Consider the following 44018-nt stretch of genomic DNA (forward strand, 5'->3'; position numbering starts at 1 on the left):
AGGACTTCCTGCATAAGCAGTCAACCGAGATAGCCAATCGGTATGATATGGTGTGCATCGAAGATCTGAATATGCGCAGTATGTCTAATCAAGGCTTTAGGAATGGAAAGGCTACATTAGATAATGGGTATGGGATGTTCACATCCATGCTGGCGTATAAACTTGCAGATCGCGGAAAACAGCTGATGGTTGTTGATAAATGGTATCCATCCTCCAAAACTTGCAGTCGATGTGGGAGCGTGAAGGAAATATCATTGGAACAGAGACGATATATATGTAAGTGTGGAATGAACCTGGATCGAGACTTAAACGCAGCGATCAACATTAGAATGAAAGGGTATGAGATGTACTGCCAAATGGCAGCATAAAAAATGTTACTTAATAAAACAAACAAAAAACTGTAGGGCAGGAACTGTCCAAACAGTATAATCTACGCCTGTGGAGTAAGCATAAGACCAGCATTTATTGTGGCGATTTACGCCGAAACAGGAAGCATGTGACTTCAGTCATGTGAGGGTTCACTTTATGGAGAGAAAGTATGAAGATACACATTATTGGTGGTAGTGGTTCTGGAAAGACTTATTTAGCCAACAGGTTATCCGAGGAATACAATATAGGACATTATGATTTAGATGATTTACTATGGGATAACAAAGCTGATTCTTATGGCGTTAAGAGAAATACAGATGAAAGATATGCAATGCTGCAAGAAATTTTAAATAAAGATAATTGGATAATAGAGGGCGTTTATTATAAGTGGTGCAAACAGTGTTTTGCAGATGCAGATAGGATATTTTTACTAGAAGTACCAAGGCATACATATAGATACCGTATTATAAAAAGATTTATAAGAAGAAAATTAGGGCTTGAGAAAGGTAAAAAAGAAACTTTGAAATCGCTTAAGGATTTGCTTAAATGGGCTGATTCATATAGTGCTAATGATATGACTGAAATAAAGAAATTGGTTGAACCATACGAAAATAAGGTGATTAGAATATAAATCTTAGTTTTTCAAGACAAAAGAAGCTTTTTGGACTCCCAGTTCACACTTGACATATAAAAAAGATAACACAAAAATCCCCTGCAGTATCGGCTGCAGGGGATTCGTATTATCTAAAGGAATGAGAGTAAAGTTGACAAATACGGGAACCTCTCACTGGGAGAGGTATTCCGATTTTGCCATTACTTTATGAGGGGGGATAGTTTTATTAACTATCTGAGTACAAGTATATCCACAAAGTGTGTAGAAAATGTGTGCAATTCCTAAAAGAAATCTTAAACAAAAATATATTTTCTATAAAGTTACTATGTTATTATTTAAGTGCGAAAAAAACAGAATGAAATATATTCACCATGTGACAATAGAAATAAATATGCTATAATGTACGCGACAGCAATGAGCAGTGCCAGCCGATGCAGATATACATTTACGTTGTGCTTGCACATAAGGAAATGTATATCTGCATCGGCTGATAGGGCGAAAGCCCGCGAGTGAGATGAAGCAAAGCGGAATCGAACGGCACTGCGGACTACATAATACAAAGCCAGCAGGTGCAGATATACATTTACGTTGTGCTTGCACATAAGGAAATGTATATCTGCATCGGCTGATAGGGCGAAAGCCCGCGAGTGAGATGAAGCAAAGCGGAATCGAACGGCACTGCGGATGCCACGACATAATGAGTGCTAGTGAGCCAAGTGCTTGCATTTGGCGAACGGCAGTCATGAAAAATAAAATGATTATAAGGAGACATAATAATGCAATTATACGTAGGACGTCCGGAGGATACCACCGGACGGGAAGAACGCGAAGTGAGAGTTTACAACTATCTGGATAATCTGGGAATCAGCTATTTCCGCACAGATCATGAGCGGGCAGATACGATGGAGGCTTGTTTGGAGATTGATAAAGTGCTGGAGGCCATGGTATGCAAGAATCTGTTTCTGTGCAACCGACAGAAGACGCAGTTTTATCTTCTGATGATGCCCGGAGACAAACCGTTTAAGACGAAGGAGCTCTCCAGTCAGATCGGAAGTGCCAGATTGTCATTTGCGCCGGAGGAGGCGATGCTTACGTACCTCGACATCAAGCCGGGGGCGGTCAGCGTTATGGGCCTGATGAACGATACAGAGAATAAGATTCATCTTCTGATAGATGAGGATGTTCTGAAAGATGAATATATTGGATGTCATCCATGTGTATGCACATCCAGTATGAAGATAAAAACGGAAGATATTGTGAATCGATTTCTTCCAGCGACCGGTCACGAGGTTGTGACCGTCAGACTGAAAGGAGAATAGCATGGCAATAAACAAAGCAGCACAGGCAATTTTGAAGGCACTGTCTTTCGGCGGGATTGAGGTGGAGGCATCCAGGCATCTTGCGGATCTGAAACGGCTGGATCCGCTGAGTGTGTTTTACAAGACGATCGATTACAAGATATATAACGGTGAGTATGAGGTGCCGACAAGGGTTTATTTTCCGAATGAAAAATCGTTTCAGGAAACGGGCAGGAATACATTGCCGGTGCTTCTGTTTATCCATGGCGGAGGCTGGGTGACTGAGAGTGTGGATAATTACCAGCGCATTTGCGCCCGCATGGCCAATGCGACGAACCATGTGGTTGTCTCTGTGGAGTACCGCCTGGCGCCGGAGTTCCCGTTCCCGGCGGGGCTGGAAGACTGTTATGCTGTGGCAAAGGCACTCTTTACGGACGAGTTTTTCCTGAATGTAGAGCCGGAGGATATCACGATCATGGGGGATAGTGCAGGGGGAAATCTGACAGCAGCGTTGTCCCTGATGGCGAGAGACCGGGGAGAATTTATGCCGAAGCGTCAGATTCTGATTTATCCGGCAACGAATAACGATTACACAGAGACATCGGAGTTTCAGTCGGTACATGATAACGGAACAGATTATCTGCTGACTGCGGGAAAGATGCAGGATTATATTGATTTCTATGCGGGCGGCGAGGAAAATAAGCAGAACCCGTATCTGGCGCCGCTGTTGGAGAAAGATCTGAGTAATCAGCCTATGACATTGTTGATCACGGCGGAGTTTGACCCGCTCAGGGATGAGGGGGAGGAATACGGCCACAGATTAAGGGCGGCTGGAAATAAGGTGAAGATGTACCGGATTGAAGACGCGCTGCACGGTTTCTTCGCACTTGGAATTAAATACTTACATGTACAGGAGAGTTTCGAATATATCAATCGATTTTTAAAGGAGGCAAAATAATGCGTCAGTCTAAGCGGGCCTATTGGCGAAAACTTGACAATGCGGCGAAATTATTTCCGGCTACCAGCAATGAAAGGGATACCAGAGTGTTTCGGTTTTATTGCGAGTTGCGAGAAACGATTGTGGAGGAATTACTGCAGAAGGCGGTGGATAAGACCCTTAAAAAGTATCCGGTTTTTTTGTCGGTTATGAGAAAGGGATTGTTTTGGCATTATCTGGAGAAAAGTGAACTACGGCCTGTGGTGAGGGAGGAAAACAAAGAGCCCTGCAGTAACATTTACGTGAAGGACAAAAAGAGTCTTCTCTTCGAGGTGACATATTATAAGAAGAGAATCAATTTTGAGGTGTATCATGCACTTACAGATGGGACCGGGGCGACGGAGTTTCTGCGGGAACTAGTGAAAAATTATCTGGTGATCGCACATGCAGAGGAGGAGCTTGCGGACATGCCGCTCCTCACAAAAGAAATCACTGTGGCGGATCAGGAGGATGACGGATTCAACAAATATTATTCTAAGAAAGGTTCGGCGGGAAAACAGAAGAAAAAGAAGGCATTTCAGATCAAGCGGCCGAATAAAGAGTTCGGGGAACTGCAGGTGACGGAGGCGACCATGTCAGTGGGACAGCTTTTGAAAAGATCCCGTGAGCTCGGGGTGTCCATGACGGTGCTGTTGTCAACTGTTTTTCTGTGTGCTATTCACGAGGAGATGACAAAGCTGCAGGAGCATAAACCGGTTGTGCTCATGGTGCCGGTGAATTTGAGAAAGTTTTTTCCATCCTCATCCATGCTGAATTTTTTCTGGTGGATAGAACCTTTTTATCAATTTGGCGGTGAGGACGATTCTTTTGAGGCGGTTCTTGCACATGTGAAGACATTTTTTAAAGAAGAACTGACGCAGGAGAAAATTTCGGAGAATATGAATACACTGATATCTCTGGAGCATCACCCGATTTTACGGCTGGCACCGCTTGAATTGAAAAATCTCTGTATCAATGCGGGGGCAAGGTTTTCGGAGCGGGACACAACGGCAATTTTTTCCAATATGAGCGTGGTGTCCATGCCTGAGGTGTATGAGCCGTATATTCGACGTTTCGGGGTTTTTACAAGTACCCCTAAGGTGGAACTGTGCATGTGTTCATTTCGGGATACGATCACGCTTGGTTTTACATCCAGACATGACAGCACGAATATACAGAGAAATTTTTTCCGGATTCTGTCAGAGCTCGGCGTTGATTCGGTGATCGAGGAGCCGGAGTATCCGCCGGAGCGGCATGAACGGTCAATTGGAGCCATGTTTTTTAAAGGTTTTTCCTTTGCCTGTCTTGTGCTCATCGTGGCGGCGGTCGCGGTGGATGTGTGTCTGAAAATGAAGTTTCACTGGCCGTTGTGGGCAGCAGGCGGAGTCGCCAGCATGTGGATGGCTCTGGCAATCGGTTTTTCGAAAAGACATAATCTGCTGAAAAACGCGATGTGGCAGTTGATTGCGGTTCCGGTCATGTGTATCCTGTGGGATGTATTTACCGGATGGAAGGGCTGGTCGATAGATTATGTGCTGCCTGCAGTCTGCGTTCTTGTGCAGCTTTCGATGTTTATAATATCAAGACTGCAGTCGCACACAGCGAGAGAATATATGATCTATTATGTAATGGCTTCGGGATATGGGATTGTGGTTCCACTTGTCCTGATGCTGGTTCATTGTGTGAGTCTTACATTTCCTTCGGTGATCTGTATTGGGGTCAGCTTCATTATGTTGATGGCGCTGGTGATATTTAAGGGACGGGAGCTGAAGGAAGAGATGCAGAAGAAGTTCCATTTATAAGGGGACCGAAAAAGCAGCGAAGCGGCTGATCTGTGCGTACATTGTGTTTGGTTTCATGGAGCGGAGAGTGAGATGGACAGGCATGTTTATGCCTTGCAAAAGGAAAAAAAGTAAGTTATAATAAAAAACATGAGAGGGTGCATTATAGAATATCTATAGTGCGCCTTTTTTGATATAATAGGAAAAACTTTTGGATTTCCGGTTATATGAAAACCATCCAGGGGGGGATGCGCACTGCGCGCAGGATGGAAATGGTCACTGGCGTGACCGCGCTTCGACGGAGAGTTTCGAAAGCGAAGCTCTTTGTTTTAATGGAAAAGAGCATATAAAATAAGGAGGAAAACATGAAAAAAACGGGGAGATGTAGGAAAAGAACAGTCAGCTTTCTTTTGGTGGCGGCATTGACATTTAGCAATGTTTTTTCGGTGCTCGCTACGGATGGCAGCACGGCTATGGATGAAAACACGGCATCGGATGCTGGTCAGATTACCGGCAGCCCGGTGGCAGAAGAGAATGCTCAGATAGATGTAGCTTCGGAAAAGCAGGAGAGCGTGTCACAGGAAAAAGGTGCGGAGGAAGAGGTTCTCGGTGAAACTGGTGAAGAAGAGACAGATATAGGAACACCCGGTAATGAAGCCGGTGAGACACAGACAGATCTGAAAGCGAAAATTGAAATTCCGGCGGAAACAACAGACAGAGCGGCGGGCACATTTCGGGTGAAAATAACGGAACTGAGTCCGGAGGATATGCTTGAACCGGACGATGTGCAGCAGGATGCGCAAGACACGCAGGATATGCAGAATGCGGGAGAAGCACAGGATGCACAGGACGTAGTGAAAGTGCAGGATGAGCAGAATACAGAAAAAACACAGAATACAGAGGCGGCAGGGACAAAGATTTCGGTTGCAGTTTGGTATCTCGAAGATCAGAGCGACATAAAATGGTTTGATGCGGTCGGGCAGGACGACGGAAGTTACACGGCGGACATCTCGATCTCTGATTTTGATTATCATGCAGGTGAATACAAATTACATACGTACCTGTTAAAAGGCGAAGAGAAAAAAATAAGTATCGAAGACATAAGTGATACCGTTTCTGCAGATATAGAATCCGGAGAAACCACGGAGACAGGCATCCTGGATGAAGCAGCGGAGGCGACAGAAGAGACAGCACCCGAGACGCCAGAGGTGACAGAGCCCGCAGAACCGGAGCTGATCCCGGTTCAAAAGACCGTGGATATGAAAGCGGTATGCGGCGAATTAAAAAGTACAGTTTCCAAAGACGGGAAAAGCTACACTCTGACCGTGTCGGACGTCGTGGTTCCGGCAGGAGAAAAGGAAGTACAGTTTGCCGTATGGAATCAGAAGGATACAGAAGAAAAGGCCGATTTTGTCACAGCGCAAAAGGGAGAAGACGGAAACTATTCTTATGAATATCCGGTGGATGCTGCAAAAGCGCCGGAGACATTTGAGGCAAAGGCGTATGCTGTTACAAAGGCAGACGAAAAGGTGTGGATGAGCAGCAGCACAACATTTTCAACGACAAAAGCTGAGGCGGAAAAAGAGACCGAGGCGGTCAAAAAGAAGAATGAACCAGAAAAAGAAGTGGTGGCGGCTCAGGCAAAAGATGTGAAGTATAATGTGATTTCTGTGCAGAGCACCAATGTTTCGGCAGGAACATTCAGGGTGAAGATATCTAATCTGAAAAACGCATCCAAGGTGGACAAGATTCAGGTTCCGGTATGGTGTGCGGAAGATCAGAGCGATATAAAATGGTATGATGCAACAAAACAGACAGATGGCAGCTACCTTACGACGGTGAAGCTTTCAAACCATAAATATCATGTTGGAACGTACAAAATACATGTATATGAAGTTCTCAAAGACAGCACCCGGAATTTTATCGGGGATACAAGCCGTAAAATGGTCGTATCACCAGGTGTATTCAATGCGACGACAAGCGCAGCTTCGAACCGTTTTAAAGCGACATTGTCTTCTGCGGTGATTCCCGGCGGGGCAAAATCGATGTCGTTCGCGGTCTGGAGTGCTGCAAATGGTCAGGATGATCTGAAGTGGTATACGGTGACCAAAAATTCAGCGGGGAACTATGCACTTGACATCTATCTGAAAAATTTTAAGTCTTCAGGAACATACAATGTTCATGCATATGCGACACAAAAAAACGGAGAACAGATTTTTGTGAACAGCACAACTTTCGAGGCGGCGGAATCCGGAAGTGTGGGGAAGATAAGTGTGAATAATCCTGCGGGAAGTTCCAGCTTCAAGGTTACACTTTCCGGAATTACCAATGGAGCATCGATCAAGGCAGTCTATGTGCCGGTGTGGTGTGCGTCCGACCAGAGTGACATTGTCTGGTATAAGGCGGCAAGACAAAGCGATGGTTCCTATACGGTAACGTGTCAGATATCAAAACATCAATACCATACAGGAACGTATAAGATACATGTTTACACGGAATCCTTCTACAGCGGGAAAAAATTTGTAAAATCGACATCGACGGAGGTGGCTGCGAAAAAGGGGACCGTTCAGGCTGCAGACTCCAGCAGCGGGGCACAAAAGACTTATACCGCAACGTTGTCCGGTGCAAAGATACCGGGAGGAATAAAATCAGTCACGGTAGCGGTCTGGAGCAAGAATGGAGACCAGGATGATCTGAAGTGGAGTACCGCAACAAAAAACAGCAACGGGACCTATTCTTACAAGATAAAAATTTCGGATCATAAGGACTCAGGAGAATACAATGTACATTTTTATGGTATGAGCATGAAGAATGAAAACAACTTCCTTGGATCCGGGACATTCTCGGTTTCGGCACCGACCGCGAAAGTGGCGGTGAGCAGCATAGACGGGACGAAAGGAACATTTAAGATTACAGTTTCGAATATTAACGCTCCATCCGGAATCACAAAGGTGCAGATACCCGTCTGGCATGATGGGAATCAGGGAGACATTCAATGGTACACCCCAAGCAAGGTGAACAGTACTACATATTCCATAACCGTGTCAGTGAAAAATCATAATTATAGTTTTGGTGATTATAACATTCATGTGTATATCCAAACGGGAAATGGTATCAACACATGTGTGGCCACGGAAACGACTTCGATTACTGCAAAAGATTTTCTGTTCTACAATGAATTAGGACGCGGGAAGGTAGAGGTCGGAATTATAAATCCATCCGGAAATGTATCAAATGTGTATTTCCCAACATGGTCAGAGGTAGGAGGACAGGATGATATCGTATGGTACGAAGGTATGCAGAATGGAACGACCTGGACGGCGACCGTGAACAGTGCAAGTCATAAGCATACGGGTGCATATCTTACCCATGTATACAAAACAATCAATGGGGAACAGGTAATGGCGGGGGCGCTGTCCTATCATATCGATTACACGGCAATAGCAAACCGGAAAGGTATTGATATATCAGAGTGGCAGAGTGGAATCAACTGGTCCCAGGTCGCAGCATCCCAGTATGGGGACTTTGCGATGATAAGAACGACCTATGGCTCAACGTATACGGATCCATATTTTTATGCAAACTATACAAATGCGAGAAATGCAGGGGTTCCGGTTGGTATTTATCATTATACGCGGGCAAAAACGGTTGCACAGGCGCAGACAGAAGCGCTGAATGTGGTGCAGATTTTGAACGGAAGAAGTCTGGATCTTCCGGTCGCATTCGATCTGGAAGATGACAATCAAAAAGGATTGAGTGCGACACTGAATGCGCAGATTACCAATGCGTTTTGCAGGATCCTGAGTGCCAATGGCTATCAGGTAATGATCTATTCCAGCGAAAGCTGGTTTGGCAGTTCCATAGAGACTTCTTCACTGGATTCCAATATACAGATCTGGTGTGCAAAGTGGAGCAGTACCTCTCCGAAAGTAACAGGGAAGAGTGTCGACATGTGGCAGTATGCAAGTGACGGCTCGGTTCCTGGAATTGTCGGGAACGTTGACATGGATATTTTGTATTAAAATCTGGAAACGGCTTGCAAAAATAAAAAACCTATGGTAATATGATGACTAATTAAAAAAGAAATGCGAAGAACAAGACTCTGATTTTGAAATCTGACAGGAAGGATGGCGTCACCGACTGAGAGCGCCGCACAGAGGAAGAAATCTACAGGGAACACTTGGGAGCAGACCTGTCGAAAGATAAAGTAGGCTGGTACGGTTAATACACGTTACGTATGAAAAGGGGAATAAGCAAGGGTGTTTATTCAATGCGGGTGGTACCGCGGATTATATTACGATAATATTTTCCGTCCTGACAAATCATGTCAGGGCGGATTTTTTACGCGCTGGCAGACGTTGTCTGCGCGGAAATATCAGGGCAGACAATTTGAAACATTAAAATTGGCTGTCCTTTTATGTGTCGATAATGAGCCGAACGGCATCATGCCTGCATGAATGCCACCCGGAGAATATCCATCATCGAACAACGGCAGTCTGTAAATCAGAAAGGAAGACATTGAGATGGAATATTTAACAGGCGTCAGCAGAAAAGAGACTTTAGAACTGAGTGAATTACTGAAAGAGGATATGATTGGAAAAACCGTCAAGGTCAATGGAGCCATTCACACGATACGCGACATGGGGACAGTTGCGTTTGTGATACTGAGAAAGCGCGAAGGACTGATACAGGCGGTCTTTGAGGCGGGATCCTGCGGGTTTGAATTGAAGGAGGTGAAGGAGGCGGATACGGTCGAGATCACCGGAATTGTTGAAAAAAATGAGAAGGCACCGAATGGAATTGAAATCCGTATAAGCGGAATCCGCATCCTGAGCGAGCCGACGGAGGCGATGCCGCTGGCAATCTCCAAATGGAAATTGAATACATCTCTGGAGGCAAAATTGAACTATCGTCCAATCTCTCTCAGAAATGTCCGTGAGCGTGCAAAATTCAGGATTCAGGAGGGTGTTGTGAGAGGATTTCGGGATTTTCTTTACAGAGAAGGCTTCACGGAAATTCACACGCCGAAGATCGGTGCGAAAAGTGCGGAGGGAGGGGCCAACCTCTTCCGCCTGGAATATTTCCACAGACCGGCCATCCTGCAGCAAAGTCCTCAGCTGTACAAGCAGATGATGGTCGGCGTGTTCGACAGAGTGTTTGAGACAGCTCCTGTGTTTCGTGCGGAAAAGCATAACACCAAGCGTCATCTGAATGAATATACGAGTCTGGATTTCGAGATGGGATACATCGATGGATTTGAGGATATCATGGCAATGGAGACCGGGTTTCTCCAGTACACGATGGAGCTTTTGAAAAAAGAGTATTCCAGAGAGCTGAAAATGCTGGGAATCACACTGCCTGAGGTGGAGAAAATTCCAGCGGTAAGATTTGACGAGATCAAAGAAATGGTTGCAGAAAAATACGATCATAAGATGAAAAATCCATTCGATCTGGAGCCCGAGGAGGAAGTTCTGATCAGCCGTTACGCAAAAGAAGCGTGGGATGCAGACTTTGTGTTCGTTACGCATTATCCTTCAAAGAAACGGCCGTTTTACGCGATGGATGACCCGGAGGATACCAGATATACGCTCAGCTTTGACCTTCTGTTCAACGGGATAGAGATTACGACCGGCGGTCAGCGCATCCATGATTATACGATGCTTGCCGAAAAGATAGCGGCACGCGGGATGACGCAGGACGGGCTGGAACAGTATCTGGGGGCGTTTAAACACGGAATGCCGCCCCACGGCGGGCTGGGAATCGGCCTGGAGAGACTGACCATGAAGCTGCTCGGGGAAGACAACGTCAGGGAGGCCACACTGTTTCCACGAGATCTGAGCAGATTGGAGCCGTAGGCAGCACAATGGATGATTGCCAGACATATTAGGGGGAAGCCGACTGTGCATGTCTGCGCTGCCGGTGAAGACGGCACTCATGAAGAAATGGAAGAAAAATGCGTGAAGACAGCGATAATATAAGTTCAGAAAAGAGAGGGAAAAACATGGCAAACATAATATCAGATGAGACGATCGAATATGTCGGAATACTTGCAAAACTGGAGTTGTCCGGCGAAGAAAAAGAGAACGCGAAGCAGGATATGGAGAAAATGCTTGATTATATTGACACATTAAATGAGTTGGATACAGCGGGAATTGAACCGATGTCTCATGTGTTTCCGGTACAGAATGTGTTCCGTGAGGATGTGGTTACCAACGGAGACGGACATGAAGAAACATTGAAGAATGCACCGCTGCAGAAGGACAACAGTTTTGAGGTTCCAAAGACGATTGGATAATGCGTGGTCGCTTTACTGAGAAAAATCATGCAGGCATTGACAAAAGGTGGTCTAAATGAACATGGACTGCCTAAATAAGCGAGGGAGAAACGATTATGGATATTATGAGTTTGACGGCAGTGGAACTGGGCCGGAAAATAAAGGAAAAACAGATATTAGTAAAGGAAGCGGTAGAAGCGGCGTTCGCACAGATCGAAGCGGTGGAATCCGACATCAACAGCTATGTGACACTGGATAAAGAGGGCGCGCGAAAGCGTGCAGAGGAGGTTCAGCGCCTGATTGATGCGGGAGAGCTGACTGGTCCGCTGGCCGGAGTCCCAGTGGCAGTCAAGGATAACATGTGTACAGAAGGGATTCGGACGACCTGCAGTTCTAAGATTCTGGAAAACTTTAAACCGACCTTTACGTCGGAGGCGGTTTTGAATCTGGAAAAGGCAGGTGCGGTGATTCTCGGAAAAACGAACATGGACGAGTTTGCCATGGGAAGTACCACGGAGACCTCCTATTATGGCGCGACAAAGAATCCTCACAATACAAACCATGTTCCGGGAGGATCTTCCGGAGGTTCCTGTGCGGCCGTTGCGGCTGGGGAGTGTTCTTATGCGCTGGGATCTGATACAGGCGGTTCCATTCGCCAGCCAAGTTCCTTCTGTGGAGTGGTGGGATTGAAGCCAACCTACGGGACGGTGTCCAGATATGGGCTGATTGCATATGGTTCTTCACTGGATCAAATCGGGCCGGTGGCGAAGGATGTGACAGACTGTGCCACGATTCTGGAGGCCATCGCATCACATGATACAAAGGACAGCACATCTGTGAAACGTGAAGATTACGATTTCACTGGTGCACTGGTGGATGATGTGAAAGGAATGAAGATCGGTCTTCCCAGGGATTACTTCGGAGAAGGCCTGGATCCGGAAGTGAAAGCCGCGGTACAGAGGGCAGTGAAGGTGCTGGAGGAAAAAGGCGCTGTGGTGGAAGAATTTGATCTTGGGCTCGTGAAGTATGCAATTCCGGCATATTATGTTATCGCATCGGCGGAGGCGAGCTCCAACCTGGAACGGTTTGACGGCGTGAAATATGGACATCGTGCCGCGGATTATGACGGACTACACAGCATGTACAAAAAGACCAGATCAGAAGGTTTTGGCGCGGAGGTGAAGCGCAGAATCATGCTGGGATCCTTCGTACTCAGTTCTGGATACTACGATGCATATTATCTGAAGGCACTGCGGACGAAGGCTTTGATTAAGGCTGAATTTGACAAAGCATTTGCAAAATATGACGTGATCATCGGACCGGCTGCACCGACGACTGCTCCGGAACTTGGAAAATCTCTGAGCGATCCGATTAAAATGTATCTCGGTGACATTTACACAATTTCCCTGAATCTTGCGGGACTTCCCGGAATGTCAGTTCCGGTGGGATGCGACAGCAAGGGACTGCCAATCGGAATGCAGCTGATTGGGGACTGCTTCAAAGAAAAGAATATCATTCGTGCGGGATACACGTACGAGTGCGCAACCGGAAAAGAATACGAGACAATGGCAATGGGAAAGGAGGCGTAACCATTATGACAAAACAATACGAGACGGTCATTGGACTGGAGGTCCATGTAGAACTGGCAACAAAGACAAAAATTTTCTGTGGATGCAGCACAGCGTTCGGTGGTGCGCCCAATACACATACCTGCCCGGTCTGCACCGGAATGCCGGGATCTCTTCCGGTGTTGAATAAACAGGTGGTGGAATATGCGATGGCAGTCGGACTTGCGGCGAACTGCAGAATCACACAGGTCTGTAAGTTTGACCGGAAGAACTATTTTTATCCGGACAATCCGCAGAACTATCAGATTTCCCAGCTGTACCTTCCCATTGCAAGAGATGGATTCGTCGAGATTGAGATCGGAGACACAAAGAAAAAGATCGGAATCCACGAGATGCATATGGAGGAGGATGCCGGAAAACTGATTCATGATGAGTGGGATGATACTTCGCTGGTGGACTATAACCGCAGCGGTGTGCCGCTGATCGAGATTGTTTCCGAGCCGGATATGCGTTCCGCGGAGGAAGTGATGGCTTATCTGGAAAAGCTACGTCTGATCATCCAGTATCTGGGAGCATCCGACTGCAAATTGCAGGAAGGCTCCATGAGAGCGGATGTGAACTTGTCCGTGCGTGAGGTCGGTACGACGGAACTCGGCACGAGAACCGAGATGAAGAATCTGAACTCCTTTAAGGCGATCAGCCGTGCAATCGAAGGGGAGAGAGCACGTCAGATTGAATTGCTGGAGGAGGGGAAAGCGGTCATTCAGGAGACCCGCCGCTGGGATGACAACAAAGAGTATTCTTATGCCATGCGGTCCAAGGAGGATGCACAGGACTACCGCTATTTCCCGGAGCCGGATCTGGCGCCGATCGTGATCAGCGATGAGTGGATTGCGCGGATGAAGGAGCAGCAGCCGGAGCTGCGCACAGAAAAACTGGAGCGCTATAAGAGTGAATTTAAGATACCGGAGTATGATGCGGGAATTATCACAGAATCCAAGCATATGGCGGATCTGTTCGAGGCGACTACCGCAATCTGCGGCAAGCCGAAGAAGGTGTCAAACTGGCTGATGGGCGAGACGCTTCGCCTTATGAAAGAACGGGATGTGGAGGCTGACGCGCTGAAGTTCTCGCCGGAGAATCTGGCGAAACTGGTCGAGCTGACAGAGGCGGGAACCATCAACAGTTCTGTGGCAAAGGAAGTGTTCGAGCAGGTGTTTGCGGAAAATGTGGATCCGGATAAATATGTGGAAGAACACGGATTGAAGACAGTTAATGATGACGGTGCGCTTCAGGAGGTGATTGCGAAAGTGATCGCGGAGAATCCGAAAGCAGCAGCGGAATTTAAGGGCGGTAAGGAAAAGGCTATCGGGGCGCTGGTCGGACAGACGATGAAGGCGATGCAGGGGAAGGCGAACCCGGCGAAGGTGAATGAGATGCTGCGGGCCGCTTTGAAGTAGTTTCATCGGATGCAGGCGTTGTCCTACTATATTGTATGTGAAAGTGTGGAGGTTGTTTTGGGGAAGAAAGTGAAAGAGGTTAAGACGAATGCAATGCGGATCCTGGAGTCTTGCGGGGTGTCGTTTGTGGTGCATTCGTATGAGTGCGGAGATTTTACAGATGGAGTGAGCGTGGCAGATCAGTTGGGGCAGCCTCACGAGATGGTTTACAAGACTTTGGTGGCTGTGGGGAAGAGTAAGGAGCATTTCGTGTTTGTGATTCCCATTGAAGCAGAGCTGGATCTGAAGCTGGCAGCCCGGGCAGTGGGAGAAAAATCAATTGAAATGCTGCCACTTAAGGATTTGACGAAGGTGACTGGATATGTGCGCGGAGGATGCACTGCCATTGGAATGAAGAAGGAGTTTCCGACGGTGGTGGACAACAGCGCGAAGGAACAGGAAGTGATTATGGTGAGCGGCGGCAGGCGTGGTTCGCAGATTGAGCTTGCACCGGATGATCTGGTGCGGGCAGCTCATGCCGTCTACAATGATATTACGGTAAAGAAGTAACACGAAAGTTTATAGAAATTTTATATTTTTAATAATATTATTAGCACTCGCTTTGAAAGAGTGCTAAATTCCTATTGACATTTATTTTGCCCGGCGTTAGAATAATCTTTGTAAATAAGATTTTTTAGCAAAGGAGTTGTTATAAATGGGAACGAAAAAAGGAACGTTATCAATTGACAGTGAAAATATTTTTCCGATTATTAAAAAATGGGTGTATTCCGATCATGATATTTTCTTCCGTGAATTGGTTTCAAACGGGTGTGATGCGATTACAAAGCTGAAAAAACTGGATCTGATGGGCGAGTATGAACTGCCGGATGATTACAAGGCGAAGATTCAGGTAATCGTAAATCCAGAGGAGAAGACTCTGAAGTTTATTGACAATGGTCTTGGTATGACTGCGGATGAGGTGGAAGAGTACATTACGCAGATCGCATTTTCAGGTGCGACTCAGTTTTTGGAGAAGTATAAGGACAAGACAACTGAGGATGATATGATCGGTCATTTCGGACTTGGATTTTATTCTGCATTCATGGTTGCGGATGAGGTGCATATTGATACACTGTCCTATCGTGATGGCGCGACTGCGGTTCACTGGACCAGCGATGGCGGAACAGAGTATGAGATGCAGGATGGCGACAAGCAGACCGTTGGTTCAGAGATTACACTGTTCCTGAACGAAGACAGTCTCGCATTTGCCAATGAGTACAAGGCACGTGAGGTGCTGAACAAGTACTGCTCGTTCATGCCGGTCGAGATCTTCCTGTCTAAGGCAAATGCGGAGCCGGAGTACGAGACGATTGACGAGGCCGATGTGTTAGATACAGACGAAGTGGTAGAGCATATCACAGAGGAGCCGAAGGAAGGCGAGGACGGAGAGAAGTCTGAACCGGTTCAGAAAGCGAAGATTGTGAAGCGACCAGTCTCCATCAGCGATACGACGCCGCTCTGGACGAAACATCCGAACGAATGTACCAATGAAGAATACATTGAGTTTTATCGGAAGGTCTTTATGGATTACAAGGAGCCATTATTCTGGATTCATCTGAATATGGATTATCCATTTAATCTGAAGGGAATCCTGTATTTCCCGAAGATCAATACAGAATACGATTCAATAGAGGGAACGATCAAGCTTTATAACAACCAGGTATTTATCGCAGACAATATCAAGGAAGTAATTCCGGAATTTCTGATGCTCCTGAAGGGCGTGATCGACTGCCCGGATCTGCCGTTGAACGTATCGCGAAGTGCATTGCAGAACGATGGATTTGTGAACAAGATTGCGGATTACATTTCCAAGAAGGTGGCAGATAAACTGTCCGGAATGTGCAAGACAGATAAGGAAACCTATGAGAAATACTGGGATGATATCAGCCCGTTCATCAAATTTGGCTGTCTGAAGGATGAGAAGTTCGGGGATAAGATGATGAAATCAATCCTCTTCAAAAATCTGGACCACAAATACATGACATTGGACGAGTGCATCGAGGAGAATGGCGGTGTGGTTGTGAGTCCTCATGAAAAAGAGGAGAGCGAGGCGAAGGATGCGGCAGATGATGCTGAGAACGATGTGGAAGAAATCAAGACCACGATCTATTATGTATCAGATGAGCAGCAGCAGAGCCAGTATATTAAGATGTTCAAGGAAGAGGGCGAGGATGCGGTCCTTCTGACACACAACATTGATTCTGCATTCATCACACATCTGGAGCAGAAAGAGCCAAATGTTCGTTTCCAGAGAATTGATGCGGATGTGACGGATAATTTTAAGGAAGAGATTGCAAAAGAGGATGAGGAAGAGTTCAAGAAGACATCTGACAGCCTGATCGAGATTTTCAGAAAAGCATTGGACAATGATAAGCTGGATGTGAAGATCGAGAAGCTGAAGAATGAGAACGTTGCATCCATGGCAGTGCTTCCGGAACAGTCCAGACGTATGGAAGAGATGATGAAGATGTATGGCATGTCCGGTATGGATGCCGGTGCGTTTGGTTCTCAGGCCACACTGATCCTGAATGCAAAACATCCGCTGGTACAGTTTGTGGTAGAACACAAGCGCAGCAAAAATGTTCCGGTAATCTGCAAGCAGTTGTATGATCTTGCAATGCTGGCGCACAAACCGCTCAGCCCGGAGGAGATGACAGAGTTCGTAAACCGGAGCAATGAGATTATGATGCTTCTGACGAAGTAAATGGTGATCTAAATACGGGACGGGGTATCCACGAAGAAGCGGCAGAGCAGATTGCGAGTGAACGTTCTGTTCGAATCCCGCTGTTTATGAAAACTTATGTTCCAGATAGAATAAAAAAAGAGAAAGACATCGGATAAAATCAAATTTACCCGATGTCTTTTTTTCTTCCCTTATTGAGTAAGAGGCATCAAAATGGACCTTGCCCGCGGCATCTGCGCAGGCAATAAGGCTCTATAATATATAATATAAAGAAGCTTTTGACATTTCTGCCGTCAGATAAACGCAGGCTTACTCTGCGCCATCCTCAAATGCCAGTTCGTGCTGTGTGAAAAACCTGCGTACATAATTGTCCCAGATTTTGTCCAGCGACTTATCCATGGAGAAGACTTTCAGAGAAGTGCCGGTGATACAATGGAGCGTATCATTCTCGAACCGGAAGTTCAGGTAGAGCCCCTGCACGTCGGCTGCCTGAATCGTGGTGTCCGGACTCTGCAGGAGAGCAGCTGTTTCAGAAGAACTCAGGCTGAAGATGAACTTGAAGCTGAGAGGGGTGCGTTTCCCCTTGATGATCGAAAAGCAGAACTCCCGCACATCCCTCCAGTCGGAGTACTCGGCGGAAGGCTCCGTATCATTTTTATAAAATTCTTTTTTTATGTAACCGTCGATCCGGAAGGTGTTGTATGTCACAATTTCCGCTTCAATCAGCGAAAACGGGTCAAAAACATCCTTCAGCAAAAGACTGGACATGCATTTTTTGACATCAGTCATTTTTAAAGCAATCATGAAAAATACTCCTGTTCATTGAAATCTGTTGCGGAGGTGCCTGTCTGGAAAGCAGCGAAGCGGATTGCGTGTGTACAGTAACACTTACTCCATATTTCAAGTCATATTATACCCTAAAGATTGACTTTTTCATAGGAAAACAGTATTATTAACGTGAATACTTATGAAAAAATATGTGGGAGCCTTACAAATGAAAATAGATAAAAGAAAAGTCGCAGTATTGATAATTGGAGTCATTGTGGTCATAGTGGCTCTTTTTGGAGTCGTGAAGCTGGTAGAGCGGTTCACAACAAAGAAAACAGATACATCAGAAGGTCTTGCAATCATAAAAGAAGAGGAAGATAAGAGTGTCCAGGATGTTGAAAAACGGATTCAGAATCTGGAGGACAGGGACGTGGCGACAGCGGAGGAACTTGCAAACCGCACACCGAAGGAAATCTTCGCGAACAGTGTAGTGATGGGCGATTCCATTACACAGGGATTTGCTGATTACGATATTCTGGATACGTCCAGTGTGATTGCAGACCGCGGTGTGGAGCTGGATGAGCTGGGCAGTGCACTCGAGACAGTAGAGGCACTGAGCCCGCAGGTCATTTTTCTGGCATATGGTATGAATGATGTGATAGGAACAAACGGGGATTCTGCACTTTTTAAAGAGCAGTACAGTGCCGTGCTGGACGAGCTGTCTGAAAAGCTGCCGAATACAAGGGTGTTTGTTAATTCGATTTTTCCGGTTCAGCAGGTCGAGATAGACAATCAGCCGCTATACAAGAATCTGGACAAGTACAATAAGGTACTGAAGGAGCTCTGCGATGAGAGACAGATTTCGTTTATCGACAATACTGAGATCGCAACATCGGACTACTACGAGGATGACGGCGTGCATTTAAAAGCCGATTTTTATCCGATATGGGCATCGCGCATGACGGAGGTGGCTTCTTTATGATAGAAGAAAAAACACAGAAGAAAACACAGAACAAAACACAGGAACAAAAAAAAGCACCCCGCAGAACGGCAGGGAATCCACGTGCGGCAGCAGCTCCGAACAAAAAGAAACAGAGGAGACCGAGCAGGCAGGAGTGGGAGGAGGACCAGCGAATCCGTCAGGAGGCAGTCCGCAGAAGAAGCGCGGTTCAGGCTGTCGGAGAGCCAGGCGGAAAGCCGCAGAACAAGAAGCTGCTGGTCTTTAAGTATGGAATGGTGCTGGCGATTGTCGGCTATGTGGTCCTTCTGCTGCTGATGACAGGTGGAAGTTCCAAGCCCTTTGACACCATTGAGAAGGCTGTTGAGAAAACGCTGGACACGGAATCGGTTTCCAAAACGACGAACCAGGGACTGAAACGCTACTACGGACTGAACGCAGCGGATTACGACGGCGTGATGCTTTACGTGTCGAAGTCAAGTCTGTCTGCGGAGGAAGTGCTGCTTTTAAAGGTAAAGAACAATGAGCAGATTGAGGAAGTACAGAATGCGATCGTGTCGAGAAAAGACAGACGGCGCTCCGACTTTGAGGGCTATGCACCGGATGAGGTGGCGCTGATCAATAACTCGGTGCTGTCTGTGCGTGGACAATACATCTTTTTTGTTATTTCAAAAAATGCATCTGAATATAAAACAGCTTTTGCAAAAAGTCTGTAAATTACAAAAGAAAAGGAACGTGAGAAATGCTATTTAGCAGTGTCAGTTTTTTGTTTATGTTTTTGCCGATTACACTATTGTTGTATTTTCTGGTGCCGGCAAGATTTAAAAATTTAGTTTTGCTTATCTGTAGTTTGTTTTTTTACGCGTGGGGAGAGCCGGTATATGTTGTCTTGATGATTCTTTCCATCGTGTTTAACTATGCGTGTGGTCTGGATATCGGATACAACGCAGATGATCCGGTTCATGCAAAAAGAGGTATTATCTTCGCTGTTGTGGTGAACCTGCTGATTCTTGGCTTTTTCAAATACTACGGGTTCCTGATTGGCAGCATCAATGCGGTTTTTCCGGTAAACATTCCCTATCGTGAACTGGAACTGCCGATCGGAATTTCGTTCTATACATTTCAGGCGATGTCTTATGTGATCGATGTGTATAGAAAGCGCGTGAGACCGCAGCGGGACCTGATGCTTTTTGCGGTGTATGTGTCGATGTTCCCACAGCTGATCGCAGGCCCCATCGTCCGCTATGCGGATATTGAGGCGCAGCTGAAGCAGAGGAACATTTCCCCGAATCGTTTCGGGGATGGAATCATGTATTTTATCAGAGGTCTTGCAAAAAAGGTACTGATTGCGAACACGGTAGGCGGGATTTTTGACCAGATTTCCGGTATGGGGTTTGGAAGCTTCTCCATGCTTACGGCGTGGGTGGGCTGCGTATCTTATGCATTCCAGATCTATTTTGATTTCAGTGGATATTCTGATATGGCGATCGGCCTGGGCAAGATGTTCGGCTTCGATTTTCTAAAGAACTTTGAGTACCCTTATACAGCGAAAAGTATTACAGATTTCTGGCGCAGATGGCATATCTCGCTGAGCACCTGGTTCAGGGAGTACGTCTATATTCCGCTCGGCGGAAACCGAAAGGGAACAAAACGGACCGTGATCAATCTTCTGATCGTGTGGGCACTGACTGGATTGTGGCACGGCGCAAACTGGACATTTTTGTTCTGGGGATTGTATTACGGTGGAATACTGGTACTGGAGAAATTTGTGATCGGAGAGCGCATCAATAGACTGCCGGGAGCACTGCAGCATGCCTATACACTGATTTTAGTGCTGATCGGCTGGGTATTTTTCTTCAGCCCGGATCTGGGATATGCGTTCCGCTATCTCGGAGTGATGTTTGGAATTGGAGCCAAAGGTCTTGCGGATCAGCAGGCACTGTTCTTTGTGCTGACAAACTGGCTGCTCTATCTGGTGTCGATCACGGCGTCGACATCGTTTGGATATTATGTGCTGGACCGGGGAGTATACAATTATCGGAACGGGCAGGGACGGAGAGGTGTCGCCTGTATAATTTATTTGGCAATGTTCATTGTATCTATCGCGTTTTTAGTAACGGAAAATTTCAATCCATTTTTATATTTCAGATTTTAGGTGAGGGTTCATGGCGAATAAAAAGAAAAGAAAAAAGATAAAAATACAGGCTTTTCTGGTAAAGCCGTTCCTGATATGTCTCGGAGTATTTATGATTGGGAATATTCTGCTCCCGACGAGGGAATATTCTGAAGTAGAGAACCGGAGTCTGGCAAAACGCCCGCGGCTGACACTCAGCAGTCTCCAGACGGGAACATTTATGGAACAGTATGAGGATTACCTGATGGACCAGTTCATCGGAAGAAATCTTCTGAGAGATCTGAAGGTGCGGATCGACACCTTTGCGGGAAACAAAGAAGAAAACGGTGTGTACAGGGGGAAACAGGGGCAGCTCATGGAGGATGTAGTCATTCCGGACCAGGAAGTGCTGAAGAAGAATGTGAAGGCAATCAAAGAATTTGCGGAGAGCAATTCCGGGATACCGACCAGCATGATCCTTGTGCCGGATGCGGCATGTATTCTGGAGGATGAGCTGCCCTCGCTGGCGACGGTAGCCAACCAGAGAACCATGATCAAGAGCGTGAAGCGGGAACTGGGAGAGAGTGTTTCCTGGGTGGATGCGGTCTCCGTGCTCGATACACATAAGAACGAGAAGGTCTATTACAAGACAGATCATCACTGGACAACGCTGGGAGCATACTATGTATTTCAGGAGTCGGGCAGCGCACTCGGGGTTCAGTCCAAAGAGGAATCCACATTTTCACCGTATGCCGTCACAACGACCTTTAACGGGACGCTGTCTTCAAAAAGCGGTTATGAGGAAAATGAAAAGGAAGAAATTGACATCTACACACCTCAGGGAGAGGATCTCGATGTGGTTGTGAATTATGTGCAGGAGCAGAAAAAGACCACATCCTTGTATGATTCCACCAAATTGGATACGAAGGATAAATATGCGGTATTTCTTGGCGGCAATTATTCACTGCTGGATATCAAGACCACTGTAAATGCGAAGCGGAAACTGCTCATGTTCAAGGATTCCTACGCAAACTGCTTTATCCCGTTTCTGACACCCTATTTTCGTGAGATCGTGGTGGTGGATCCAAGGTACTACACGGGGGATGTGAGCGAGCTGGTGGGCACATACAATATTACGGACTGCGTATTTTTATACAATGCCAATACGTTTTTTGCAGACAATAACATTAGTGGAGTATTAACAGGTGAGTAATCGAATAAAAAGAGAATTTCAAGAAAAAAAAGAGCCGGTCCGTTTGAATAAATATTTGAGCGAGGCCGGTGTGTGCTCTCGCAGAGAGGCGGACAGACTGATTGAGGCCGGGCGAGTGACAGTGGATGGGAAGCCGGCTGAGACGGGAATGCGCATCGTTCCGGGGCAGCGGGTTCAGGTTGGGAAAAAAGTAGTCTCCAGAGCAGATGAGATGGTGGTGCTGGCGGTCAACAAGCCGGCGGGAATCGTCTGTACGGAGGAAAAGAGGGAACGGAACAGTATCGTCCGTTTTCTGGACTATCCGATTCGGGTGACTTACGTAGGACGTCTGGATAAGGACTCCAAAGGCCTGTTGCTCATGACAAACAACGGCGATATCATCAACAAGATGATGCGTGCGGGAAACCGCCATGAGAAGGAATACCGAGTGACAGTGGACAAGGAAATTACGCAGGATTTTATCCGAAGGATGGCATCTGGTGTTTCCATACTGGATACGGTAACGAGGCCCTGCGAGGTGGAAAAAATCGGAAAATACACATTTTCCATTATCCTGACACAGGGGCTGAACAGGCAGATCCGCAGGATGTGCGAGGCGCTAGGGTATCAGGTTCGTGAACTGAAACGGATCCGGATCATGAATATCGAACTGGGAAACCTGAAAGAGGGTGCGTACCGGGAGCTGACGGACACGGAGCTGGAACAGCTCTATGAACTGATCAAAGATTCCTCCAATGAGACGGTGAAGACACCATATCATACCGGGAGGTAGAGACAGCGGACCGTGTACAGGTTATGCGGGAGTGAGACAGTATGCTCCGTGTAACCGGTGAATTGTGAAAAGATGAATGGAGATAGAAGCAGATGAGTCAGAATGCGAAAACAAAACGAATGCAGGAACTGGTGGAAATTCTGAATCATGCCCGCCGGACTTATGAACAGGAAGACCGCGAGATTATGAGCAATCTGGAGTACGATAAGCTGTACGATGAGCTGCTTGCTCTGGAGCATGATCTGGGAACGATCATGGCGAACAGCCCGACGGTCAACGTTGGATATGAAGTGCTGAGTGAACTCCCGAAGGAGCGGCATGAGCGGCCGATGCTCTCGCTGGATAAGACAAAAGAAGTCGACCAGCTGAAGGCGTTCCTCGGAGAGCAGAAGGCGGCGATTTCATGGAAGCTGGACGGTCTTACGATTGTTCTGACTTACCAGAACGGGACGTTGGCGAAGGCTGTGACGAGAGGGAATGGTGAGATTGGTGAGGTGATCACCAACAATGCCAGAGTATTTCGGAATATCCCGCTTCATATTAATTATAAGGAAGAACTGATTCTGCGCGGCGAGGCCGTAATCGGATATAAGGACTTTGAGAAAATCAACGAAGAGATTGAGGATGTGGATGCGAAGTACAAGAATCCGAGAAATCTCTGCAGCGGCTCGGTGCGTCAGTTGAATAATGAGATTACTGCGCGGCGGAATGTGAAGTTTTTTGCATTTTCGCTGGTGAAGGCAGAGCATGTGGATTTTAAAAATTCCAGGATGGAGCAGATGCGGTGGCTGGCATCCCAGGGGTTTGATGTGGTGGAGAACCGGCCGGTCACGGCAGATACAATTGAGGATGAGGTGGCTTATTTTGCAGAGAAGATTGTCCGCAACGACTTCCCGTCAGATGGGCTGGTTTTGGTTTACGATGATATCGCATACGGACAGTCTCTAGGAAGTACAGCTAAATTCCCGCGGGATTCGTTTGCATTTAAATGGGCGGATGAGATCAAAGAGACGAAGCTGCTTGAGATTGAGTGGAGTCCGTCCCGGACGGGGCTGATCAATCCGGTGGCGATTTTTGAGCCGGTGGAACTGGAGGGCACCACGGTGAGCCGGGCGAGTGTGCATAACATCAGCATCATGGAGGAACTGGAGCTTGGGGTGGGGGACACGATTCAGGTGTACAAGGCCAACATGATCATTCCCCAGATTGCTGAGAATGAGACGCGTAGCGGCGTGAAAGACATCCCCGCAGTCTGTCCGGTGTGTGGTGGAGACACAAAGATATCCCAGCAGAATGATGCGAAGTCTCTCTACTGCACGAACCCGGATTGTCAGGCAAAGCAGATCAAGTCATTTGCCCTGTTCGTGAGCAGGGATGCACTCAATGTGGATGGGCTGTCGGAGGCGACGCTGGAGAAATTTATAGCAAAAGGTTTCATAAAAAGCTACACGGACATTTTCCATTTAGATCGGTATGAAGAAGAAATCCGTACGATGGATGGATTCGGGGACAAATCTTACCAGAATCTTATAAAAAGTGTGGATACGGCCAGAACGACGACCCTGCCAAAGCTGGTCTACGGGCTGGGGATCAGTGGAATCGGACTTGCCAATGCGAAGATTATCTGCAGGGCGCTGGATTTTGAAATCGAAAAAATCGTGCATGCAACAGTGGAGGAGCTTGGAGAGATAGACGGAGTCGGAGACGTGCTGGCAAAGGCATTTGTCGCGTATTTTACGGACGATGCCCACCGGGAATTGTTTTATCGCCTTCTGGATGAATTAATTATTCCAAAAGAGGAGATAAATAAAGAAGAGCAGATCTTTGCCGGTGTCAATTTTGTGATTACCGGGAGCGTGACACATTTCGCGAACCGCAATGAGGTGAAGGAAGTCATCGAGAGCAAGGGGGGAAAGGTGACCGGGTCGGTCACATCCAAGACGAATTATCTGATCAACAACGATGTGGCGTCAACCTCCTCGAAAAATAAAAAGGCGAATGATCTGGGGATTCCCATCATCTCGGAGGAAGACTTCTTGCAAATGCTCGAATAAAAAGGTATTATGGGAGAAAGACAGGAGGAAACGCATATGATACATGTAACGTCAAAAAATTTTGAAGAAGAAGTTGTTAAGTCAGACAAGCCGGTGCTGTTGGATTTCTGGGCAGCCTGGTGTGGACCGTGCAGCGGATTTGCGCCGATACTGGATCAGTTCGAGACGGAGAACCCGGGGAAGGTGAAGATCGGTAAAGTGAATGTCGATGAGGAACCGGAACTGGCCCGCAGATTTTTGGTGATGAGTATTCCGACAATCCTGCTTCTTGAGAAGGGTGAGAAGAAAGCAGTGACAGTGGGAGCACTGGGGCTGGCCGACCTGGAGGCATGGGTAAACGCGAACGTTTAAAAGCAGAGACGGTAGAGACAGATGCTGTGGGTTGCTGAAGTCAGGAAGTACAGCGGATGGTGAAGAATCCTCCGCTTTGGAAACGGTATCTGCCGGAGGAGAAAATCCTGCGGCAGATACCGTTTTGCGGTCCTTGGACAGTCCGTGGCTTTGAGTGCACAAACACCGGGAGGTGGGGAGGGGGACTTTAGAAAAAGTTTACTTGTATGCATAATGCTTCTGGTTTATAATGTTTCCATGGACTATTCCCGCAGGAGGCATCCGGCTTTGCGATACGGCAGAGAAGTGATGACCGAAAAGATAGAAAGCAGGAATAGTGGAAGGAAAGGATAAATTATGTCAGATAAAGAATACATAGACAGTGAGATTGTGGAAGAAAAAGAAGATCAGAACCTTTCGGGAGATGACACGGATGTCATTACTCTGGGAACTGAACAGAATATAGAGGATACAGCGGAGAAGGACGGCGATGACGATGACTACGAAAAAGTCTGCTTTATCTGTCACAGACCGGAGAGCACCGCGGGGAAGATGATTGAACTTCCGAACAATATAACCGTATGCTCTGATTGTATGCAGAAAAGCTTCGATGCGATGACCAACGGTTCCATCGATTACAGTAAGTTAATGAATACACCGGGAATCCAGTTTCTGAATCTGTCTGATCTGGAAAATCGTGTTCCGCAAAAGCAGAAGATCAAAAAGAAAAAAGAAAGCAAGGCTCCGGAACTGAATATCAGTGAGATCCCGGCGCCACATAAGATCAAGGCACAGCTGGACGGATATGTTGTCGGACAGGAGTATGCCAAGAAAGCAATGTCTGTTGCGGTTTATAATCACTATAAGCGTGTTGCGACAGACACCATGGACGATATCGAGATTGAGAAGTCCAACATGCTGATGATCGGACCGACAGGCTGCGGCAAGACCTATCTTGTGAAGACACTGGCGAAGCTGCTGGATGTGCCGCTCGCGATCACAGATGCAACCTCCCTGACAGAGGCAGGATATATCGGTGACGACATCGAGAGTGTGGTATCAAAGCTTCTCGCTGCGGCGGATAACGACGTCGAGAAAGCGGAGCGCGGAATTATCTTTATTGATGAGATTGATAAAATTGCCAAAAAGAAAAACACAAGTCAGCGCGATGTAAGTGGGGAGTCTGTACAGCAGGGAATGCTGAAGCTTCTGGAGGGCAGCGAAGTGGAAGTTCCGGTGGGAGCAAACAGCAAGAATGCCATGGTACCACTTACGACTGTGAACACAAAGAACATCCTCTTCATCTGCGGAGGCGCATTTCCGGATTTGGAAGAAATCATCAAAGAGCGGCTGAGCAAGCAGAGTTCCATGGGATTCAACTCGGAGCTGAAGGACAAATACGATCACGACAAGGATTTACTGTCGAAGGTCACGGTTGAGGATCTGCGCAATTTCGGAATGATTCCGGAGTTCATTGGACGTCTTCCGATTATCTTTACCCTGAAGGGCCTGGATGCGGATATGCTGGTCAAAATCCTGAAGGAGCCAAAGAACGCTATCTTAAAACAATACCAGAAGCTTCTCGCACTGGATGAGGTAAAACTGGATTTCGAGGATGAAGCCCTGAAGGCAATCGCAGAAAAAGCCATGAAAAAAGACACCGGAGCCAGAGCACTCCGGGCCATTATAGAGGAGTTTATGCTGGATATCATGTATGAGATACCAAAAGATGACAACATCGGTCAGGTGATCATCACAAAGTCCTACATAGAAGGAACAGGAGGACCGATCATCACCCTCCGCGGTCAGGATGTCCCAAGAATCCAGGCCAAGCAATAAGGCGGGTGGCACACCAACTAATTCAGTAGTAAGAATACCCCTAAGCTTTTTTCCCCGCAAGCGCAGCGAAGCAGCCAGGAAGTCAATCGCTGGTAATGTTATGGGGGGACGAACAGGCTGAGCGGCTGCCGGTGGGGGGGCCGGGCGCGTAGAGTGCGTCGTGTAATTTCTTATAGAAAAAACCGGGGATGCCCGGGGTGAAATTCGTTTTCCAAAACGAATTTCAAGAACACGTGAGGCGAGCAGGCATCAAGCCCGCTTGCCGATTGTGTTCGGTCCCCGGAGCATCCCCGGTTTTTTATATTAGGAATTGCCGACAAACGGTCAGCGCACAGACCGCCCATCGGCAGCCGCGACAAGCCGTCCCGTTCACCAAATCCCCCTACCCGCGATACTTCAAAGCGGCTTCAACAAACCCTTTGAAGAGTGGATGTGGGCGGTTTGGTCTGGACTTCAGTTCCGGGTGAGCCTGCGTGGCGATAAACCACGGGTGGTCCGGAATCTCGATCATCTCCACGATCCTTCCGTCCGGTGAGAGACCGGAGAGGAGCATTCCATGATTGATGAGATCATCGCGATAGTCATTGTTGACCTCATAGCGATGGCGGTGACGCTCAGAAATCTCACCCTCACCGTATAGTTCGTAGGCTTTGGAGGACTGATCCAGAACACATGGATAAGCACCGAGTCTCAGTGTTCCGCCGATATCCTCAATGCCAATCTGATCCGGCATGATGTGGATGACCGGGTGTGTGGTATCCGGTGCCAGTTCCACACTGTGTGCGTCGTTGAAGCCGACCACGTCGCGGGCAAATTCTACGATTGAAAGCTGCATGCCAAGGCAGAGTCCAAGGAATGGAACGTTATGGGTTCTTGCATATTTGATGGCTTCAATTTTTCCGTTGATTCCGCGGTCGCCGAAACCGCCTGGAACAAGGATTCCGCTGACATCACCGAGCTGTTCCGCTACATTTTCCGGTGTGACGGTCTCAGAGTCCACCCATTTAATATTCACCGTAGTGTGGCTGAAGATACCGCCGTGCTTGAGAGCTTCTACAACACTGATATACGCATCGTGGAGCTGGATATACTTGCCGACCAGAGCAACCGTGACCTCTGAGGTCGGAGTCTTCAGGCAGTCGACCATTTCCGTCCAGTCCTTCAGATCCGGCTCTGGACAGTCCAGGTGCAGGCATTCGCACACAACGCCGGCAAGATTTTCAGCCTCCATGGCAAGCGGTGCCTCATACAGGTATTCTACATCCAGATTCTGTAGAACGTGGTTGGCAGGTACGTTACAGAAGAGTGAAATCTTGTCCTTCATGGCAGGCTCGAGAGGCAGCTCAGAACGGCACACGATGACATCCGGCTGGATACCGATTTTCTGCAGCTCTTTTACACTTGCCTGAGTAGGTTTGGTCTTGAGTTCGCCGGACGCTCTCAGGTAAGGAATCAGAGTGACGTGGATGAGGGCGACATTATCATGACCTCTGTCGTGCTGGAACTGTCTGATCGCCTCCAGAAATGGCTCACTCTCGATGTCACCGACAGTACCGCCTACTTCGATGATGGCAATCTCCGTGTCTGTGGCAGCCGGATTGCGGTAGAAACGGCTCTTGATTTCGTTAGTGATATGTGGGATTACCTGAACGGTACCTCCTCCGAAATCCCCGCGACGCTCTTTCTGCAGAACGGACCAGTAGATTTTTCCGGTGGTTACATTTGAATTTTTTGTGAGGCTTTCGTCGATGAAACGCTCGTAATGTCCGAGATCCAGATCGGTCTCAGCACCGTCATCTGTGACGAATACCTCCCCGTGCTGAACCGGGTTCATGGTTCCGGGGTCGATGTTGATGTATGGATCGAATTTCTGCATGGTTACCGTGTACCCACGGGCCTTCAACAGACGTCCTAAAGATGCTGCGGTGATTCCTTTTCCGAGACCGGATACGACTCCACCTGTTACAAATACATATTTTACTGCCATATGATCCTCCTATGTGAATTTGAATTAATGAGTTCTGGGGCTTTGGATTCTCTTTATCGACTTTTTTGGAGAATAGTCGATTCGGGCTTTGCTGATACTGTCAGATTTTAGACAGCTAAAAAATACTTAAAAAGTATACACCCAAATAAAAAGAAAATATAGTATTTTTTGAAAAACAAAGTAAAACACACTGTAAAACAAAAGAAGGTAAGAAATAAGAAAAAAAGGACAGAAATTCCCTACAGAATTTCCGTCCCCATTGACGAATACGTTCTCTTTTAGTGGTAGTGCTGTTTGGTCTCGTAGGTTGCCTCGGATGTGAGATCTACACCAAGTTTTTTGAATACTTTGATATCGACATCGGACAGCATGACTGAGGTGTGTACCTGGCAGCCCTTCAGGTTCGGAACCTGTGCCAGCGCCCGGTCTGCCGCCGGATTTGTGTAGGAGCTGGTGGACAGTGCAATCAAAACCTCGTCGGTGTGAAGTCTTGGGTTTTTGCTCTGCAGGTAGTCCACCTTCAGCTTCTGGATCGGTTCGATAGCCTCAGGAGAAATCACGTGTTGTTCGTGACTGATTCCAGCGAGATCCTTCAGTGCGTTCAGCAAAAGTGCGGCAGAAGCTCCGAGTAGATTGGTGGTTTTTCCGGTGATGATCCGGCCATCCCCGAGTTCCATTGCCGCGGCCGGACCATCGGTCTCTCTGGCACGGGACAATGCGGCATCCACCACCCTGCGGTCGTGAACGGTGACCCCGATCTGGTTCATCAGAAGTTCGATTTTCAGTGCCTCGTCCTCGCTGCTCTCGCCCTTCAGCAGTGATCCGAGCGCATGGTAATAACGGCGGATAATCTCCTGTCTGGAAGCCTCCTGGCACGCTGCATCATCACTGATACAGTTTCCGGCCATATTGACGCCCATGTCAGTAGGTGATTTATAAGGACTTTCCCCGTATATTTTTTCAAACATGGTGTTCAGAACCGGAAAGATCTCCACATCACGGTTGTAGTTGACTGTGGTCTTGCCGTATGCCTCCAGATGAAACGGATCAATCATGTTGATGTCGTTTAAGTCCGCGGTGGCAGCCTCATACGCCAGATTGACCGGGTGCTTCAGCGGAAGATTCCAGATCGGAAATGTCTCGAACTTGGCATATCCGGCGCGGATGCCGCGTTTTTCCTCGTGGTAGAGCTGGGAGAGGCAGGTTGCCATCTTGCCGCTGCCGGGTCCCGGTGCTGTGATGATCACCAGCGGGCGTGTTGTCTCAATATAATCGTTTCTGCCAAATCCCTCATCGCTTACGATGTGTGGAATGTTGGAAGGATAGCCGTCGATAGAGTAGTGCAGGTAGACCTTAATGCCAAGGTGCTCCAGCCTGTTTTCGAACAAGTTGGCGCTGGTCTGACCACTGTACTGCGTGATTACCACACTGCCGACAAAAAGTCCGTTGTCCTTGAAAGAATCAATCAGACGGAGAACATCCAGATCATAGGTGATGCCAAGGTCTCCGCGAATCTTATTCTTCTCGATATCTTTTGCGCTGATGGCGATGACAATCTCGGCCTGGTCGCTGAGCTGCTTGAGCAGACGGAGCTTACTGTCCGGTTCAAAGCCGGGCAGCACGCGTGCTGCATGGTAGTCGTCAAACAGTTTGCCGCCAAATTCCAGGTATAGTTTGTTGTCAAATTGATCGATGCGTTCACGAATATGCTGAGACTGCATATCCAGGTATTTTTGATTGTCAAATCCTATTTTCATATATGACCTTCCCCTTGTCTGATGTTTTATAATTTTTTTACCCCAATACAGTCTATAGTATACTATAAAACCCCCTTAGTTTACAATATTTTCATAATGTTTTTATTGATTTATGTGGAGTTCATACTTATAATAAAGCATATGACGTTTAGGAGGAGAAAAATGGACAACCAAAATAATAAAAATAACCAAAGTCCGCGGAACGGAAAGCAGGGATGGATGGTTATTTTAATTACCACACTGCTGACTGCTTTTCTGGTATACGGTCTGTATTCTATGATGCAGAGCGGCAGCCCGGAAGAGATTACTTATAATAAGTTCCTGAAGATGATTGATGAGGGGAAGGTTGAGAAGGTTACGATATCATCCAGCCAGATTTACATCACATCAAAAGATGACAAGAACAAAAGTACGGCAAATGAAATCGAGAACGCACTGACAGGAACAGAAAATCAGAAAGAACAGGCGGAGAAGGAACCTGATTACTATACCGGTCTTGTGAAGGACGATACGCTGTCCGACAAGCTGTATGCGGCCGGGGTGGAATACGAGCAGGAGATTCCGGATACGACCTCGTCCATGATGTTTGAGATTTTTGTGACAGTGATTCTTCCGATCCTGATGCTGGTACTGCTCTTTGTATTTATGACCAGAAAGATGTCAAAGGGCGGCGGCATGATGGGAATCGGGAAGAGTAATGCAAAAGTATACGTGGAAAAAGAAACAGGTGTCACTTTTGCGGATGTGGCAGGACAGGACGAGGCGAAAGAGTCTCTGGAGGAAGTCGTAGATTTCCTTCACAATCCTGGAAAATACACTGGAATCGGAGCGAAGCTTCCGAAAGGAGCATTGCTTGTGGGACCTCCGGGAACCGGTAAGACATTGCTTGCGAAGGCGGTTGCAGGAGAAGCAAAGGTACCGTTCTTCTCACTTTCCGGATCCGCATTTGTGGAGATGTATGTCGGTGTCGGCGCATCCCGTGTGCGTGATCTGTTCAAGCAGGCACAGCAGATGGCACCGTGTATCGTGTTTATCGATGAGATTGATGCCATCGGCAAGAGCCGTGACACTGGCATGGGAAGTAATGACGAGCGTGAGCAGACCCTGAATCAGCTTCTGGCGGAGATGGATGGATTTGATACGAACAAGGGACTGCTTCTGCTGGCGGCGACCAACAGACCAGAGGTTCTCGATCCGGCACTTTTGAGACCGGGACGTTTCGACAGACGGATTGTCGTGGACAAGCCGGATTTGAAAGGACGTATTGATACCCTGAAGGTACACTCCAAAGAGGTGAAGATGGATGAGACGGTCGATCTGGAGGGCATCGCACTTGCGACGTCAGGTGCAGTGGGATCGGATCTTGCGAATATGATCAATGAGGCGGCAATCAACGCAGTTAAGAACGGCAGACAGGTCGTGTGCCAGAATGATTTGTTTGAGGCGGTCGAGGTCGTGCTGGTCGGCAAGGAAAAGAAAGACCGGATCATGAGCAAAGAAGAACGCCGGATCGTGTCTTACCATGAGGTGGGTCATGCGCTGGTAAGTGCATTGCAGAAGGATTCGGAGCCGGTGCAGAAGATTACGATCGTGCCGAGAACGATGGGAGCACTGGGCTACGTAATGCAGACACCCGAGGAGGAAAAGTTCCTCAACACGAAGAAGGAGCTGGAGGCTATGCTGGTGGGAATGCTGGCTGGCCGTGCGGCGGAAGAGATCGTGTTCGACACGGTGACGACCGGTGCATCCAACGATATCGAAAAAGCGACGAAGATCGCGAGAGCCATGATTACTCAGTATGGTATGTCCGAAAAATTCGGACTGATCGGACTGGAATCTATACAGAACCGTTATTTGGATGGCCGTGCGGTGATGAACTGCAGTGATGACACCGCGGGCGAGATTGATAAAGAAGTGATGGGCATGCTGAAGTATGCTTATGAAGAAGCGAAGAGACTGCTCAATGAGAATCGTGAGGCACTGGATAAAATAGCGGCCTTCCTGATTGAGAAGGAGACCATCACCGGCAAGGAATTTATGAAGATATTCCGTGAAGTTAAGGGAATCGAAGAACCGGAGGAAGGCGCAGCGGCAGAGAGCACTTCCAGAGAAGAACGCATCATCATGAAACCGGCAGCGGAGCAGAATGCGGAGGAAGAGACAGAATCTAAAGCAGGGATCGAGGTTGCGGATGAGGATGCATTTGAGGCAGAGTAAGCGGCCGTGCCGGCAGTAATAAAATGTTCAAAGAATAAAAAAGGACAAGGCAATTTGCCTTGTCCTTTTTGCACATTCAAAGTATAATATAACTTATGGAAAATAATAATTTTATAATAGAAGATGAACTGAAAAAACTGCCCGGAAAACCGGGCGTATATATTATGCATGACGAGATGGACCGCATCATTTATGTGGGAAAAGCGATCAGCCTGAAGAACCGTGTGAGACAGTATTTCCAGAGCAGCCGCAATAAGGGTGCCAAGATAGAGCAGATGGTGACGCATATCACGCGATTTGAGTACATTGTGACAGACTCGGAGTTGGAGGCCCTGGTCCTGGAGTGCAACCTGATCAAGGAGCACCATCCGAAGTACAATACGATGCTGATGGATGACAAGGCGTATCCGTTTATCCGGGTGACTGTGGAGGAGGCCTATCCGCGTATCATGCTGGCCCGCAGGATGAACAAGGACAAGTCGAAGTATTTTGGACCTTATACCAGTTCCGGTGCGGTCAGGGATACCATTGACCTGATACGGAAACTGTATCAGGTGCGGAGCTGCAGCCGGAACCTTCCGAAAGATATCGGGAAGGAGCGGCCGTGCCTGAACTATCATATTAAGCAGTGCAAGGCACCGTGCCAGGGATATATTTCCGAGGAGGAGTACCGCAAGGCGATCGATGAGGTGCTGCAGTTTCTGAATGGCAGATACGATACCATTCTGGGAGAACTGGAGGCGAAGATGAGTGAGGCCTCGGAGAATCTGGAGTTCGAGCGCGCCATCGAGTACCGGGAAATGATTGGAAGTGTAAAAAAAATCGCCCAGAAGCAGAAGATCACGGACAGCAGCGGTGAGGACAGGGATGTGCTCGCCGTGGCAACGGAAGGCACTGACGCAGTGGTACAGGTATTCTTTATCCGCGGTGGAAGATTGATCGGACGGGATCATTTCTATCTGCGGATCACAGAGGGGGAGGAAGTGTCGGATATCCTCTCGAGTTTTATCAAGCAGTTTTATGCGGGGACGCCGTATATACCGGGAGAACTTTTCCTGCAGGCCGAGATTGAAGATGCGCAGGTGCTGGAGGAGTGGCTCGGAACAAAGCGAGGCCACAAGGTGACCATCAGAGTGCCCAAAAAGGGCACGAAAGAAAAACTGGTGGAATTGGCGGCGAACAATGCAAAAATGGTTCTGAGCAAGGATAAAGAGCGTCTGAAGAGGGAAGAGGGGCGCACCATCGGGGCGGTGAAAGAAATTGAGCAGCTGTTGGGACTGGATGGAGTTGTCCGGATGGAGGCGTACGACATTTCCAACACCAACGGATTCGCGTCGGTTGGTTCGATGGTGGTCTATGAGCATGGGAAACCGAAGCGCAACGATTACCGGAAGTTTAAGATCAAGGGTGTACAGGGGGCGGATGATTATGCCAGTATGCGCGAGGTTCTGACCAGAAGATTTCGCCATGGGCTGGAAGAACGAAAGAGCGAGAAGGAAGTGGGGCGCTTTACCACATTTCCGGATCTGATCATGATGGACGGAGGAAGAGGCCAGGTCAACATCGCATTGGAAGTGTTGGATGAGCTGAAGCTGAATATCCCGGTCTGTGGTATGGTAAAAGATGATCACCACAGGACAAGGGGGCTGTATTTTAACAATGTTGAGATCGAAATCGACCGGTCCTCGGAGGCGTTCCGCCTGATTACCCGCATCCAGGACGAGGCTCATCGGTTTGCGATAGAATTTCACAGAAAGCTGCGCGGGCAGAACCAGGTACACTCGATTCTGGATGATATACCCGGGATCGGACCGAAGCGGCGGAAGGAATTGATGCAGCATTTTATGAATCTGGATGCCATCAAAAATGCATCGGTGGAAGAACTGAAAAAACTTCCATCCATGAATGAAAAATCGGCTGGTGAGGTATACAACTTTTTTCGTGAGTGATATACTGAACGTAGCTGTTACAGTGCGGATGATCGCTATCCGTTTATTTTAAGATGAAAAGGAGATTATTATGACAAAAGGTGTTAAGTTAAAAGAATTGGTTGAGAAGATGGACTTGAAGAATCTGACCCCGGATATCGATCTGTCAGACCGGAATGTTGCAGTTCCGGACGTGAACAGACCGGCACTTCAACTGACCGGATTCTTTGATCATTTTGATTCAGAGCGGGTGCAGATCATCGGCAATGTAGAGTATGCTTTTTTAGAGACACTGGATGCGGAGAAGAAAAAAGAAATCTATGACCAGCTGCTTCAATATGGAATCCCCTGTATTATCTTCAGCAAGAACCTGGAACCGGAGGATTACCTTCTGGAGAAAGCGCAGGAGTCGAATATTCCAATATTTCAGACAGTCCAGTCAACCTCTCCTTTCTCTGCGGAGCTGATTCGCTGGCTGAATGTAAAGCTTGCCCCGTGCATTTCTATTCATGGTGTGTTGGTAGACTGTTATGGTGTCGGTGTCATGATCATGGGAGAGAGCGGGATTGGAAAGAGTGAGACCGCACTGGAGCTGATTAAGCGTGGACACCGCCTGGTGACGGATGATGTCGTGGAACTTCACAAGGTCAGCGATGATACGCTGGTCGGCATGGCACCTGACATCACGCGGCATTTTATCGAGATGCGCGGTATTGGTATCGTGGATGTGAAGACGTTGTTTGGTGTACAGAGCGTCAGAGAGACACAGAATATTGACCTTGTCATTACGCTGGAGGACTGGAATAAAGACAAAGAGTATGACCGTCTGGGACTGGAAGATGAGTATACAGAATTTCTTGGAAATAAAGTGGTCTGCCACACACTTCCGATTCGTCCGGGGCGTAATCTGGCCATGATCGTCGAGACAGCGGCAATCAATCACAGACAGAAACAGATGGGATACAATGCGGCCCAGGAATTATATAGAAGAGTGCAGGAGAATCTCACAAAGAACTAGTACAGTGGAAAGGAATTTTATTATGAAATATTGTTTTGGAGTAGATGTAGGTGGAACAACGGTTAAGATGGGACTTTTTGAGTTTGACGGAAAGATTGTGGAGAAGTGGGAGATTGTCACCCACACGGAAAATGAGGGAGCGGCAATCCTTCCGGATGTGGCAGAATCCATCAAACAGAAGATAAAAAAATATAACATCAGCCTGGAAGATATCTATGGCATAGGCATGGGAGTTCCGGCACCGGTCAGCGCGGAAGGAATCGTGTATGATAGTGCAAATCTTGGCTGGAAATACAAAGAAGTAAAAAAAGAGCTGGAAGAATTGACCGGAATGAAGGCTGAGATTGGAAATGATGCCAATGTAGCTGCGCTGGGAGAAATGTGGAAAGGCGGCGGAATGGGCGAGAAGAATCTCGTGATGGTGACGCTTGGAACCGGAGTGGGCGGCGGAATTATCATAGACGGGAAGGTCCTCACAGGGGCGCATGGATCCGGCGGCGAGATCGGTCATATCTGTGTGAACTATGAGGAGACGGACTCCTGTGGCTGTGGAAATCATGGATGCCTGGAGCAGTATGCATCCGCAACCGGAATCGTGAGACTTGCCAAAAAGAAGCTGGAGGAAGATTCCAGAGATACGATGCTCAGAAAGAGATCGCTGTCGGCAAAATCTGTTTTTGATGCGGTAAAAGAAGGAGATGAGGTAGCGAAAGAAATCGCAGTCTCTTTTGGAGAATATCTCGGACATGCTTTGGCAAATATTGCAGTGATTGCAGATCCGACAATTATCGTAATCGGCGGCGGAGTTTCAAAAGCAGGAGAGATTCTTTTGCCATACATAGAGAAACCGTTCAAGGAACGTGCTTTTTTTGCAAATCTGGATGTGACATTCGCACTGGCGACTCTGGGAAATGATGCAGGAATATGTGGTGCAGCAAAACTGATTCTGGAATAAGAGGAGCATGAGACTGCAAGTATCCTCCTGAATGGAATAAGTGTAAAAAAGAGAGATAAAATAAAAAGATATGCCCTCTGTCAAACAGACACGGGGCATATCTTTTTATTTTATCTCTCTTTTTTATATGGCTGAATAAGTGATCTTAATTTTACTGTGCCGCAGAGTCACCACCGCCAGAGTCACCACCACCGGTAGTGTCGCCGCCACCGGTAGTGTCACCGCCGCCAGTAGTGTCGCCGCCACCGCCAGTAGTATCACCGCCGCCGGTAGTGTCGCCGCCACCGCCAGTAGTATCACCATTGTTTGTCTGGCCGTTATCATAATCGGTACTGCCGTTAGTAGTTCCAGTTCCGTCAGTAGTGTTTCCTGTAGATGAGTCGTAGGTTCCGCTTGAATTATTGGAGCTGCTGGATCCGTTTGAATTATTGTTGTAGGTGTAACCATGTCCTGGGCAAACCTGGGTAGGAGCAGTTGCTGTAGCAAAATAATCGGTAACAGCCGGACAGCCGGAATTAGCAATCAGACCGGTCTGTGTACAAACGGTAAGCTGTTCGATAGAAGGTGGAATATCAAAAGCCTTGGTTTCAAGATTTTGATGAACACGATCCATAATGCTTCTCCATAGAGTGAGATGCCAGGATGTTTCCCAATCGTTTAACGGCTTGTTGGTGTCATATCCGCCCCAGACAGAGCAGGTATAGTAAGGCGTATATGCTGAAAACCAGATATCTACGTTGTCACTGGTCGTTCCGGTCTTGCCGGATACCGGCATATTGGTGATTGCTGCCTGGGTACCGGTACCTTTTGTGACTACGTCCTGCATGGCATTGGTGAGCAATGCAGCTGTGGATTCCTGAACTACCTGATGCTGGTCAGGAGTGTTGTCCAGCAGAACAGCCCCGTCGTGATCTAAAATCTGTGTGTATAATATCGGCTTCGTATAAACACCACTGTTGGCAAGAGAGGCATACGCCGCGGTCATCTCGATGTTATAGACGCCTCGCGTGATACCACCGAGAGCGGTAACCTGCTGAATATCAGAATAGCCCGGATAGTCAGGGTCTGTTCCATCTACCAGAGTGCTGAATCCGAAATTGATCAGATAATCAAAACCGGTCTGTACGCCGATGGCCGTCAGTGTCTTAACGGCGCAGACATTCATGGATTGTTCAATTGCTTTTCTGACGGATTGGTTTCCTTTATAGTAGTCGCCCCACCAGTTCTTGATCGGATGACCGGTCGTTGTTGTGAATGGCTCGTCCAGAATCTGTGTCTGCAGTGTATAGCCGCCTACGTCCAGTGCAGGCGCATAGGCCGACAAGATCTTGAAGCAGGAACCGGGCTGTCTGGTAGCTTCTGTCGCTCTGTTATAAGAAAGACTGGTTTCTTTGGCGCCGCGTCCACCGACAATTGCTTTTACCTGGCCGGTATACTGATCCATAATGACAACCGAGGTCTGCGGCTGCGGCGGGTAGGAAGTCTTTTCGTCCAAAATGTCACCCTCACCAATGTTGAGTGTGGTTTTATATTCCTCCACTGCCTGTGTGGCAGCCTCTATGCTGTCGAATACAAGAGGATACTGTTCTCCGCGGGTGTTTGCAAGATAGTCGCGCAGCATCTCTGTGCTGTAGTTTTCCACAGAACCATCTGTTCTTGTGACCGTGGCTCTGAACTCTACTCCATAGTAGATGGAGGAAGGATAGTTCGCGTCATTGGCAACTTCCTCATCAGCGATGGCCTGAATGGTGGGATCCTGTGTTGCTGTGATGGAAAGTCCGCCGCTGTATACTGCATTATAAGCCTGGGTGTAAGAATATCCCAGCTGATCTCGAAGATCCTGAATGACTTCTGCGGATAATTCATCAATAAAGTAGGAATAAGGGGAATCGTCAGAACCATCTACGACTGTGGCCTGAATACGGTCATATACCGGGTCCGCTTTGGCTTCATCGTATTCCTCTTGGGTGATGTATCCCTGTTTTAACATTTTGCTGAGAACTTCATCCCGGCGTGTCGAGTTTGCCTCCGGATGATTTACCGGGTCGTAGTTTGTAGGACTCTGTGTGATTCCGGCGATGACTGCAGCCTCCGACAGGGTGATCTCACTTACATCTTTATTAAAGTAGCGCTGAGAAGCAGCCTGTACACCGAGGCAGTTCTGTCCTAAGTTGATGGTGTTCATGTAAGCCTCAATGATCTCATCCTTACTCATCTGTTTTTCGATTTCGACCGCTAAAAATTGCTCCTGCAGCTTACGTTCTACACGGTCATATAAGGTTTTTTCTTCGGTAAAGTCCGGAAATACATTATTCTTGATCAGCTGCTGGGTCAGGGTACTTGCACCCTGTGAGAGATCTCCGCTTGTGAGACCGATCACGCCGGCTCTCAGAATACCCTGCATGTCAATGCCGTTATGCTGATAAAAACGTTCATCCTCAATTGCAACAAAAGCTTTTGCAAGGCAATCTGGAATCTCGTCAATTGTCTTGTAGATACGGTTGGATCCGGAAGATACGAAGCGTTCCAGTTCGGTGCCGTCCTGAGCATATACAAAAGTGGTGTAGCCGGATGGTTTAACATTGGTGGGTGATACATCCGGGGTATCATCCAGAATCCGCTTTACAAACATACCACAGCCCGCGACACCGAGGATGATTGCAAGAAGAACGCAGATAAGAAGTGCTTTAAAAAGCCTTACACCGACGCGTTTCTTTTTCATATTTGTTTTTGAAGAAATATCTTTTTGCCGCTTGGCGGCATTCTCTTTTCCGTAATTCATGAATAATGTCCTCCTTTACCCATACAGGCTGATTATAACAAACTTAAGACATTAAATAAAGGTAAATTATAAAAACTTAATTATTTTGTATGGGGTGGAAAGAAGTTCTATTGTGGCTGCAAATGCCTGTGTCTTCAGCGGAAGTGGTGTTTTGCGTGAAATGGGATTGGTTTTTGACGTGATTCTTGGTATAGTATGAGAAGAAAAGGGAAAGGCAGGAAGAGAATATGCTCAATTCTTATCAGACAATATATAGAGGCGGAACGGGAGAAATCGTAGAGAAAAAATCACGTTTTATTGTGACGACATTTCCGGTTGAGACAGAGGATGAGGCGACCGCAATTATAGAGAAGGTGAAAAAACAGTATTGGGATGCCAGACATAACTGTTGGGCTTATACGGTTGGTGTAGAGCAGCCGCTTGTGCGCTGCAGCGATGACGGGGAACCCAGCGGAACGGCCGGAAAACCGATAATGGAGGTGATTACGGGGCAGGAACTGAAGAATGTGCTGGTGATTGTGACGCGGTATTTTGGCGGGACACTGCTCGGAACCGGCGGATTGGTACGGGCTTATACTGCGGCGGCGAAGGCCGGGATTGACGCGAGCGTGCAGGTTGTGAAGACATTTGGGTATAAGCTGCGGGTGAAGACGGATTATACCGGATTGGGGAAGATCCAGTATATATTGGGGCAGCGCGGGCTGACGATTTTGGATTCGGTGTATACGGATGTTGTAGAGGTGGAAGTGCTGGTTCCGGCGGAGGATGAGGAACGGATTGTGGCGGAGATTGTGGAAGGGAGTAATGGAAAGGCTGAGATGGAGAAGGGGGCGGAGTGCTTTTTTGCGAAGGTGGATGGGGAGATGGTTGTGTTCTGACGGGGGGCGGCAACAGCGCTTCGCTGGTTGCCTGGGGAATGGGTGGAGTTGAGTGGGCAACGGCGCTTCGCTGGTTGCTTGGGAATGGGTGGAGTTGAGTGGGCAACGGCGCTTTGCTGGTTGCCTGGGGAATGGGTGGGAGTGAGTGAGCAACGGCGCTTTGCTGGTTGCCTGGGGAATGGGTGGGAGTGAGTGAGCAACGGCGCTTCGCTGGTTGCTTGGGGATGGGGTGAATGGGGGAATGAGTGGGTGGAGCTGTGGGCAACGGCGCTTCGCTGGTTGCTTGGAGTGGGGAGGATGGAGTTTGTGGGTGAATGATTTAGGGTCACAAGCCGTGCACGCCCCGAAAAGGGCTTTTCGGGGCTGTCGGGCTGGCGCCCTATATAAATAAAAAGGAGAAGACCTGCCAGTGTGCGAGCACCCTGGCAGGTCTTCTCTTTTTTATTTATGCACGGCTTGTGGCTAGGCAAATTCTGGCTCGATCAACCCGTAGGATCCGTCTTTTCTTTTATAGACTACGTTTACATCTTCGGTTTCTGCGTTAAAGAAGACGAAGAATGTATGACCAAGAAGTTCCATTTGGATGCAGGCATCCTCTGGATACATTGGTTTGATGCCGAAGCGTTTGGTGCGGACGATTTTGATTTCGCTTTCGTCGGTGTTGTCTTCGGCGTCTACAAATTCTTGTTTGAAGTTGCTGGTTCCGATGCCCTGGTTTTTGGCTACCAGTTTGTTTTTGTATTTGCGAAGCTGCCTTTCTATGACTTCTTCTACTAAATCAATAGATACGTACATGTCATTGCTCACCTGCTCGGAGCGAATGATGTTTCCTTTTACTGGTATGGTTACCTCGATTTTCTGTCTCTCTTTTTCTACGCTGAGGGTGACGATAATCTCGGTTTCAGGAGTGAAATACCTTTCGAGTTTTCCTAATTTCGATTCGATTGTGTCCTTCAAGCCTGGTGTTACATCGATGTTTTTTCCGCTGATAATAAAATTCATGATGCTCAACTCCTTTTATTCGTATTTGTACAAAACTGATGTATGAAACTATGTTAAAATCATGTTTGTACTATGTAAATATTATACCACGAAAAAAAATGAATGTATAGACGAGAAAATGAAAGATTTGTGTTGTCAGCTGGCGGCAGGCTACTGTTCACACGCAAGCTTGACACCTGCTGTCAAGCTATGCGCCAATCAAGTAAATATAACCATGAGCCGGTCCCATCATCAAAGATGATTTAAAAACGGACCGGCGACGTTACTGGAACAGATTGGAGCTGCAATTCCAACTTTTTTCTTGTGAGATACATGCTTTTATAAAATTGATTATCTAGGTTATACTTTGTGAGTAAATTTTATTCATTGACTTTTAACATATATCGTCATATAATTTCTTTGGAGGTGCATTATGCAAAGAATAACCAAAAATCCAGAAACCAGACGACAGGAAATAATAGATGCGGCTATTGGCTTATTTGTTGAAAAGGGTTATGAACATACGAGTATGCTTGACATAACTAAGGAGATTAATGTATCACAGGGTTTGTGCTATCGTTATTTTAAGTCGAAAGAAGAAATATATCAAGCTGCATTGAACTTATACGTAGAACAGGGAGTCGATTGTTTTAATGCCATGATGCAAAATAAGAATTGTTCGCTTTTTGAACTTATTGATACCCTTCCTGCATTGCATGATATGGTAATTGAGGATAATCAATACCATAAATTTTTTAATTCACCTGGTAATTCTAATTTTCATCTACAGATGGAAATTGCTTTAATAAATGAACTTATTCCTATTCTCACAGAACGACTTGAATCAGCTAAGGAAAATAGAGAAATTAATATTGAAAATTCAACGCTATTAGCAACTTTCTTCTTTTATGGGCAACTGGGAATATGGCAAAGAGGTGATATAGAAAATAAAGAAAAAATAAAATATATAAGAGAGTATGCAAGAGCGCTATTGGAAAGGAATTAATATGGGACTGTCGCACTAAGTAATTAGTGCACACTGCTGGATTTAATCAGCTAGTGTGACAGCCCTTATATTTTGATAATAAAAATGAATGAAATTTACTCACCATCTTCACTTGTTCATATTTTTTTTATAATGGCACTTATATGTACTTTCATATTATTTACGTCAAATTGTGTTTATGCTGATACAAAGCAGGAGAAAACTGATATGGAAACAACTATTTCAAAGGAAAAAGCAAAAGAAATTGATGACCTTATTAAAAAGACATTTCAATCAATTCCTATTGACCATCTATCTATAACAATTACAGATCAAGAAGACGAATTGTTTTCTATGAACTATGGTGCGGGGATAACTGGCAGTTCTTCTTTTGTACTTGGTTCTACAAGCAAAGCATTTACAGCCGTAGCTATGTTTAAATTATTGGGAAAATTTTCAATAAGTATTGACACACCTATCTGTCACTATTTACCCGAAATAAACTGCACCGATGAAATAACTATTAGAGATTTACTTAATCATACCAGTGGGATAGGTACTTATGAAACAATAGATAATCTTAAATTTTCTGGTAAATATGGTGCGTTTGAATACTCTAATGCTAATTACAATCTAATTGGCAGTGTTATAGAAGTGATAACAGGAAATACCTTTTCAAATTATGTCGAAACACAAATTTTTACCCCTTTAAAAATGAAACAAAGCTTCGCTTTTTCAGATAGCGCAAAATCAAAAGTAATGCAGGGATATAAAGCATATTTTGGATTTTCTTTACCGTATGACACAAAAGTGCCAAATGAATATTCATGGATACAGGAGCCTTCGGGATATTTATGTTCAAGCACCGCTGATATGGGGAAATTTTTGCGGTATATGATGAAGTACTCATATGAGGGAAACCAATTATCAAAAATAGTCAAGGAAAATGGTGTATCAGTAAAGAATAGTCCTGCTATTGAAGATATTTATATCAATAACGATGGAATATATAGTGCGGGGTGGATAAACAAAACAATAAACAACGTTGATATTCTCTACCATACGGGAAAGTTATCTAATTTCTGTAGCTTTTCCGCATTAATTCCTGACAAGCATCTGGGCATATCAATTACGTGTAACTTCGGGGATTTTTTAGTAGGCACAAACCAGATTGAGAAATTGTATGAGGGAATAACTTCAATTTTGATTAACAAGGATATCGCGAATTATATAAATCCATATGACTATTTCATAAGACATTCTGTTATAAATTCTATATTACTGATACTGCTTATGTTATGCAGTTTGCCATTTATATTATATTATTGTAACTGTTCAGAACCCCCTTGGGGAACTAATTAATTTTTGTACAAAACAGAGAATTTTTAAAACCTGTTTTGCGATATTATTTCGGTAATTGGT

At 46.8% G+C, this 44018-nt stretch carries 32 protein-coding genes; 27 read left to right on the top strand and 5 right to left on the bottom strand.

Going from position 1 to position 44018, the window contains the following annotated elements; translation table 11 throughout:
* From BUB85_RS12275 to htpG, 12 genes are all read left to right on the top strand, one after another.
* A partial coding sequence (locus tag BUB85_RS12275; RefSeq protein WP_143160713.1) for an RNA-guided endonuclease InsQ/TnpB family protein occupies positions 1–368 on the top strand: 368 nt, incomplete at its 5' end.
* A gap of 170 nt (positions 369–538) precedes the next feature.
* On the top strand, positions 539–1000 hold the full coding sequence (locus BUB85_RS12280; protein WP_073110888.1) for an AAA family ATPase: 462 nt from the start codon (positions 539–541) through the stop codon (positions 998–1000).
* Positions 1001–1758: 758 nt separating this feature from the next.
* Entirely contained in the window at positions 1759–2301 is a 543-nt protein-coding gene (locus tag BUB85_RS12285; RefSeq protein WP_073110890.1) for a prolyl-tRNA synthetase associated domain-containing protein, read from the top strand.
* A gap of 1 nt (position 2302) precedes the next feature.
* Complete coding sequence (locus BUB85_RS12290; RefSeq protein ID WP_073110892.1) at positions 2303–3238, top strand: alpha/beta hydrolase; 936 nt, start codon at positions 2303–2305, stop codon at positions 3236–3238.
* Positions 3238–5058, top strand: a complete 1821-nt coding sequence (locus BUB85_RS12295) for a DUF6320 domain-containing protein (RefSeq protein ID WP_073110894.1) — start codon at positions 3238–3240, stop codon at positions 5056–5058. The genes BUB85_RS12290 and BUB85_RS12295 overlap by 1 nt, the downstream gene beginning before the upstream one ends.
* 344 nt (positions 5059–5402) lie before the next feature.
* Entirely contained in the window at positions 5403–9059 is a 3657-nt protein-coding gene (locus BUB85_RS12300) for a GBS Bsp-like repeat-containing protein (protein ID WP_073110896.1), read from the top strand.
* A gap of 501 nt (positions 9060–9560) precedes the next feature.
* Entirely contained in the window at positions 9561–10892 is a 1332-nt protein-coding gene (gene aspS, locus BUB85_RS12305; protein WP_073110898.1) for an aspartate--tRNA(Asn) ligase, read from the top strand.
* Between the two features lie 146 nt (positions 10893–11038).
* Positions 11039–11332, top strand: coding sequence for an Asp-tRNA(Asn)/Glu-tRNA(Gln) amidotransferase subunit GatC (gatC, locus tag BUB85_RS12310; RefSeq protein WP_073110949.1), 294 nt, complete (start codon positions 11039–11041; stop codon positions 11330–11332).
* 95 nt (positions 11333–11427) lie between these two features.
* Complete coding sequence (gene gatA / locus BUB85_RS12315) at positions 11428–12900, top strand: Asp-tRNA(Asn)/Glu-tRNA(Gln) amidotransferase subunit GatA (protein WP_073110901.1); 1473 nt, start codon at positions 11428–11430, stop codon at positions 12898–12900.
* A 5-nt stretch (positions 12901–12905) separates the two neighbouring features.
* Positions 12906–14339, top strand: a complete 1434-nt coding sequence (gatB, locus tag BUB85_RS12320; RefSeq protein WP_073110903.1) for an Asp-tRNA(Asn)/Glu-tRNA(Gln) amidotransferase subunit GatB — start codon at positions 12906–12908, stop codon at positions 14337–14339.
* 93 nt (positions 14340–14432) lie between these two features.
* Positions 14433–14888 (top strand): Cys-tRNA(Pro) deacylase, encoded by a 456-nt coding sequence (gene ybaK / locus BUB85_RS12325; protein ID WP_073110951.1) that lies wholly within the window; start codon positions 14433–14435, stop codon positions 14886–14888.
* Positions 14889–15033: 145 nt separating this feature from the next.
* Positions 15034–17082 (top strand): molecular chaperone HtpG, encoded by a 2049-nt coding sequence (gene htpG, locus BUB85_RS12330; RefSeq protein WP_073110905.1) that lies wholly within the window; start codon positions 15034–15036, stop codon positions 17080–17082.
* A 288-nt stretch (positions 17083–17370) separates the two neighbouring features.
* Here htpG and BUB85_RS12335 read toward each other — a convergent pair whose 3' ends face one another.
* On the bottom strand, positions 17371–17865 hold the full coding sequence (locus tag BUB85_RS12335) for a DUF5721 family protein (protein ID WP_073110907.1): 495 nt from the start codon (positions 17863–17865) through the stop codon (positions 17371–17373).
* A gap of 190 nt (positions 17866–18055) precedes the next feature.
* Here BUB85_RS12335 and BUB85_RS12340 point away from each other — a divergent pair, with 190 nt between their 5' ends.
* From BUB85_RS12340 to clpX, 8 genes are all read left to right on the top strand, one after another.
* Positions 18056–18811 carry a GDSL-type esterase/lipase family protein gene (locus tag BUB85_RS12340; RefSeq protein ID WP_159434643.1) on the top strand — a complete coding sequence of 252 codons (756 nt, stop codon included), beginning with the start codon at positions 18056–18058 and terminating at the stop codon, positions 18809–18811.
* Entirely contained in the window at positions 18808–19503 is a 696-nt protein-coding gene (locus tag BUB85_RS22025; protein WP_242945417.1) for a DUF4358 domain-containing protein, read from the top strand. The genes BUB85_RS12340 and BUB85_RS22025 overlap by 4 nt, the downstream gene beginning before the upstream one ends.
* Before the next feature lie 26 nt (positions 19504–19529).
* Positions 19530–20942 carry an MBOAT family O-acyltransferase gene (locus BUB85_RS12350; protein ID WP_073110911.1) on the top strand — a complete coding sequence of 471 codons (1413 nt, stop codon included), beginning with the start codon at positions 19530–19532 and terminating at the stop codon, positions 20940–20942.
* A 10-nt stretch (positions 20943–20952) separates the two neighbouring features.
* On the top strand, positions 20953–22113 hold the full coding sequence (locus BUB85_RS12355; protein ID WP_073110913.1) for a DHHW family protein: 1161 nt from the start codon (positions 20953–20955) through the stop codon (positions 22111–22113).
* Positions 22106–22885: a pseudouridine synthase gene (locus BUB85_RS12360; RefSeq protein ID WP_073110915.1), complete on the top strand. Its 780-nt coding sequence runs from the start codon at positions 22106–22108 to the stop codon at positions 22883–22885. The genes BUB85_RS12355 and BUB85_RS12360 overlap by 8 nt, the downstream gene beginning before the upstream one ends.
* Before the next feature lie 92 nt (positions 22886–22977).
* Positions 22978–24939 carry an NAD-dependent DNA ligase LigA gene (gene ligA / locus BUB85_RS12365; RefSeq protein ID WP_073110918.1) on the top strand — a complete coding sequence of 654 codons (1962 nt, stop codon included), beginning with the start codon at positions 22978–22980 and terminating at the stop codon, positions 24937–24939.
* 36 nt (positions 24940–24975) lie between these two features.
* On the top strand, positions 24976–25290 hold the full coding sequence (gene trxA, locus BUB85_RS12370; RefSeq protein WP_073110920.1) for a thioredoxin: 315 nt from the start codon (positions 24976–24978) through the stop codon (positions 25288–25290).
* A 336-nt stretch (positions 25291–25626) separates the two neighbouring features.
* A complete protein-coding gene (gene clpX / locus BUB85_RS12375) occupies positions 25627–27108 on the top strand; it encodes an ATP-dependent Clp protease ATP-binding subunit ClpX (RefSeq protein ID WP_073110922.1) in 1482 nt (493 codons plus the stop codon).
* 382 nt (positions 27109–27490) lie between these two features.
* On the opposite strand, the gene BUB85_RS12380 is transcribed toward clpX, so the two are convergent.
* The gene (locus tag BUB85_RS12380) at positions 27491–29095 is read right to left on the bottom strand and encodes a CTP synthase (protein ID WP_073110924.1); all 1605 of its coding nucleotides are present in this window, start codon (positions 29093–29095) and stop codon (positions 27491–27493) included.
* A 278-nt stretch (positions 29096–29373) separates the two neighbouring features.
* Positions 29374–30852, bottom strand: coding sequence for a DUF1846 domain-containing protein (locus BUB85_RS12385; protein WP_073110926.1), 1479 nt, complete (start codon positions 30850–30852; stop codon positions 29374–29376).
* A 162-nt stretch (positions 30853–31014) separates the two neighbouring features.
* Here BUB85_RS12385 and ftsH point away from each other — a divergent pair, with 162 nt between their 5' ends.
* From ftsH to BUB85_RS12405, 4 genes are all read left to right on the top strand, one after another.
* Positions 31015–33069: an ATP-dependent zinc metalloprotease FtsH gene (ftsH, locus tag BUB85_RS12390; RefSeq protein WP_200803566.1), complete on the top strand. Its 2055-nt coding sequence runs from the start codon at positions 31015–31017 to the stop codon at positions 33067–33069.
* 95 nt (positions 33070–33164) lie between these two features.
* Complete coding sequence (uvrC, locus tag BUB85_RS12395) at positions 33165–35018, top strand: excinuclease ABC subunit UvrC (RefSeq protein WP_073110931.1); 1854 nt, start codon at positions 33165–33167, stop codon at positions 35016–35018.
* A 70-nt stretch (positions 35019–35088) separates the two neighbouring features.
* Positions 35089–36015 carry an HPr(Ser) kinase/phosphatase gene (hprK, locus tag BUB85_RS12400; protein WP_073110933.1) on the top strand — a complete coding sequence of 309 codons (927 nt, stop codon included), beginning with the start codon at positions 35089–35091 and terminating at the stop codon, positions 36013–36015.
* Positions 36016–36037: 22 nt separating this feature from the next.
* On the top strand, positions 36038–36970 hold the full coding sequence (locus tag BUB85_RS12405; RefSeq protein WP_073110935.1) for an ROK family glucokinase: 933 nt from the start codon (positions 36038–36040) through the stop codon (positions 36968–36970).
* Between the two features lie 151 nt (positions 36971–37121).
* On the opposite strand, the gene BUB85_RS12410 is transcribed toward BUB85_RS12405, so the two are convergent.
* A complete protein-coding gene (locus BUB85_RS12410) occupies positions 37122–39752 on the bottom strand; it encodes a transglycosylase domain-containing protein (protein WP_073110937.1) in 2631 nt (876 codons plus the stop codon).
* Between the two features lie 227 nt (positions 39753–39979).
* Here BUB85_RS12410 and BUB85_RS12415 point away from each other — a divergent pair, with 227 nt between their 5' ends.
* Positions 39980–40630: a YigZ family protein gene (locus tag BUB85_RS12415; RefSeq protein WP_073110940.1), complete on the top strand. Its 651-nt coding sequence runs from the start codon at positions 39980–39982 to the stop codon at positions 40628–40630.
* A 462-nt stretch (positions 40631–41092) separates the two neighbouring features.
* Here the strand turns inward: BUB85_RS12415 and hpf are convergent, their stop codons facing one another.
* The gene (gene hpf, locus BUB85_RS12420) at positions 41093–41632 is read right to left on the bottom strand and encodes a ribosome hibernation-promoting factor, HPF/YfiA family (protein WP_073110942.1); all 540 of its coding nucleotides are present in this window, start codon (positions 41630–41632) and stop codon (positions 41093–41095) included.
* A gap of 412 nt (positions 41633–42044) precedes the next feature.
* On the opposite strand from hpf, the gene BUB85_RS12425 reads away from it, so the two are divergent.
* Positions 42045–42617, top strand: coding sequence for a TetR/AcrR family transcriptional regulator (locus BUB85_RS12425; RefSeq protein ID WP_073110944.1), 573 nt, complete (start codon positions 42045–42047; stop codon positions 42615–42617).
* Positions 42618–42824: 207 nt separating this feature from the next.
* The gene (locus tag BUB85_RS12430) at positions 42825–43958 is read left to right on the top strand and encodes a serine hydrolase domain-containing protein (protein WP_073110946.1); all 1134 of its coding nucleotides are present in this window, start codon (positions 42825–42827) and stop codon (positions 43956–43958) included.
* Positions 43959–44018: the final 60 nt, after the last annotated feature.

The organism is Hespellia stercorisuis DSM 15480 (genome assembly GCF_900142165.1).
GTDB classification, from domain to species: domain Bacteria; phylum Bacillota; class Clostridia; order Lachnospirales; family Lachnospiraceae; genus Hespellia; species Hespellia stercorisuis.

What these genes read in the sequence shown, in the direction of transcription:
- BUB85_RS12280 (WP_073110888.1), top strand. Translation starts at nt 539, where the DNA reads ATGAAGATACACATTATTGGTGGTAGTGGTTCTGGAAAGACTTATTTA.
- BUB85_RS12285 (WP_073110890.1), top strand. Translation starts at nt 1,759, where the DNA reads ATGCAATTATACGTAGGACGTCCGGAGGATACCACCGGACGGGAAGAA.
- BUB85_RS12290 (WP_073110892.1), top strand. Translation starts at nt 2,303, where the DNA reads ATGGCAATAAACAAAGCAGCACAGGCAATTTTGAAGGCACTGTCTTTC.
- BUB85_RS12295 (WP_073110894.1), top strand. Translation starts at nt 3,238, where the DNA reads ATGCGTCAGTCTAAGCGGGCCTATTGGCGAAAACTTGACAATGCGGCG.
- BUB85_RS12300 (WP_073110896.1), top strand. Translation starts at nt 5,403, where the DNA reads ATGAAAAAAACGGGGAGATGTAGGAAAAGAACAGTCAGCTTTCTTTTG.
- aspS (WP_073110898.1), top strand. Translation starts at nt 9,561, where the DNA reads ATGGAATATTTAACAGGCGTCAGCAGAAAAGAGACTTTAGAACTGAGT.
- gatC (WP_073110949.1), top strand. Translation starts at nt 11,039, where the DNA reads ATGGCAAACATAATATCAGATGAGACGATCGAATATGTCGGAATACTT.
- gatA (WP_073110901.1), top strand. Translation starts at nt 11,428, where the DNA reads ATGGATATTATGAGTTTGACGGCAGTGGAACTGGGCCGGAAAATAAAG.
- gatB (WP_073110903.1), top strand. Translation starts at nt 12,906, where the DNA reads ATGACAAAACAATACGAGACGGTCATTGGACTGGAGGTCCATGTAGAA.
- ybaK (WP_073110951.1), top strand. Translation starts at nt 14,433, where the DNA reads ATGCGGATCCTGGAGTCTTGCGGGGTGTCGTTTGTGGTGCATTCGTAT.
- htpG (WP_073110905.1), top strand. Translation starts at nt 15,034, where the DNA reads ATGGGAACGAAAAAAGGAACGTTATCAATTGACAGTGAAAATATTTTT.
- BUB85_RS12335 (WP_073110907.1), bottom strand. Translation starts at nt 17,865, where the DNA reads ATGATTGCTTTAAAAATGACTGATGTCAAAAAATGCATGTCCAGTCTT.
- BUB85_RS12340 (WP_159434643.1), top strand. Translation starts at nt 18,056, where the DNA reads ATGAAAATAGATAAAAGAAAAGTCGCAGTATTGATAATTGGAGTCATT.
- BUB85_RS22025 (WP_242945417.1), top strand. Translation starts at nt 18,808, where the DNA reads ATGATAGAAGAAAAAACACAGAAGAAAACACAGAACAAAACACAGGAA.
- BUB85_RS12350 (WP_073110911.1), top strand. Translation starts at nt 19,530, where the DNA reads ATGCTATTTAGCAGTGTCAGTTTTTTGTTTATGTTTTTGCCGATTACA.
- BUB85_RS12355 (WP_073110913.1), top strand. Translation starts at nt 20,953, where the DNA reads ATGGCGAATAAAAAGAAAAGAAAAAAGATAAAAATACAGGCTTTTCTG.
- ligA (WP_073110918.1), top strand. Translation starts at nt 22,978, where the DNA reads ATGAGTCAGAATGCGAAAACAAAACGAATGCAGGAACTGGTGGAAATT.
- trxA (WP_073110920.1), top strand. Translation starts at nt 24,976, where the DNA reads ATGATACATGTAACGTCAAAAAATTTTGAAGAAGAAGTTGTTAAGTCA.
- clpX (WP_073110922.1), top strand. Translation starts at nt 25,627, where the DNA reads ATGTCAGATAAAGAATACATAGACAGTGAGATTGTGGAAGAAAAAGAA.
- BUB85_RS12380 (WP_073110924.1), bottom strand. Translation starts at nt 29,095, where the DNA reads ATGGCAGTAAAATATGTATTTGTAACAGGTGGAGTCGTATCCGGTCTC.
- BUB85_RS12385 (WP_073110926.1), bottom strand. Translation starts at nt 30,852, where the DNA reads ATGAAAATAGGATTTGACAATCAAAAATACCTGGATATGCAGTCTCAG.
- ftsH (WP_200803566.1), top strand. Translation starts at nt 31,015, where the DNA reads ATGGACAACCAAAATAATAAAAATAACCAAAGTCCGCGGAACGGAAAG.
- uvrC (WP_073110931.1), top strand. Translation starts at nt 33,165, where the DNA reads ATGGAAAATAATAATTTTATAATAGAAGATGAACTGAAAAAACTGCCC.
- hprK (WP_073110933.1), top strand. Translation starts at nt 35,089, where the DNA reads ATGACAAAAGGTGTTAAGTTAAAAGAATTGGTTGAGAAGATGGACTTG.
- BUB85_RS12405 (WP_073110935.1), top strand. Translation starts at nt 36,038, where the DNA reads ATGAAATATTGTTTTGGAGTAGATGTAGGTGGAACAACGGTTAAGATG.
- BUB85_RS12410 (WP_073110937.1), bottom strand. Translation starts at nt 39,752, where the DNA reads ATGAATTACGGAAAAGAGAATGCCGCCAAGCGGCAAAAAGATATTTCT.
- BUB85_RS12415 (WP_073110940.1), top strand. Translation starts at nt 39,980, where the DNA reads ATGCTCAATTCTTATCAGACAATATATAGAGGCGGAACGGGAGAAATC.
- hpf (WP_073110942.1), bottom strand. Translation starts at nt 41,632, where the DNA reads ATGAATTTTATTATCAGCGGAAAAAACATCGATGTAACACCAGGCTTG.
- BUB85_RS12425 (WP_073110944.1), top strand. Translation starts at nt 42,045, where the DNA reads ATGCAAAGAATAACCAAAAATCCAGAAACCAGACGACAGGAAATAATA.
- BUB85_RS12430 (WP_073110946.1), top strand. Translation starts at nt 42,825, where the DNA reads ATGGAAACAACTATTTCAAAGGAAAAAGCAAAAGAAATTGATGACCTT.